We start from the raw sequence: 57,671 nt of genomic DNA on the forward strand, positions 1-57,671 counted from the left end.
CACTTACTCTAAAAGCGCAGCGCCTCTAAACCTTCTTGTGAATAACAGTACTTAAAATATTATTCACAAGGAGAAGTGAAAGAGAAGAAAATGAGAAGGTAAAAACCAGTGCTTACTCGTATTTGAATACTATTTTTATACAATCGCTTACTCTAAAAGCACAGCGCCTCTAAACCTCTTTGTGAATAACAGTACTTAAAAATATTACTCACAAGGAGAAGTGAAAGAGAAGAAAATGAGAAGGTAAAAACCAGTGCTTACTCGTATTTGAATACTATTTTATACAATCACTTACTCTAAAAGCGCAGCGCCTCTAAACCTTCTTGTGAATAACAGTACTTAAAATATTATTCACAAGGAGAAGTGAAAGAGAAGAAAATGAGAAGGTAAAAACCAGTGCTTACTCGTATTTGTATAAAACAGCTTTTACTTTCTAAAACCATAAGGGCAGTTTTTACAACCATTTTTGCAGCACGAACCACGCTTTAAAAAAAACCACTTACTAAATATCATGTAACCACTTTGCATGGTGTAGTCGAGCCCTTCAATTAAATTGTCGTTACCTCTAAATTGCTTTGCAAAGTCTATTTGGGTTTTAATAGGTTGTGTATAAACACCCTCTAAAAAAGTATTTATTTTATTAAGCGTGCACTTGCGGCATAAACAACTTGTTGCTGTGATATCAAGCGGTAAAATAGCCGGCAGCTCATTGCACCAACACGCTGATATATCGTCTACATTACACGTTAGAGTACTGTGGCATTGAGTACAGTTAAGTTGAGTCATTATAATTCTTTTTAGTAACAGTGAGCCAAGAATAACAAATATTATGAATACACAAAAAGCATTAGCTGAATTTATTACATTTGGAGAGCAAAGGGACGAAGCTATATCGGTTATCGTTTCAAGCCCTGCTGATAGCAATAAAGCTCACTATACTCTCTCAACCGAGGTTTTAATTGATGTGCTTAAACGCTGTTTAAGTAACGAAATAGACTTAGATGATTTGGAGCTTTGGGCAAACGTAATTGAATCGCGAGATGACATTGATTGTACTGAGCATGAAGGTTTTATTTATGCGCTCAGTAATAGCGAGCAAATGGGAGAGCTTAATCATCAAAAGCTTGCTCAAATAGTTGCGTTAGTAAAAGTTTGATTTGTTTAAAAAGCGAGGTGAAAAACCTCACCTAAAAAAAACCGCACTTCAATTGAATGCGGTTTTTTAAATTGAGGACAACCGTTTTAAGCGATTATTTATGATATCCCAAGCACGTTTCTACTTCGTTTTTAGAACCTAAAATAACGGCTACTCGCTGGTGGATTGCATCAGGCTGAATATCCATAATACGCTCGGTACCGGTTGATGCGATACCGCCAGCTTGCTCTACTAACATAGCCATTGGGTTTGCTTCATAAAGTAGGCGTAATTTATTTGGCTTTTTAGGATCTTTGGTGTCGGTAGGGTAAGTAAATAAACCGCCACGGCTAAGCACGCGATGTACATCGCCCACCATTGCTGCAATCCAGCGCATATTAAAGTTTTTAGCGCGCGGGCCTGTATCGCCTGCTAGCAAATCATTGATATAGTTTTGCATAGCTGGCTGCCAATGGCGTTGGTTAGACGTATTAATGGCAAATTCGTTTGTATCAGCAGGAATGCTTGCAAAATCTTGTGTAAGTAAAAAGCTGCCTTGTGTTTTATCAAGGGTAAACATGCGCGTGCCTTTACCTGTAGTCAGCGCAAGCATTGTTGATGGCCCGTAAAGTACGTAACCTGCAGCAACTTGCTTATGGCCGGGCTGCATAAATATGCTTTGATCAGCAGCGTCAGAGCCTTTAGGCGCTTCCATAATAGAAAATATAGTACCCACAAGTGAGTTAATATCCGTATTTGACGAGCCATCGAGTGGATCAAATGCCACTATAAATTTAGCGTCTGGGTTACCTGCTACTGTGTAGTCTTCTTCTTCAGAGGCGATTGCTTTAACCGTACCTGATTCCAGTAAAATATCTTTTAACAGCTGATTAGATAATACATCGAGCTTTTTTTGAGTTTCACCTTGAATGTTTTCATCAAGGGTTGAGCCTAATACGCCAGAAAGCGCGCCTTGACCAACGCGAAACGAAATTTCTTTACATGCCGCTAAAACTGTTCGAATTAATGATAAAAGTTCTCTTGAACAACCATCTTCAAGTAATACTGGAGGGAGTCTACGCATTCTATTTTCCTGATAACGTGTTAAAACCAATCATAATGTGAGAGAGATTAGCTTAGAGCGCTGAAATTCGTCTTAAATAACTGTATTGTTTAAATAGCACCCTATAATGGGACCACCTAATCGTACTTAAAACACAAATAACAAAGATAAGATTATGAAAAAAATACCACTACTAAGTTACATATTCTTTACTGTGCTGTGCTCTATCATAACTCAAGCGCACGCAGCAATTAAGTCAATTGATGAATTTACTATGCAAATGAATCATTTTCCGGGCTATTATTCGTTTTTTTACGATACCCAAAAGGGAAAAGTATATTTAAAAGTTGATAAGTTTGAACAACAATTTTTACTGCAACAAAGCTTGCCTTACGGTATTGGCTCTAACGATATAGGCCTTGATAGAGGTCAGCTTGGTAATACTCACCTTGTGCAGTTTGAGCGTTTTGGCGACAAAGTAATGCTGCGGGCTGTAAATACTTACTATCGTGCTAATACAAGTAACAAGGCTGAACAGCAAAGTATTAAAGAAGCGTTTGCATCAAGTATACTTGCTGGTTTTAAAGTGGTTGCAGAGGATAAAGCCACAGCACTTATTGATTATACGCCTTATTTATTAAGTGATGTACATGGCGTAAGCCGCACACTTGCTGCACGTAAGCAAGGCAACTTTAGCCTTGATGAATCACGTAGCGCCGTTTATATGAATCGCTCAAAAGCATTTGTAAAAAACACCGAGCTTGAAGCCGTACTTACATTTAAGGGCACAAAACCAGGTGAATTTGTTCGCCAAGTAAGTGCCGATCCTTATGCGCTTACTGTTCATATGCATCATTCACTTATTCAATTACCAGATGATAACTACACACCTCGTAAGTTTAATCCGCAATCAGGTTTTTGGAGTATAGAACATAAAGATTACGCAGCGCCGCTTGGTGACTCTATGTACGTGCGTTATATACCGCGCCATCGTTTAACTAAAAAAGACTCAAGTTTACCTATTAGTGAACCTGTTAAAACAATTGTTTATTACCTTGATCCTGGCGTACCAGAGCCCGTTAAAAGCGCTTTGCTTGAAGGTGGGAAATGGTGGAACGACGCATTTACTGCTGCAGGATATAAAAATGCATTTATAGTAAAAGTGCTGCCAAGTAGCGCCGACCCTATGGATATTCGTTACAACGTCATTCAATGGGTACACCGTGCAACGCGTGGTTGGTCATACGGTAGTTCTGTAATTGACCCGCGTACAGGTGAAATACTTAAAGGGCATGTAACACTTGGCTCATTGCGTGTTCGCCAAGATATTTTAATAGCTGAAGCACTCGCTGCTCCTTATTTAAAAGGCAATGAAGTTGCTAAAAACTTGCAAGCAATGGCGCTTGATCGGATTCGCCAATTAAGCGCGCATGAAATTGGTCACACGTTAGGTATTGCTCATAACTTTGCGGCATCGGTAGGGGATAGAGCTTCTGTAATGGATTACCCACATCCGCTACTTAGTTTTAATGAACAAGGTAAGCTTGATGTAACGCGCGGCTATGCAACAGGCATGGGCGTGTGGGATACCCAAGTAATTAAATATGGCTATAGCGATTTCACTAACCAAGATGAAAGCGCAGAACTTGCTGCTATTTTAAAGGAGAACAAAACTAAAGGCCTTGAGTTTATATCAGATAGTGATGCTCGTGCTAAAGGTGGCGCACATCCAACAGCTCATCTATGGGATAACGGCACTAATCCTTCTCAGGAGCTTTTACGAGTACTCGACGTACGTAAAAAAGCGCTTTCGCAGTTTGGTATTAATAATATTAAAACGGGCGACTCATTATCGCAATTAGAGGAAAAACTAGTTCCGCTTTATCTGTTTCACCGTTTTCAGGTTGAGGCTGCGGTTAAGCTTATTGCCGGTGTTGATTACGAATACGAAACACGCGGTGACTCACCCGTAAAAGGTGCGCAAGTGGTTGATAAAAAAATGCAACAAGAAGCGGTAAACGCTATTTTTGCAACGCTTAAGCCAAGTAACTTATTACTTCCTGAATCGGTACTATCACTAATTCCGCCAAAAGCGTATGGCGAGTCTAAGTCGCGCGAGAGCATAGTGGGGCGCACAGGGTTAACGCTCGATGCAATGGCATTACCCGAGGTTGCAGTGCAGCACAGCTTGTCGCTTTTATTAAACGCACAGCGTTTAAACCGCCTAGCGCAGCAGCAAGCACGTAGTAATGACTTTTATAGTTTAGATGAGTTACTTGAGGAGCTATATGGCCAAGTGTTTAACGCGTCATCACCTAATACGATGACAGGTAAAATAACTCAGCGCGTGCAATTTTTAACTGCAAAAGCCATGGCTGATTTAGTAGCAAGCGATAGTGTAAGCCCTGAAGTGCAAGCGCAGTTACGTTACTACTTAGTTAAGTTAAGTGAAGACTTTAACCAAAACTCAATGCTGAGCCATACAAGTACTGGCGAGAGTGCGTTTAAGCAATATTTAGCTGAGCAAGTAAATCAGTTTTTAATTAAAGGGAAATGGCCAAACAACTTTAAAGTGCTGCCAATCCCGCCGGGCTCACCAATTTAGAATAAAAAGTAGAAGCGCTTAGTTTTAATCAATCATTCAATCAATCATAAAGCAAAACACCGAGTATATTTATACTCGGTGTTATTTTATTCTAAAAACGAATACGTACTCTAAGATTTTATTTGCACTAAATCGTAATCGGCCATACCAGGTACTATTGCCTGTAAGCGAGACTCGGTTACATCGAGTGCATTTAAACATTCGCAATACTCAGAAGCCTTAAGCTCTAATTGATGCGCCTTTTTTTGTAGCGACTTATCAATTTCTCTTGAGATAATATCCATGCGTTGCCCCATGTCGTTAATGCGATCTTCTATATTACCTTCACGCGATTTAAACGCATCTCCAAGTGATACCAAAATAGCACCTAACGATCCATGAACAGCAGAGTGAATTTGCTGGCTGATCTCTTTAGTGAAAAAATCATCTATTTGCGAAAGTGATTGAGGGGCTATAAAAAAGAAGTCATCTCCGCGCTTAAACTTATCCATTAGCGCGCGCTCTACATACTGCAATTGTGTTTTAAGTACTTCAGGTTCTTTGTCTGACATACCTTCAACTACGTGTTCAATAGCGCTTAAACCTAAGTTAACACCATCGGTAGCAAGGTTTACTAATTCGGGGACTGTGTGGCGAATACCATTACTAAACTGTTCGAGTACTTTGCTTTCGTCATCGCTTAAATCAACCCAATAACCGCGAATAAACAGTTGGTTATTGTTATTAATTTGGACACGAGTTTGGCCTTTATCTAATATGCGAATTGCATCGTCAGTAATAATTAAACCATGACGTAATTCAACATCGCATTGGGCTTGAGCAAAGACACTAGTGCTTGAGAGCGCTATGGAAAACGCCAATATCGAACGAGATAGAAACGCCATAAACACCTCAAAAAGACTAAAATGGAAGGCGAGTAGGTTAACAAAAAAACAACTTTATGCAAGGGAAAATAAACCTATCAACTATCTCACAGAATAGTTGTATAGAGTGCAGCTTGAGTTTTTAGATATGGTTATGTTGGGCAAAATCAACAGTTCAACAAAGGGCTTAATATATAGCTAGAGAGGGTAGAAGTGGCTCATAGTAAAATAAGAACACGTGGTTTTTAAATGAAGTTTAAAAAGGTACAGCTATTTATATCAATTAAGCTTAATAGCCGACTCTAAATTTACTCTGGAGTCGGCTCAAAAGACTAAAAACTAAATATTTAGTGTGAAACCACTATTAAGCGAATTGCATCAAGTTGTAACTGCGTTTTTTCAATATACGTAGTTAGGTCGTTACGTTGCCTATCGTAGAAGGTAATTTCTTCTTGGCGAATATTCGGGTTAATTTGCTTAAGGGCAACCAGTCGCTCTTGCTCTTCACTGAGTGACGTTTGCATTTTAACAAGCGACGCTGCACGAATAACTTCAAGTTTTTCTTGTGCCATATCTTTAGCGGTAGTGATCATTGGGTGAACAGCGCTTTGCAATGCACCGGCAAGCTTACTTGCTGTTTGGCGGCCTACGGCTGATAACTGCTGATTAAAGCCTTCAAATGCCACGTTTTCACCTAGGTTATTACCTGCTTTATCGAGCAATATACGAATTGGTGTAGGCGGTAAAAAGCGACCAACTTGTAATACTTTTGGTGCCATTGCTTCTGCAACAAAAATAAGCTCAACAAAAAAGGTACCAGGCGGTAACTTTTTGTTTTTAAGTAATGCTACTGATGCGCTACCAAAGTCGTCGTCACAAATCATATCCATGGTGCCTTGCACCATAGGGTGATCCCAGCTGATAAAGTGTACATCTTCTTGCGAAAGTGCAGTGTCGCGATCAAAGGTAACCGTCATGCCATCTTCTTTAAGCGATGGGAACGATGCATTTAACATATGTTCCGTTGGCTTTAAGATAATGGTGTTTTCGCCTTTATCTTCTTGGCTTACGCCAAATGTGTCAAACACATTGATCATGTAGCTTGGCAATTCAAACTGGTTATCGAGTTTTTCGATATCAGTCACAAGCGAGTCGGCAGCACCTTGACCCGATGAATGTAGCTCTAGTAAACGATCTCGTCCGCTTTCCATTTTTTTACGCAGTACCGCATTTTGTTGTGCTACTTGCTCAAGTAATGGATCGAGTTCGTCTTCATCGCAGTTATGCGCAGAAATATATTCAAGTAGGTCATCACGGAACTCTTTATAAAGCATTTGCCCAGTTGTTGATGTAGATTCGAATGCATCTAGACCTTCGTTATACCAACGTAGCAGTACTTCTTGAGCGGTGTTTTCAAAATATGGCACATGAATGTTCACATCTTGTGTTTGGCCTATACGGTCTAATCGACCAATACGTTGCTCGAGCAAATCTGGGTTTAGTGGTAAATCAAACAACACTAAGTGATGCGAGAACTGGAAGTTACGACCTTCTGAGCCAATTTCTGAACACAGTAATATTTGTGCATTATCGTACTCGTCTGCAAAAAATGCAGCAGCGCGGTCACGCTCAATAATCGACATGCCTTCGTGAAATACCGACGCTTTAATTGCTTCACGTTCACGCAGTATTTGCTCAAGGCTGATAGCTGTTTCAGCTTTAGCACATATAAGCAGTACTTTTTCGCGCTTAAGTGTTTTAAGGGTGTCGATTAACCAATCTACACGTGGATCGAATAAACCCCAGCTTGCGCTTTCGCCTTCAAATTCTTGAAATATTTTTTCAGGAAACAGAGCACGGTGTGCACTTAGTTCAGGGTTTTGAATGCCGCCCATGTTACCAAGAACCGACATAGCCGTTTTATACTGCTTTGGCAATGCCATTGGGTAGGCGTGTAATTTACGACTAGGGTAGCCATCAATGCCGCTGCGGCTATTTCTGAATAATATACGACCTGTGCCGTGGCGATCGAGTAGCATGTTAAGTATTTCTTTACGCGCTGGTAAATCACCTTGCTGTGCTTTTTCAAGAATATCAGTAATGTCGGTTTCTTTTAATAGCTCAATTAGCGTGGCTTTGGCTGCGTCGTCCAGAGCTTGCTCTTGCAGTAATTGATTTGCAGCTTGCGCTACGTCTTTATAATTTGCTTCTTCTTCTTTAAACACGTCGTAGTCGTAAAAACGATCCGGATCGAGTAATTGTAAACGCGCAAAGTGACTGCTGTGACCAAGTTGATCAGGCGTTGCGGTAAGTAAAATAAGGCCCGGAATATCTTGGCTAAGCTCTGCCATACGTTGGTATTCTGAGCTTGGCTTGCCGTTACTGATACTTAGGTGATGGGCTTCATCTATTACTAAAAGGTCCCAATCAGCAAGCGTTGCTTGTTCAAACCAACGTTTTTTCTTGGTTAAAAACTCAAGGCTGGTAAGTACTAGTTGCTCTGTATCAAATACGTTTGGAGAATCTGCAAACGCTTCGTCGCAGCGCTCTTCATCAAAAATAGAAAAACGTAAGTTAAAGCGGCGTAGCATTTCTACTAACCATTGGTGCTGTAAGTTTTCAGGCACCACAATAAGTACGCGGCTTGCACGGCCACTAATAATTTGTTGATGTAGTATCATGCCCGCTTCAATTGTTTTACCAAGGCCTACTTCATCTGATAAAAGTACGCGTGGGGCAAAACGTTTACCCACTTCCTGGGCAATATAAAGCTGGTGCGGAATAAGATTAGCACGCTGACCAATTAAGCCTTTAATAGGCGATTGCTCACGTTCAAATTTATGTAACCACGTTTGGTAGCGAAGTGTGTAACGATCAAAACGATCTACTTGGCCTGCAAATAAACGATCTTGTGGTTTATTAAACTTAATAAAATGATCTAAAAAGGTCTCTTTTAACTTGGCTGTTTCGCCATTATCAACACGGGTGCCGTGATAACAAAGTAACTCGCCTTGTACTTCAATAGACTCTACTTCTAATTCCCATTCTTCAACGCTTTTGATCACATCGCCAGGATTAAATGCCACACGGGTAACAGGTGCTTCTGCACTAGAATAAACACGGTTTTCACCACTGGCAGGAAATAATATGCTGACCTGACGGCCTTCAATGGCAACAACGGTGCCTAATCCTAAATCTGACTCTGTATCACTGATCCAACGCTGACCTAAGGAAAAATTCATGTATGTCTCGTCTATGATGAAAAAGGCGGCTATGTTACCTGTAAGCTAACACCACTGCAAGGCGCTATTTGGCTCACTTTTAATTAATTTTGTAAGTGTTAATTATTACTATTAAAACAGCTTGTTTATGACTCTTTTTTAGGTAAATCAAAACTAATTACAGTTTGTAATAAAACGGACTTTTATGACAAATAGACTAAACTTACATTATGCCTTAGCAATTAAGTATTGCAGGTTTAAGTTTTGCCCGTTTTACTTAGTTATTTTGGTATAGCATAAAAATCATAAAACGTAAGGAAAGTGCTATGGAAAAAGCTTCGAACCTTGAAAGTAAAATGTATGTGCTAGATACCAACGTACTACTTCACGAACCACTCGCTTATTTGTCTTTTCAAGAGCATGACGTTGTAATTCCGATGACGGTGCTTGAAGAGCTTGACCATATAAAAGACAGAAAACACGACGTAAGCCGTGATGCGCGCGTCGCTATTCGTGGATTAGATGAAGTTCTTAAAAATGCAACGCCCGAACAAATGCTACAAGGCGTGGCGCTGCCGAGTAACAAAAAGGCAAAAGCGAGCTCTGCAGGTACCCTCATTATTGTAAACGACCATTTATTTGCCGACTCTATTTCTGGTTTGCCTGGTAACGAAAACGACCATCGTATAATCAATTGCGCCGTGTACTTACAAAAGCAGCACAGTGATTCAAAAGTAATACTTGTTACAAAAGACATAAACATGCGTTTAAAAGCCAAAGGCGCCGGACTTAAATATGTTGAGGATTACCGCACCGACCAACTTATTGACGATATAAGCTTACTCACTAGTGGTTATAAAAAAATTGAAGGTGATTTTTGGGATCATGTAGGGGAGTGTAATACGCAGCAACACGGACGCGATACGTTTCATCATGTGCCTAAAAACTTAATCCCTGATGTATTTTGTAATGAATATTTACTTGATGGAGGGGATCAGTTTGCGGCGCGTGTTAAATCGTACGATGACGAGCACATAATGCTCAAAGATATTGGTGTTGAGCGTTTAATGCATCAACAAGCATGGGGCGTTAAGCCCAAAAATATTTATCAAGGGATGGCATTAGATGCACTACTGGATACAAGTATTGAGCTTGTTATTTTAACAGGACCAGCAGGGTGTGGTAAAACCTTGTTAGCACTTGCCAGCGCCCTTGAAATGGTCATCGAAAAAGGTATTTACGATAAAGTAATAGTTACCCGTAATACGCCCGAAATAGCAGAGTCTATTGGGTTTTTACCAGGCACGGAGGAGGAAAAAATGGCGCCATGGCTTGCAGCCATTACCGATACGCTGGAGGTATTGCACAAAGGCGACGAAAATCCAATATCGAGTCGAAATTACATAATGGAGAAGGCTAATGTACAGTTTAAATCGGTTAACTTTATGCGCGGGCGTAGCATTCAAAATGCAGTGGTAATTTTAGATGAGAGCCAAAATTTAACGGCATCTCAGCTTAAAACGATTATTACTCGCTGCGGCGAAGGTACTAAATTAATTTGTACAGGTAACTTGGCGCAAATAGATAGTAACTATTTAACGCCAGTAACATCGGGCTTAACCTACATAGTAGAGCGCTTTAAAAACTTTGAAGGCAGCGCAACAATAAACCTCAACGGTGTTGTGCGTAGTCGCTTAGCGTCGTTTGCAGAAGAAAATTTATAACTTGCGCTTAACAAATTGGCTCGATAGTCTATCGATTGATTTTCGAGCCAAATGGCAGGCAGTACATTGAATTTTTTACCTCTGAAGCATTATTATCGTTCATTATTTATTGCGCTGTTAGTGCCATTGATTGTCGCTTTTTTACTGTGCTTGCACTTATATAATATAAAGCTTGAGCGGACGGTTGAAAAACGCCAAGCTGACTTTACAAATATTTCAGCGCAAGTTACCCACGGGATGGACTCGGTGAGTAATCTACTTACCACCATGTTTAACTTATACGAGCAAGTGACTTATCCCAAAATAAATCAAGATTTGCTCGAAGGTATAAATCAATATGATGGTTACTATTATCGTCATTTTATTGATCAAAGTACGGAAATTGTAGGTAAAGGTGAGTTTGCGTTATCTGCTAAGGCATTAATGCAGTGGCAGCAGGCTATTACATTAGGGCCTTCGTTTAATACAACGCTTGCATTAATGCAGTCGTTATCTGCTGTAGCGTATGTTGATGATAATGGTTTTGCTTATGTAAGCAGGCACAACAAAAGCCAAAGTTTAATGCTTACTGAAATTTTAAATGGAAAATTTAAGCCAAAATTTGCGCAAAACAAACTTACTTCAAGCCCTATTGTTAAAGTGAATGACAATTCGTATTTTGCTATTGGTCGACAACGAAGCACTGGCTCAGCCGATTACATTATTTTAATTTATGATGTTCAAGCAATTTCTGGGTGGTTAAAAAAGGTGTCACCGAACAGTGGTGAATACGTTTTTATGAACCAATCGCATCAAATTATCGCCAGCTCTAAACAGGTAATAGAGCAAGCGACTGCGTTAAAAAATTATTGGCCAGACTTGGCCGATCATCAGAGTCAAAAAACAGTATTAACTAGTGATAGTAATTACTTTATGCAGCCTATGGATGAGTTACCTATTCACGCAGGATTTTTCGAGCACAAACCCCAATTAATAAGCTCAATTAAGTATGAGATATTACTAGAGTTTACTTTTTTAACGCTATTTTTAAGTATTATGTTTGGCGTGTTTTTTTGGTTAAGTCAGCGCATTTTTATAAAGCCGATGACTCACTTAATGTCATACCTTGAGAGTAACGGTACACAACAAGAAGAGCAGCTAAATTACAAAGTACCACTGAGCTGGCAACCTTGGTTTTCTAAAGTGAAGCGTGTATTTACTAAAAACAAACAGTTAGTTGATTCATTACAAAGTGCAAATAAAGCTCTGGACGACCAAGTTCAGCTGCAATCAGAAAAACTAAGCCGCAGTTACGAAGCGAAAGAGCGCCACTTAGCTTTACTCAACACTATGCTAAACAGTGTGCCAGACCTTATTTACTTTAAAAATATTGATGGTTCATTCTTAGGATGCAATAAAGCATTTGAGGCATATATCGGTAAAGATCAAACTGCATTAGTTGGTAAATATGTAGATGATTTAGGTGACAATGATCAGCAAATAAATGCGCTTGAAAAACAAGTATTACAAAACAGAAATAGTGTTGAACAGCGAATAGAAACCGATACAAAATCGTATCAACTTACTATTGCACCTTTTTATAACGAGCACCAACACCTGTTAGGAACCATGGGCATTGGTCGCGATATTACCGAGCAGCAACAAACATTATTGGCCTTAAAATCATCTGAATCTAAATTTAGAAGTGCAATTGAATTTGCGGCTAACTGCGTGGTTTTACTCTCGCTTGAACACACCATATTGCAAGTAAATAAAGCAGCAAGAAAGCAGTTTTCTGATCAGCCAGTACTCGTTGGGGAGCAGTTGAAAGCATTATTTGATGACTCCCAATGGAAGCAGATAAAAAGCACTTTAGCGCAATTGCTAGATGACAAAAAACGCGTATACCATTTAACGCTTGCTCAAGGGGGCTTAACAAGCTGGTTGCAACTAAGTGTATCGCTTGTCTGGGATGAAAACCGCGATCCAGCTTATTATGTTATACACATTCAGGATGTGAGTGCATTAACTAAATCAAAACTAGATGCCGAACGAGCAACCCTAGCTAAAAGCCGCTTTATAGCCAATTTAAGTCATGAAATACGTACCCCTTTGAACGCTGTTTTAGGGTTGCTTGATATGTTAATTGAGCAAGGCTTAACGCAAAAGCAATTACAACAAACAGATCAAGCTAAGCATGCAGCACAAAGCTTGTTATTAATGCTTAATAGAATGCTTGATTTTGCACGTATTGAAGGTTCGCAAACCGATTTAAAACAAGCGTCTTTTAGCATGGTTGAGCTGGTGGATATTTGTGAAAGCTTAACGGCTCCATTGTGCGAAGGAAAAGGTATTGAATTTGTTATTGATATTGACCCGCTAATAGCACCTGATTTGATATGCGACAGTATACGTTTGCAGCAAATATTAGGTAACTTATTAACTAATGCCGTTAAGTTTACAAAAACAGGTTCCATTACTTTAAAAATGGAACTTATTGAAAGCGATAGCCTAGAGCAACAGCATATTTGCTTTAAAGTAATCGATACTGGCATGGGTATAGATGAAGCTGATCAAAGTCGCTTATTCGATGCTTTTACTCAAGGTGATGAATCTTCAACCCGCATACACCAAGGGGTTGGGCTAGGTTTAGCTATTGTTAAACATGCAGTATCGTTAATGGGTGGGGAGATTGCTTTAAAGAGTAAAAAAGGCCACGGCAGCGAATTTTATTTCAGTATTAGCTTTTTAGTTGATACCACTAAAAACACAGTGTTACCGACTAATACATTGGCTATTTTATCTGATAAAAGTAAAGAGCTTAAGCAGGTGACAAATGCATATAACGAACTTGCTAATATTAATTTAGATGAGGTACTGAAATACCCAATTAAGCTCTCTAATACTCAAAAAATAATAATTGATGCAGCTGACTTACCTGCACTTTTAAATGTTGAAGCGATTAATGATTCATTATCAGCTAAAGAAACATCGGTAATTATTATTAATCATCAGCACACACTTAATTTACCGACAAGCGAGCACTTAGCTGCGCATCACGTTAAAGCATCGGCATTAGGGCAAAGGCTATTTAGTTTGAACTCTCAGCAAAAGCCTATAGTTAATACAAGTGCCGCAGTACACAGTGCAACTGAAAGTAAAGCTGATATATCGGGTCTACTTGTATTAGCCATTGATGATAATCAGCTTAACTTAGAAATAATTAGCAGTGTTCTGCGCCAAGCAAACGTAAATGTTGTTACGGCTTTAAGCGCATCAATTGGTATGGAATTATTGCAAGTTTTGAAGCCTGACTTAATATTGATGGATGTGCAAATGCCGAAAATAGATGGCTGTCAAGCAACCGCTTTGATTCGTCAACAGTTTGACGCAAAGCAACTGCCTATTTTTGCTTTAACGGCTCATTGCGAGCCTGCTGATGTAGAACGTTCTTTAAAGTGCGGCATGAATAAACATTTAACTAAACCGGTTGTTGCTAAAGTACTTATTGATGCAATTGCTGACTTAAACTTAGTTAAACCAAGCTTTTTTGAAAAATCATTTGCTTTAACGCAGTTTAGTATGGATGAAAAACTACTTAATACGATGATTGATAAGTTTGCTAGCTTGTGTGAAACCCAGCTATCGCAACTAGAAGAAACAACCAATAAGGATGATTTGGTACGTTTAGTGCATAGTATCAAGGGTGTAGCAGGTAATTTAGGTTTTAGACGATTATCACATTGTGCTTTATTGTGTGAAAGAACGCTTAAAACAACTAATAAGCCTATTGAGATTACACTACAAGAGCTTATCATACAGCTAGAACAGGTAATTGTTTTTATAAAAGGGCTAGGGGTTAGGGATGTCGAAAAGAGCTAAAGTACTTATTGTGGATGATGATCCAATCAACAGATTAGTACTTGAAAAAACACTTAAAGCAGAACACGACGTGTTCTTAGTTGAAAGTGGTGAAAAAGCACTGACCTTTGTAAAAACAGCGCAAGTTGATTTAATAATCCTTGATGTAATTATGCCTGGAATTGACGGCTATCAAGTACTTGTGGAGCTTAAAGAAAACCCAATAACTCAGTCTATTCCTATTATATTTATATCAGCCAATCGTAGCCATGATGATGAAGCAAAGGGCTTAGAGCTCGGTGCAATGGACTACATAACCAAGCCATTTAGTCCTTCTATTGTTCGCGTTAGAGTGCGTAACCAACTCCTCATAAAGCAAAAAAATGATTTGCTAGAAATGCTAGCTTCGATAGATGGCTTAACTGAAATACCAAATAGACGCTACCTTGATGAAAACTTATCTCGAGAATGGCGCCGCAGCAAGCGAAGTGGAACACCGCTATCGGTGTTACTTATGGATATAGACCACTTTAAACGTTACAACGATTGCTATGGACACCGTGCTGGCGATGAGTGTTTAAAGAATGTTGCGCAAGCACTTGCAGCTCAATGTGAACGTGGCAGTGACTTTATTGCTCGTTATGGCGGAGAAGAATTTGCTGCTGTGCTACCAGGAATTGATAAGCACGAGGCAATGGAGTTTGCTAATAAATTACGCAATGCTGTAAATGCTTTGAATATAGAACATAAAGCTTCATTAAATGCAGACCACATCACTATAAGTATAGGTATTGCCACTACACAAAGTGGTAAAGTGTATGCTGAGCAAGCATTATTAGAAGAGGCCGATTTAGGCTTATATGCCGCTAAAGATGCAGGGCGAGATAGAATAGTCGCACGCTAAAAACTTAATATACAAAAACGCCAATATTCATATATTGGCGTTTTTGTATCAAACATTTTTTATTGGTTACTGCGTGATCATACCTAAAGCTGTGTCACCAATGCCCACTAACTTATCATTTTTAAATACAAGTGGCGTACATTCATCTTTTGTTGTTTTTGAATCTGAATGCTTGCTATGCGTTACATAAAAAAGTACTTGGTATACATCATCATCTTTTTTTAATAGCTCAGTGAAATTAGGCGTTTTTAATTGCGTTAAAACAGACTGATAGCTGCTATCCATTTTTAGCTCCGATATAACTTCACGATTATTTTTATGCTGTGCTTGCCAGCTTGATGAGTTTTTCCCTGCCCAATGAGTCTCAGCTTCGCCATCTGACACGGCAATAACACAGCCTGTTAAAAATGGAGCGATTAAAGCGGCTGCTAAAAGTGATTTTTTCATTTTTATTTACCTTAATAAGATTTTTAATTGGTTATTAACTGTATTAAAGCAAAGAGTAGACCATATTGATAAGTTGTTATGAATCAGTTTGTTAAGTGAGTTAAGCTGTTTTTATCTAATAAAATATTAAATATATTAGTAAAAACAGCCACTTTTTAGCTTATTTGATTACTACAATAAAATGATTAAACCAAGCGGTTGCGTGATTCACCTTTAGTAAATGCCGCAATATTCAAACTTACTTCATTAATTAAACGCACAATAGATTCAGTACTTGCCCATGCAATATGTGGAGTAAGTAATAAGTTATTGCCTGTGTAATTAGCAAGTGGATTTGAAGTTTCAGCAGGTTCTTTAGTTAGTACATCAACACCCGCTCCAGCAATTAGGTTTTGCTTAAGCGCTGTTGCTAAGTCGGCTTCGTTAATAATACCACCACGTGCTGTATTAATAATTATAGCGCTTGGCTTCATCATTTTAAGCTCATTAAGTGCGATTAAATCACGTGTTTCATCTGTAAGCGGGCAGTGTACGCTGATTATATCGGCTGTTTTAATGACGTCTTCAAAAGGCGTACGACCATCGCGACATTTAACCCCTTTACGCTCTGCAACAATAACATTAGCGCCAAATGCCTCAGCCACTTTAGCAACGCCTTTGCCTAACGTACCGCCGCCTATAATGGCAAATGTTTTACCTTGCAAGTCGTTAAAGCTGTAATCGAGTATGCAAAACATTTCACTTTTTTGCCATGCGCCTTGCTGGCAATCCGCCTGATAGCGGTGGGTGTTACCCAGTAAGTTAGTAATTAAAGAAAATGTATGTTGAACAACTGAAGGGGTTGAGTAGCCAGCTACATTAGTTACGGCAATACCAAATTCTTTAGCGGCTTCTAAATCAACATTATTAGTACCGGTTGCACTTACGCAGATTAATTTCAGCTGTGTTAGCTGACTAATTGTATCGCGATTCAAAACTGCTTTATTAGTGATTAATACATCAGCGCCTTGGCAATGCTCAATAACTTGCTCTGGGCTGGTAAGTTCATAAGTCGTTAATTTACCAAGTTGTTCTATACACGAAAGAGATGTTTTAGCTAACGTTGCGTTATCAAGAATAGTAATGTTCATTATGAGCCCTAAAATAAGTGGATCTGAAAGAGTTAAAATCGTAAAAAAGAGGCTTACGATCCATAAAAAGTCTAAAATATGGGCTTAAGGTACTACGAAAGAAAGGCTTTGTTAATGGTATTACTACCAAAAGATTAGAGGGCTATGTAGTAGTGGTCTGCCCACTAGCAGATTGAGAACATGGTATTTTGCTAGACTGATCAGTTTTTTTGCACTTATAAGCAAGCCTATGGTCATAGAAGGTAATTAAATTCGGCTTTAAAGCAAGTTGCTAAAATAAAAAATCGTTTTTTTGGTTATTTCGCATTTTAGATTGGCTGAGTTATAATCGGATATAGACATAAACGGTGCGCTTTAGCGTGCCGTTTTTTAACATTGTAGATGTAGTAATGAGTGAATTAGAAGATAAATACGCAGATATACGCCCATACAACGACGACGAAGTTGCGGCGTCGCTTACACGTTTGATTAACGATGATGCGTTTATTGATGTAATAGCAAAGTATAATTTACCGCGCTTTTTATCGGCAGTGCCTTTTATTGCACGTCCAATGGTAAGAAGTCAGTTACGCAAAAAATGGGGCAAAGTAAGCACCGTTGAAGATGTGCAAAATGAAGTGGCGCAATACTTAGATAAACTAGTGAAGCGCACCACATCAAAAGTTACCTTTTCTGGGCTAGATCAGTTAGACGCTAATCAGGCCTATTTATTTATTTCAAACCACAGAGACATAGTGCTTGATCCTGCATTAGTTAATTGGGGTTTATATCAGCATAAAATGAAAACAGTGCGTATTGCTATTGGCGATAATTTATTGCAAATACCTTACATTACGGAGCTTATGCGTTTAAATAAAAGTTTCATTGTTAAGCGCTCTGCTAAAGCACCAAAAGAAATGTTAAAAGCATTAACCCAGTTATCGTCATATATCTATGACTCTTTAATCGGTGGAAATTCTATTTGGATTGCACAAAAAGAAGGGCGTGCAAAAGACGGTTTTGATCAAACAGATCCTGCCCTTTTAAAAATGTTGCAATTAAATGGACGTAAACAAAAGAAAGAATTTGGCGATTATATTAAAGAGTTAAAAATAGTGCCTGTTTCTATTTCTTATCAATATGAACCGTGTGCAATTGCTAAGGCTAAAGAGCTTTATCATAAACAGCATCATGGTGAATATATTAAGGCAGCGGGTGAAGATATTGCCAGTATTGTTGAAGGTTTTAGTTCAGCTAAAGGGCATGTGCATTTAGCATTTGGACAACCAATCGAATCTAAATGTGATAGTGCTGAAGAGCTTGCTAAAACAATTGATAGGCAAATTGTAGATTCGTTTTATTTGCACCCAGGTAATTACATTGCTGGTGGCTGTAAAGAGGCGGTAATAGACTCTCCAGATACAGCGACGTTTGAACAGCGTTTAGCCTGTGTACCAGAAGAGTTAAAACCGTTAGTGCTGGCCATGTACGCTAAGCCATTTCACCGTAAAACAGAGATAAATACCAATAGCTGTGAGTATTAATAATCCCAGCTCAACAAAACTAAGCAGCAATTAAATTGCTGCTTTTTTTTTGCTCAAAAATAACGCTATACTAATACCTCCTCTTCAACTGGGCGGTACTTATGCATGCAACAAATTGAAATATTTGATATTCCAAGTCCTTGCAAAAGTATTTGCTTAGTTAACAACAGAGGGTATTGCAAAGGGTGTTATCGTAGTCGGGATGAGCGCTTTTCGTGGAATACCTTATCGAACGACCAAAAAAAGAAGGTGCTTAGTTTGTGCCAGCAGCGCTACAAGCGCTACCTTCAAAAAAAGCAGCAAAATGCAGTGCCAATCACGCAGGCGCAGCAGCAAGGGTTCGACTTTTAAAAGCTTAATCCATATTTGGCTCTTAGTGCGTACACAGTGCCATTGTTAGTTAGGTTAATTAATGACATTTTAAGCTTTTCTACTAAGTTTTCATTACGTTTATTTAAATAATGATAAAGCGGATAAGTACTCAATACTTCTTTTACAAAACAGCCTTGAGGTGACGGGAGCTCATTATTTTGCATTATAAAGTTAATCATCAAAGCTCCCTGTACTTTTTTCTGAGCAAGCAAATTAAGTTGGGTATTCATGCTTTTAACTTTAATAATATTCCCTGCAAACTGTGTGCTTGCTAAATAATGTTCTTGCACAGGGTAGCCATCAACAATTGCGACGCTATCGAGCTGTTCTAAACTGTTAGGTAAACAGTTTTTATATAATACTAAGTCAAACTTAAATAGCTCATAATCGACTCTAATTAAGTTTTCGTAATTTTCTTCAACGCTTGCATCTCTTCCTAACTGCCCATCAAGTACGCCATTATTTGCAGCGAGCAAAGCATTTTGGTGACTAAAATCGATTATATGTATTTTAAAACCGATATCTGCGTATGCTAACTTTAATAGCTCTAAGGCATAATCAGCTTGAGGTGTACTTTGCGGACGATTAAAAGTGAGGTTGTATTGATGACTAAAACAAGAGGCACTAAAAAATAAATTTACCAATAATAACAAGATACTAAAATGTCTATTCATTATCAGTTCCAATTACTACAGAAATAAATAAAATAAGACGCGTATAATAACAAGGAGATTACCTCTTGCCCAGTTTAGAGGGGGAATCAAATAATCTTAAAAGCGAATGAGGAAGTATTGTGAGTTTTAATTTATGCCTATTACCACGTGAAGAAAAATATCAAATTCAGTTAGATTATGAAGCGTCTTTTTGGGCGTATCAAATTAAGCGTAATAAAAAAACGAGAGAGCAAGTTTACAACACAATCCACAGCCGCCCAGTGGCAGAGCAAATGGTTTTGAAACAAAAATTTGAACAGTATTTAGCGCTAATGCTTAGCTAAATATCGATATAAAAATGTATAAAGTTGAAGTGTTAAATGAACTAAAAACCCCACTTGTGAATAAATTTTACAAAAAGCACAGCGTAAGAGGGCGTGCTAATAAACAAGATAAAGTATGGGTTACTTACTATAATAATGAAATAGTTGCAGCATGTAGGTTACAAGATAAAACAGATTTTTTATTTTTATCTACCATGTTTGTTGCGCTGGAACATCGCGGTAAAGGGATTGCAAAACAATTGCTTTCAACACTCTTAAAGTCGCAAAATAGAGAGATAAAGACCTTCGCATATGAAAACGTAGTTGATTTATATTGTGCTATTGGTTTTAACCAGGTGTTAACATATACTCTTGCTTTACAAGTACTTTTTGATACTTACAAACATCGAAATATAGTCGCTCTAGAGTACCCATAATAATAAATAATAATATGGAATAAGCATGAGTAAATGCGTTAATGGGATCATTAGTTGCTTTGTAGTTTTAATAACTATTCTAAGTTGCCAAGTAGGGGCACAAGTAAAACGCTTATCTCCAAGCGAAGGCTTATCGCAAAGCTACGTTAATACAATGCTTATAGACACTAACGGTTACCTTTGGCTTTCGACAGAGGCCGGGCTTAATCGTTATGATGGCTATCAAGTTATTCCAATAAACGGCCCTAATGGTGAGTTAGAAGAGGCGATCATCGATCGTATTTACCAAGACCCTCAAGGGCACATTTGGATAGCCTCTTTACTTGCAGGCCTATTTAGATACGACCCCGTAACAGATTCATATCAGCAATTTCTAGAAAAACCCACCAGTGAAGAAGAAATTATCAATCAGTCTGTTTTTAGTATGGTGGCTGTTGATAAAAAAACACTTTGGATTGGGCGAGGCCGCGACTTTGCAAAGCTTGATATCGCAACCGGAAAAATAACAACTATTTTTGAACTGCCTGCTAAATATAAAAATACCCTTGTGAGAAAGCTGTTTGCCTACAATGGTTATATATTTATAGGTACAAGCCATGGTGCATACGTATTTGATATTGCCACCGAGCAAGTTAGACCTCTACAGCATTTAAAAGGTGAAGCTGAACATATTTACCAAAATAATGTGAAGTCTTTCGCATTAGGTGAAAATAAACAGTTGTTAGTAGGGGCGGTACAAGGCTTATACGAAGTTGATATTAGTAACTTATCAAAAATGTTTGAACGCCCAGATTTACCTTTTAAAAGTAAAGTATTACTAAGTGACTTAAATGTTTGGAGCATAGTAAACGAACACGGAACAATAGATTTAGCTACCGACAAAGGCTTGTTTAAATTTGATTTAAACACAAAAGAGATGATTAAAAATACTCGAATAGCCAAAAGTAAGTACACACTTGCCGATACCAGTATTATTGATATGGCTAAAGATAAATCGGGTGGTACATGGGTTGCGACTAAGACTGATGGAGCGTTTTACTTATCTCACGACAGCTATCATTTTAATAATGTCGATGGCACTTTGCTCGGGGGGGATGGTTTATCACATCACTCTATCTGGGGGATTACCGAATATAAAGACAAGCTTTGGCTTGCAACGCATAACGGTATTACCGAGGTTGATTTAAAAACAAATATTGGTAAAGCTTATTTAAAAGACTACAAAGTCGACTTACTCACCACTGAGTTTACCGTATATGAAATAACGCCCTATAAAGATAATTTATGGCTTTATACAAACCGTGGTTTATTTATTTTTGACCCTGTAACGCATCAAGTTAGCGAACCAAAAGTGCATAACCCTGCTGATCAAGAGCTGATTACTGGTAGAGTGCATGGCGTTACACTCATGCCAAATGGCGATCTATACTTTGTGCACTCAGATCATGGGGTATTTATATACAATATAGATTCTCAAGTAATAACGCGTCTGGGTGGCCAGTTTGACCAGTTTGAACCCTTTTTAGCTCATGGCTTTTTACCCGCGTTGAGCAATAAGCCAGACTCGCCACTATTTTTTAATGCTGGAATTTTATATCAAGTAAACCCAAGTGATTTAGCACTTAAAATGATTTACAAAGTGCCAAAGCAGCACGAAAACGTAGCCATTAGCGTGCTTTCTTATTTAATTGATAACAACAATATATTGTGGATATCACTTTCTAATTTTGGCTTGATAGGCCTTGACGCATCTACTTATCAATTAGTACATACAATCGATTTAGAGAAGAATAAATTAGGCACATTGCTTTACGATATGGTGCTAGATGATGATGGCATGATCTGGATGAGTAGCCATAAAGGCATTTGGCGATTAAACCCAGAAACACTTCATTTTCAACAATTTTCTACGTCAGAGGGGCTACTCTCTGCTGAGTTTAATAGTAACGCCATGGCACAGCTTAAAGATGGCCATATTGCGTATGGTAGCTTAAAAGGTTTTACTTATTTTCACCCAATGGAAAACCAAAATTACCAGTCACTTATTGATCACGTAAATATTACGCGAGTTGATTTAATGTCACGAGATCTATCGCTTGATTTAAAACAGCCTCTTAACGAGGTTGTGTTAAACCATGATGATATTGGGCTTGAAGTGGCATTTTCGGCTATGGCATTTAGTAATCAAGAACGCATTATTTATGAGTATCAACTCGATAACGGACAAAAAAGTTATACTCGAAATAACAACCGCGTATTGTTTCCAAAATTGAATCCAGGTAATTACCAATTAAAAGTTTGGGCTAAAGACCCCCTGACTGGCGAATATACCTCGCCTGCTATTTTAAAAATAAAAGTAAAGTATCCGCTTTGGCGTGCACCTTATTTTATGGTGCTTTACGCCATGCTGTTTATTGGTTTTGTTGCTATGTGGGTTATGCGCCGTAATAAAATTCAGCGTATTTTATTGGCAGCAAATAAAGAAAGTAAAGAAAGCGAAGCGCGTTTAAAATTAGCACTTGAAGGCAGCGAATCGGGTGTCTGGGATTGGGAGTCGAGCAACCCAAGCATTTACCAACCCCGCTTAGCGAGTGAGTTAAGCTACGAAAATGAAACCGTAAGCCTTGATGAATATTTATCTAAAATTCATCCGCAGGACAAACAGCTATTTCGCTTAGAGTGGCTTGAATTTTTATCTACCGATAAAGGCTACTTTAATTGTACCTACCGCCTGCGCCATGCAAAAGGCTATTGGCGCTGGTATAAGGACTTTGGAAAAGTAGTTGAGTGGGATGATAAAACGCCACAAAAAGTAGCGGGTACTTATACAAATATGACCCGTGAGATGGTGTTTGAAGAACACGCTTTACTATTTACGGCAGCATTTGAGCAAACACGTGATTGGGTGTTTATACTCGATAAAAACTTAAATATTCGGGCTTCTAATAAATCACTGCAAACCGCCTTTAACTTCTCCGCTGAGTCGTTATCTAGCCGGACTTTAAATTTAGGTATATCGCGCAGCAATCGTTTTGATTATTTACGCATTATGCAAAAGCTATCTGTTGGGGAGCATTTTTCGTGCGAAGACAGTGTGGTTTTAGCTAATGGTGAATCGCGTCATGTACTTGTGAAAATAAGTGCAGTGGCCGATAACGAGCAGCGCCTTAATAGTTATGTCATTATTTTAACCGATATAAACGCACAAAAATCAGCTGAAAACGAGCTGCACCTATTGGCCAACTACGATGCCTTAACTGGGCTGCCAAATCGTACATTATTTAATGACCGCGTTGAACACGCCCTTGAACAAGCAAAACTGCATGGATGCAAAGTGGCTTTGTTACATATCAATATTAAACGTTTTAAATACTTTAATGACTCATTAGGGCACGAAGCGGCTGATGAGCTAATTAAAGAAGTTGCTGAGCGCTTAAAGTGCTCTTTGCGACCATCGGATAGTGTTGCGCGATTTGGTGGTGATGAGTTTGTCGTGTTAGTAGAAGATATTCATCAGATAGAGCAAGTACTTATAATATGTACTAAGTTGATGGATTGCGTGAATCAAAATATTGCGATTAATGGTCAAGTTGTAAACGTTAATTTAAGTATTGGTGTGTCGATATCGCCAGATGACGCAGAGCAAGGCCCCGCACTTTTAAAAGCTGCGAGCATAGCGTTATATCATGCAAAAGACTCTTTAGAAGGGCGCTACCAGTTTTATAAGCAAGAGATGAACCAGCATGTTCAAAGAGCGCTGCATCTTGAATCTCAGCTTACTAGAGCGTATCGAGAAGAAGAGTTTTGTAATTACTATCAGCCTATTATTAATGCTAAGAGCCAAAAAACAGAAGGCTTTGAAGTGCTGCTGCGTTGGCCCGAAAATAAACTAGTACAAACTCAAGAGTTTTCGCTGGCTGCAGAGGGGATAGGCTTAATTACAAAAATTATGCTGCAGACCTTTGCGCGCGCTTTATTGGAGTTAAAAGAGTGGCGAAAAGCCTCACCTAACCTGTATTTATCTATTAACTTATCAGCACTAGATTTTGAGTTTAAAGAACTCGTACCTGAAATTAAAAAAGCGTTAAATAATTCAGGTGTATCATCTGAGGCAATTGTTTTTGAAATAACCGAATCAATATTAATGCGTGATTCAAAAGAAGCGCTGCACAGCATGGAACAACTTAAAAAGTTGGGTTGTAGATTGTACATGGATGATTTTGGTACAGGTTACGCATCACTTACTTATTTAAAGCGTTTCCCTATTGATGTACTTAAAATAGATAGAAGCTTTGTACAAGACATAGGCATAGACTCTGATGATGAGGCCATTATCCAATCAACACTCGCGCTTGCAGATAGTTTAGGCAAAGAGTGTGTCGCTGAGGGCGTAGAAAGCTCGCACCAACTTGCTTTTTTAAAGGCGAGAGGGTGCAAGCATTTCCAAGGGTATTTATTTAGTAAACCGGTACCTAATACCGAAGTACTCGCGCTTATTAATCGCGATTGGAGTGATATATTCAATTGAGAATAGTCGCACGGATTTAGGGCCTTTTACCGCAGTGTCTGCAAAACAAATGGCTGTTATGCTCATTTAACTGCGTTTTAATGGCCTTATTAGCTTCAAGTTTACTCAAGCCTAGCTTATGGCGTAGCTCTTCTAGGTGTACTTGTTGGGTGTCATTAAGTGTGCCATCTTGAATTGACTCGTGCACAGCGTCTTCAAAAAACTGACGGCGTTTACGTATCTGTTCTGAAAAACTAGATGCCAGTAATCCGGTAGGAATAGCGACCATACCCATGCTCAGTAGTGTGATAACGCCACCGAAAAACTTACCCAATGGCGTTATAGGTACTACATCGCCATAACCAACGGTCGTTAGTGTTGCCATTGCCCACCACATAGCCGCAGGAATAGAGCCAAATTTATCGGGTTGTATATCGTGCTCAATTAAATAAATTCCGCATGAAGCTAAAATAAGCACAACGGCCATTATAAAAAAAGCAGCCATTAATGAACTACCTTCATCGTTAAAGGCTTTTAAAAGTAGTTGCATGGCGCGTGAGTAGCGAGTGAGTTTAAATACTCTTAATAATCTGAGTATGCGTAAAAAACGTAAATCGAGAGGAAATAAAAACATCATTAAGCTTGGCAAAATCGCTATTAAGTCGATTAACGCAAGTGGTGATAAAAAATACTTTAATCTGCGTTTACTGTTTGAGCCTTCCATTGCTTCATATTGTGTTTTATCTACACAGGCCCAAAGCCTGGCTAAGTATTCAATAGCAAAAATAGCGACCGATACAATTTCTAAAACTAAGAATTCGTAGTAATACTGCTCTGCCACACTTGGGATTGACTCAATAACAATGGCTACAACGTTAATCATTATTAAGCTAATGAGTGCAATATCAAGAATATGCCCTGAACGTTGATATTGACCTGTACCTTCAAACAGGCAAGCCATTTTTTGGCGTAAAGTTTGCGGTTCATTCATTATTTAAGTTTAAGTACCATGTTAATACTGCCTTCTTCAAAGTCGCGACTAATTTTAAAACCTAGCTTACGGGCAAGTTCAATCATCCCTGTATTCTCTGGTAAGGTTATGCCTTCAATCGACTCTACACCTTGGCGTTTGCAGTGATTAATTGCAGCGCTCATTAGTATACGACCAAGCCCTAAGCCTTGGCAGTCTGAGCGTACTACAATAGCAAACTCAGCATGTAGGTTATCGGGGTCCATAATGACGCGAGACACACCCAGTGTACGGGTTTTACCTTCAAAGCGTTGGCACACAATAAACGCCATTTCACGGTCGTAATCAATTTGCGTCATTTTAGCGAGTTGATCGTGGTTAAACTGTGGAAGCTCGCCAAAAAAGCGTTTATATCTGTCTTCTTTGTTAAGTGACTCGTCAAATACTTTATGAGCTTGTTCATCTTCCGGTTTTATCGGTCTGAGCGTAGCTTGAGTGTTATTTTTAAGTGTTACCACTTCAACAAGTTCAATAGGGTAGGGACGAATAGATAAGCGCTTACGATTGCTCTGAGCTTGATAGCGGTTAAGTGTCATAGTGGCATCGAGCACTAAAAACTGCCCATTGCTGGCAAGTATAGGATTTAGTTCCATTGAGCTTATATCGGGTTGATCAATAACTAACTGAGAAATACGCGTTAGCAGTGCACATAAACGATACTTATCAACTTTCTCGGGGAGTATGCGCTCCTTTAATACGCCTTTGTCGTGCGCTGCGGCAATTAAATACTTTGCCAAGTTCATATTCAGTGGAGGCAGAGCAACGGCGGCTTGTGCATATTCAAGGCCGGTGCCTGCTTCACCTAATAATATAACTGGGCCAAAATTAGGCTCGGTTTTAATTGCAATTCGCAGCTCATTAGCGCCTGCTCGCGGCGCCATTTTTTGTAATGAAAACCCTTCAATAACAGCATCCGGATAAGTGTTTTTAATACGGATAAGCATCGCAAAAGCAGTTTGTTCAACCTCGTTGGCGTCGTTTAAGTTAAGTACCACCCCACCTACTTCAGACTTTGAGGCAATACTTGGGCTAATAAGTTTCAGCGCGACTGGAAAACCAAGCTCTATGGCTTGCTCTTTGGCTTCTGTTGGGGTGTAAGCGACCTCAGTTTGAATGCATTTAATACCATAGTGGTTCAATACTTGGCTTGCTTGATGAGTAGGTAAGTAGCTTTGTCCATCATCTAAAAACTCATTAATAAGGGTTCTAGCTGCCACCTTATTTATTTTAGCGTCATCAGTGTTCGACTCAGGTGTTTGCGTTAAATGCTTTTGGTTACGACGATACGTTACCAAGTGCATAAATGCGCCAACAGCCCCTTCGGGCGTACGATAAGTGGGTATTGCGTTGTTTGAGCACACTTTTCTGGCAGCGTAAGATGCGTCTTCACCCATAAAGTTAGTTATAACGTAAGGGCGCGCCATTTTAGGTAATGTTTGTAAGGTTTCTACAATAATGTTGGCGTAGTCTTCGCTGGGCGCAAGCGCTGAGGGAGTATGGATAATCAGTAAGTTTTTAACTTCTTTTGCGTGCAGTAAAATTTCTAATGCTTGCTTATAACGCGCAGGTGCTGAGTCGCCAAAAATATCCACAGGGTTTGAGGTGGTTTCTGATTGCGGAATGACTTTATTTAGCGCATTTCGGGTTTCAATGCTTAGTTCTGCTAATTTACCGGAGCTTTGAATTAGCTCATCAACGGCCATAACACCTGGGCCGCCACCATTAGTTAAAATTGTCAGTTGTTCTACTTTTAATAATTTTGGATGCATGGCGAGTGTTTGTGTCGCTGCAAATAGCTCTCGTAAATCATTTACACGCAGCATACCCGCTCGTTGAAATAACGCATCGTAAACAGCGTCAGAGCTTTGCTTTCCGCCGGTGTGAATTTCGGCTGCAAGTGCGCCTGCAGTTGTTTTACCTGTTTTAATCGCAATTACAGGCTTACTAAAGGCCGCGGCTCTTGCTGCTGATATAAAACCACGAATATCTTCAATGTTATCTATGTAGAGTAAAATAGCTTTGGTTTTAGCATCACGACCTAAAAAGTCGAGTAGTTCATTAAAGTTTATATCAAGGCAATCGCCTACTGATACAAAATATGAAAAGCCAATTTCTTTGTTTTTAGCCCAATCTAAAATGGTTGAGCATACTGCTGCTGATTGCGATACAAATGCTATTTTACCTGGGCTTGCCACGGTATGTGAAAAGCTCGCATTTAACCCAATATGAGGGATCAGCAAGCCTAAACAGTTGGGTCCAAGCAAAGTAACTTGCTTGGCTTGAGCGCATGCTTTAAGCGCGCTTTTTTGCTCCCCAGACAGCCCATCGGCAATAACAATAGCGGTTTTACAGCCAAGCTCTCCAAGCTGCTCAATAATATCAATTAAGGTGTTTTTGTTAGTACAAATAACAGCAAGGTCAGGTACTTTTGGTAAGTCAGCAATAGAGGGGTAAGCAAGTACGCCATGTACTGCGCTATGGCTTGGAGTAACAGGCATTATCGGCCCTTTAAAGCCACCTTGAAGTAAGTTGCGCATAACCACAAAACCAGCCCGAGTTGATATGTTAGAGGCGCCAATAACGGCCACTGAGCTTGGGTTAAAAAATTGGGTTATACGCTTAAGGCTCATGGTTTTTCCTAGGCTGATTAAATTTTGCGTTATTTATAGTCTCAATGTACCCTGTTTACTGTGTTATTTCGAGCGTCTCGATGCTTATTATTGATATCAATCAAGGAGATTATTGTGAATAAAAACCCCGGTTTTTACATTGTTATAGCGGCTATTTGTTTAAGTATAGGCTTAATTAGCTTAGGGTTTATTTTAAAAAGTACCGCTTTGAGTGTGAAAGGGATGGAACGTACTGTGCAGGTTAAGGGATTGGCCGAGCGAGAAGTAATAGCCGATACGGTAATTTGGCCTCTGCAATTTAGTGATGCCGACAATAACCTTGAAAAATTAGTAAGCCGAGTTGAGAAAAAAAATGATGCGGTAACTGCTTTTTTAAAACTCCATGGTTTTGACGACGATGAAATAACAATAGGTAGCCAGTCAGTTATTGATAAGCAAGCACGTGAATACAGTAATGAAAATCAACAATTTAGATACATAGTGCGCTCAAATATTATTGTTTATTCTGCTGCGCCAGATAAAGTGCAAAACGCGCTGAGTAAAGTAAGCCAACTTGCTAAACAAGATATCGCAATAGTGCAAGATAGCTACGAAACAAAAGTTGAATACATCTTTACTGGCCTCAATGATGTAAAGCCTGCGATGGTGCAAGAAGCAACTGAAAAAGCGCGTGAAGTCGCTAATAAATTTGCTAAAGACTCTAATTCAAAATTAGGCAAAATAAAAACAGCTCGCCAAGGGCAATTTAGTATCAGTAATCGAGATTCAAACACACCGCAAATAAAAAATATAAGAGTGGTAACCAGTGTTGAATATTACTTAAATGACTAGGGCCTGTTGACCTTTCAGAATTAAAATTTGTTCAATCTAGGTGCGATTTAATCGCGGCGTGAGGTTTGTAACCTAGCGGGCTAAGTAAAAACCGAGCTAAGCTTCCGCGTCCTGCTCACGCCCCTTACCTACATCCATGTAGGCAACAAAGAGTAAATTGCCCCTAGGCAGAACCCTTCAGGCAGCGTATGTTTGGCACTTATTCCACGTTATCGCCTATTTATGGGGAATAACCACACTGCATAGGCTCTGCCTTGCCTAAATACCAAACATACTGCTGCAAATTTAACCTCGAAAGATAAACAGGCCCTAGGAAATAATATGTCAGAGTCTAATATGGTCAGTTTGTACTGGCGCCCCGTTCGTATTTTTTCACTGCTATAGCGAGCGTAGTATTTGCGTTTATAGGCTTTAGTTATAATGCATGGCAGATGGAGGCAAGTGAAGATAACAACAATACACGCATTGCTAGCTTTCAAATCTTACAAGTACTAGCCGAGCTTGAGCTTATTGTATTTGCAGCACATTACGATAATAACAAAATAGATGGCAGCCCCAGAAAAGGCTGGGTTAAAGTTAACTTAATTCATGACTTAAGCTACTTAGCCGTTGATAAAGTACATTTAAAAACAAAAGACTTACAAAAGGTCTGGCAAACAAATTGGCCAAATATGGTTGATCACCAAAGTGCTGCGCAATCTATTACACATGCCATAGACAGTGTGCGTACAGAAGTTGTGAGTGAATTAAAGCGCCTTGATTAAGTGAGCAACTTGCGCCGTTGAGCGTTGCAAGTAAGCGGCGCTCAGTAAAATTGTGGTCTCGTTAACTTTTTGCCCTTTTATTACGTTGGCAAGCTGTTGTTTAGCGTTAGGATTTTGTTTTTGCTCTATTTCCATTAATGCTAACAAAGCTGAAAATTCATGCTTTACCGGTGTGCTAGGTTTATTTGCATAGGCTATGTAGCAGGCAACCGGTGTTAAGCCATGAGAGTTGGGCTGCGCCAGCGCTTTAGCTAACTCATCATTTGATTCAAACAACATCAAAGAGCGCACATAGTTAAATGGCAGCTTTGTAGCATCGGCATGCTTAAACACATTGTGCAGTACGTTATTTCCTTGTGTATCTTGTACTAAAAAGCCTTTATTTACTTTCAGCGCAGGGGTAAAAAAGCTCAATGCGTCAATATTAGTGAGTTGATTAATAAATGGAGAAGGCGCTGTGTTAGAGCTTAATATCCGCGTTGCTATGTTTTGCATAAAGTCATACTTAACACTTAACCGTTGGGCGCTGTCATATAAATGGTTAAGCTGCAAAGTTTGCTGAGCAGGGCTTAACTGCTTAAAGTCGTTATCGAGCTCATTTAACTGCTGCTTTGAAATACGCGCATTAAGTAGTTGTATGCTTAAATCCATTATTATTTCCAAAAATCTTTTTTACTACTATAAAACAAAAAAGGCCGCAAATGCGACCTTTCATATTTAAAGCAATTGTTTAAATTGGTTTTAAGCTTTTTTGCTTGCTACCCATTCATTAACAAAGTTCTCTAGTACATTTAGTGGTACAGGACCATTTTTAAGCACTACGTCGTGGAACTGGCGAATATCAAACTTATCACCAAGTTGCTTTTTAGCGTCTTCACGAAGTTCTAAAATCTTAAGCATACCCACTTTATAAGCCGTTGCTTGTGAAGGCATTACAATGTGACGCTCAACCATTTTAACACCGTCAGATGTTGCATTAGGCGTGTTATTTACGTAGTAATCAATACCTTCTTGGCGAGTCCACTTCATCGCGTGAATACCCGTATCAACCACTAGACGACATGCGCGCCATAGCTCCATTGAAAGACGACCAAAATCTGAGTAAGGGTCTGAGTACATGCCCATTTCTTTAGGAATGAACTCTGAGTATAAACCCCAACCTTCAATATACGCTGTGTAACCACCAAATTTACGGAACTTAGGAACGCCTTCTAGTTCTTGCGAAATAGCGATTTGCATGTGGTGACCCGGAATACCTTCGTGGTAAGCAAGTGCTTCCATTTGATATGTTGGCATAGCTTCCATGTCATAAAGGTTAGCGTAGTAAATACCTGGGCGTGAACCATCTGGAGCTGGCTGTTGGTAAAATGCCTTGCCCGCTGCTTTTTCACGGAATGCTTCAACTGCTTTTACTTTTAAATCAGCTTTTGGTTTAACAATGAATAACTCATCTAAGCGTGTTTTCATTGTATCAATAAGTCCAGTGGCTTCATCAAGGTAGCGTTGCTTACCTTGTGCATCATTAGGGTAGTAAAATTGTTTGTCAGTTTTCATAAACTGCATAAACGCTTTTAAGTCGCCTTTAAAGCCTACTTTATCTTTAATTTCACGCATTTCATCATGAATACGTGTCACTTCAGATAAACCAATTGCATGAATTTCTTTAGCCGTTAAATCTGTTGTTGTAGTGCGCTTAAGTGCGTTGTTATAAAACGCTTTGCCATCTGGTAATTTCCATGCGCCATCGCGATCATCAGCACGTTTCTCAAGCTGCGCTAGGTAATTAATTAGCTTAGAGTAAGATGGTTTAACAGCCGATTTTAATGCATCTGATGCATCGCTGATTAACGAGTCTTTTTCGTCTTGGCTAATTTCAAGCGCTGTTACTTTGCGTTTAAAGTCAGCAAGCAATGTAGAATCATCGCCTTTTTCAAACGGTGCACCGTGAATAATGTTTTTGCTTGAATCAATAACATGCGGGAATACAAATTTAGGGGCTATGATGCCTTTTTCTGCACGTACAGTTAAATCAACGATAAGCTGATCAATAACACCAGTTACACCATTTAGGCGTGAAATGTAGTCTTTAGCTTCTTTTACATTACTAATTGAGTGCTGATTAATTAAAAACGCAGGGATCATAGAATGCGTACCAAACATTTGGTTCACAGGGTAATTATGGTAGCGCCATTTAAAGTCAGCAATTGAGCTTTCAAGATCCTGTTTTTTTAAGTCGTAGCTAACTTTTGTTGCATCATCTAATAGATCACGATTAATTGCTTTTAATGCAACTAGGTCAGCTTTTGTTTGTGCTAAATCTTTAAGCTTTCTTTCTTCGCTGCCATCGTCCCATTTATCGTAATCTTGCTTAATCCCCATGTATGTTTGATATACAGGGCTGCTCATTACATCGCGGTTAAATGTATCTTCAAAAAATGCATTGGCTTTGTCTATTTCACTTTGTTGTGATTGAACTGCTTGTGCAATAGGGGCTGAAGTAGATTGTTGTGTTGTTTGCTGGCAGCCAGCAAGTAGTGCAACGCTTACTGCGGCCGCAATAAAAGTGAGTTTACGCATTGTTTTCCCTTTTGTTGTTAGAAACCCATTAGGGTGATTTATATTTATTAGTTTTATATTGTTGTGCAGTGCCTTAGCGCTACACAAACAATTCTAGCAGGTCATTTAAAAAGCGATGACCTTTTAAGGTTACCTGCCAATGGCTGTCTGTTTGAGTCAATAAACCTTTATTTATTGCTTGGTTTAATGCACTTTGCTGACTTTGCAGCGGCAGTGTTGTTAGTTTATTAAAATCATTAATTGGGCAAGGCTCAACAAGGCGAAAGCGATTCATAAAAAATTCAAACGCTAAATCGTCCTGCTCTACATGCCAGCTTTTATACATATATGGTTTAATTAAATCCATATAGCCGCGTGGATGTTTAACCTTTTCGGTACGCGTTATAAGCCCTGTATTTGCATCAGTAACCTTACCATGTGCGCCGCAGCCAATACCGAGATAATCGCCAAAACGCCAATAATTTAAGTTATGTTGGCATTGATAGCCCGGTTTTGCATAGCCCGATATTTCGTATTGCACGTAACCTGCTTGCGCGAGTAACTCAACCCCTTGTTCTTGAATGTCCCACAGTGTTTCATCTTGTGGCAAGGTAGGGGGCTTTGAAGCAAACTGAGTATTGGGTTCAATAGTTAGTTGATACCAAGATATATGCGGTGGATCGAGCGCTATTATTTGTTTTAAATCACTCAGAGCATCATCAAGTGTTTGCCCAGGTAAGCCATGCATTAAATCAAGGTTAAAGCTATTTAAACCGGCTTCTTTAGCTTGTTGCGCGGCATAGTTTGCCTCGTCGCTGCCATGAATCCGACCAAGTGCTTTTAACTTGTCGTTTTGCATGCTTTGCACACCGATAGAAATACGGTTAATGCCTGCTTTTACGTAATCTTTAAAGCGACCTGTTTCTACTGTACCAGGGTTGGCTTCAAGGGTGATTTCGCAGTGTTCTTCAAGCCCAATTAGGTTGTCGACTTCATTTAATAAACGGGTATAAGCTGCACCAGTTAATAGGCTCGGAGTGCCGCCACCAATAAAAATGCTGTGAATTTTACGTCCTTGCACTAAGTGCAAATCTGCTTTTAAGTCATCAATTAAGTGTTGAACATATTCAGCTTCAGGTATTTCACCTTTTTGTCCGTGGCTATTAAAATCGCAGTACGGGCATTTTTGCACGCACCAAGGCACGTGCACATATAAGCTCAGTGGTGGAAGGTTCACAGGCCGCCTTTTTGCTGTAGTTCTAGTAATAATTTTTGCAGCGCTTGTCCGCGATGACTCACTGCATTTTTTTGCTCTTTTGTAAGCTCAGCACTCGTACAATTTTTCTCTGCTACAAAAAACACAGGATCGTAACCAAATCCACCGTTGCCATTTTGAGTGAGCGTAATTTCGCCCTCCCAACTAGCACTACAAATAAGCGGAGTAGGGTCGTCTGCGTGGCGCATTAACACCAGTACACACCAAAAGCGTGCACTGCGAATAGGATTATCACCTAAATCTACAAGTAACTTATCAATGTTATCTTGATCGCTGGCACCTGGGCCTGCAAAACGGGCTGAGTAAACACCGGGCGCGCCATTTAAGCCATCAACTTCTAAACCTGAGTCATCGGCAATAGCAGGCATGCCAGTAATTTTAGCGGCATGGCGCGCTTTAATAATGGCATTTTCAACAAAGGTAGTGCCGGTTTCGGCAACTTCATCTACGTTAAAATCGCTCTGTGGAACTACATTAATATTCAAAGAGCTTAGCATGTTAGCTAGCTCTTTTACTTTGCCAGGATTACCTGTAGCAAGTACTAAAGTTTTGGTCATGTTATTAATCTACGTAAAATTTTTGCTGAAACTGTAATTTTTGAAATTGATTATTTTGTTGTATCTCAATCTCAAAGCGTAAAATCTCTTCGTTGGTGTAATCAACTTGGGCAAGGTAATAAATTGACTCACCTTCTTTTACTTCTTTAAAAGTAAGCGTTTGTTTGTTGCTAAGTAGGTTTTTCGCTGTGCCTATAAGCTTTGCCGTTTGTGCTGTTTTATCGGCATCATTTTTTAATATAGAAATGTTTACAACCCCTTTGTAGCCACTGCGCTCAAGGTTGTACGCTTTTGCTATTTTTGGCTGAATAAAAGTAGAAGGAAAGGCGATGTAATGCACTTGCCAAGGGCCAAGCTCTTTGTATTGTGCGCCTTGCATTTCTTCGCTTTGCGCGTTAAATGAAAATGCTAAACAAGCAATAAAACAAAACTTAATTAAACGGTTCATTATGTATTCCTCAAAACATATAAAAAAGAGGCCTTTGGGCCTCTAATTAAAAAATCTATATTAGACTAAAAAATCCATAAGCAGCATTTGCAAAAACTGAATACCAATAATAAGCACTAAAACTGATAAATCTAAACCACCCATTGATGGTAATATTTTACGAATTGGTTTTAGCATTGGTTCAGTAAGCTGATGGAAAACCGCTTCTATAGGGTTATAGCCTTGGCTAACCCAACTTAAAATAGCGCGAATAATAAGTACCCAAAATACTAAATTAAGGCCTTCTTTTAGTACCGTTATAAGTGCTTGAATAAGTACAGGCTGTATTGCCCACGCATTATATATAACAAGCATTAAAGTACTAATTTTGGCTACAGCCACTATAAATGCCAGCAACAGAGATGCTAAATCAAGTCCGCCAAACCCCGGAATGATTTTACGCAGTGGTTTTACCGCAAACGACGTGGCTTTAACCACAAACTGGCTCATTGGATTATAAAAGTCGGCTTTTGCCCACTGCAGCCAAAAGCGCAGTAATACCACCATTAAAAACAAATCAAACAGGGTACTGATTAAAAATTGCATGGCATTCATAGTGTAACCTTCAATAAAAAGTGGTTTTAAAGTTCTTTTTCCATTTGCTCTGCACGCGCAATACACGCATCCATTGCATCGCCAACGGTTTTAGTTAAGCCTTCGTCTTTTAAGTGCTCAACAGCTGCGTGAGTAGTGCCGCCTTTAGATGTTACGTTTGAACGTAGTTGCGAAATACTAATATCAGGCTGGCTAAGTGCCATTTCGGCAGCGCCAAGGGCTGTTTGTTGTACCAGGCGACGAGCGTCTTCATCGTTAAAGCCCAGCGCTTTTGCTTTTTCTTCTATGGCTTCCATAAATAAGAAAAAGTAAGCAGGTGATGAGCCGGTTACAGCAATAATATCGTTAATTTGTGACTCTTTTTCCACCCATACAACAATGCCCGTGCATTCAAAAACTTGTTGTACAAATTCGTGTTCGCTTGGTGTTTCGCCCGCACCATATAAACCTGATACTCCGCGACCTAATAAAGATGGCGTGTTTGGCATGCAACGTACCATTTTAACGTCTTGGCCTAGCATTTCACGCAAACGTTTTACAGTTAAGCCCGCAGCAACAGAAATAAACAGTTTATCGCTAAAATCTACGCCCGACTCTTGAAACGATTTACATAAATCGCCCATCATTTGTGGTTTAACAGACAAAACAATTACATCAGCATCGCGCAGGGCTTCGTTATTGTCACTGGTGGTTTGCACCTTGAAATCAAATGCTACCTTTTCAAGCTTTTCTTGGTTGCGGTTAGTCGCAATTATGTTACTTGCGTTAAAGCCGTTTTTTACCATGCCACCAATAATGGCGTAGCTCATATTACCTGTGCCTATAAATGCGATTTTTTTATCTGACATAAATCTGTTATCACCTTTTAAGTTCGTGTTCCAAAAATGTCTGTGCCGATCCTTACCATGGTTGAGCCTGCGCTAATGGCAGCTTCAACATCGTTACTCATACCCATCGACAAAGTATCTACTTGAGGATATTGGGTCTTTAGTTTATCAAAGCAAGTTTGTAATTGCTCAAAAGATTGAATTTGCGTATCCAGTTTGTCGCTTTTAGCGGGAATTGCCATTAAACCTCGAAGTGTTAAGTGCTCACATTGGTTAATAAAATTGGCAAGTTCATCTATTTCATCACGGCGGCAACCTGACTTTGCTTCCTCATTACTTATATTTACTTGAATAAGTATATTAAGAGGTGGTTTATCGTCTGGGCGCTGGGAATCTAATCGCTTTGCTATTTTTATGCGATCAACACTTTGCACCCAATCAAAGTTAGCAGCTACTAATGCACTTTTATTTGATTGAATAGGGCCAATGAAATGCCAAATGATGTCGCTATATGACTGTAGTTGAGCTATTTTATCTATAGCCTCTTGAACATAAGATTCACCAAATTCGCGCTGACCATGCTCATAAGCTGCAATAATATCTTCGCTTGGTTTAGTTTTAGACACTGCTAGTAGAGTAACTTCGTTAGTGTTTCGCTGTGTGTTTTTTGCCGCGTCTGCAATTCTAGCGTAGGCGGATGTGAGTCGTTCTGCTATTGTAACCATATATTTATCAGTTAGTTGTGGAGTCATAAATGGATATTACCGAATTATTAGCGTTTAGTGTGCAACACAAAGCATCCGATTTACATTTATCGTCGGGTGTTTCACCTATGATACGCGTAGACGGTGATGTTCGCCGCATTAATATACCAGCCCTTGCAGACAAAGACGTAAACAGTCTGGTTTACGATATTATGAACGATAATCAACGCAAGGACTACGAACAAAACCTCGAAGTGGATTTTTCGTTTGAAGTGCCTAATTTAGCACGTTTTCGTGTGAATGCGTTTAACTCTAATCGCGGGCCTGCTGCGGTATTTCGTACCATACCAAGTGAAGTGTTAACGCTTGATGATTTAGGTGCGCCAGATATTTTTAAAACAATCTCTGATACCCCACGTGGACTCGTGTTAGTAACAGGGCCAACGGGTTCTGGTAAATCAACAACACTTGCCGCTATGGTCGATTATATAAATCAAAATAAACATCACCATATTCTAACAATAGAAGATCCAATCGAGTTTGTTCACGATAATAAATTAAGTTTAATTAACCAACGTGAAGTTCACCGCGATACACATAGCTTTTCAAACGCGCTACGTAGTGCATTGCGTGAAGACCCTGATGTAATACTTGTGGGTGAGTTACGTGATTTAGAAACAATTCGTCTTGCAATGACTGCTGCCGAAACGGGTCACTTAGTGTTTGGCACGCTACATACAACATCTGCACCAAAAACTATTGACCGTATTATTGATGTATTCCCAGGTGAAGAAAAAGCTATGGTGCGCTCAATGTTATCTGAATCTTTACGTGCGGTAATTTCACAAACACTGCTTAAAAAAATTGGTGGTGGGCGAGTTGCAGCACACGAAATTATGATTGCAGTTCCTGCTATTCGTAACTTAATTCGTGAAGATAAAATTGCACAAATGTATTCGTCTATTCAAACCGGTGCGTCTGTGGGCATGCAAACAATGGATCAGTGTTTAACTAATTTAGTTAATCACGGTATTGTTACAAATGCGGCAGCGAAAGAAAAAGCGCAAGACAAAACACAATTTGGTGGGTAAGAAATTATTATGGCTTTATCTTTAAACGACTTTTTACTCATAATGATTGAGAAAAAGGGTTCTGACCTATTTGTATCGAGTCAGTTACCTGTAAGTGCAAAAATAAACGGTGAACTAACAGCTCTCAGTGACGATAGACTGACTGATGAGCAATCGCTTGAGTTAGTAGAATCTGCAATGAGCGAAAAGCAAAAAGCAGAATTTCATACAACGAAAGAATGTAACTTTGCGATTGCTACCGACGAAGGGCGTTTTCGTATTTCTGCTTTTTGGCAGCGCGATAGAGCAGGTATGGTTATTCGCCGTATTGTGACGCAAATTCCTGATGTGAGTGATTTAGGTCTGCCGTCTACGCTGACAGATGTAATTATGTCTAAACGCGGTCTTGTCTTGTTTGTAGGTGGTACAGGCACGGGTAAATCGACCTCACTAGCTGCACTTATTGGTTATCGAAACCGTAATCAACGAGGTCATATACTGACCATTGAAGATCCGATTGAGTTTGTTCATGAGCATCGTAAAAGTATTATTACTCAGCGCGAAGTAGGGCTTGATACAGAAAGCTTTGAGTCGGCACTTAAAAGCTCATTACGCCAAGCTCCAGATGTTATTTTGATTGGTGAAATTCGCTCGCAAGAAACCATGGAATACGCCCTAAGCTTTGCTGAAACCGGGCACCTGTGTGTTGCAACACTACATGCTAATAATGCGAACCAAGCGATTGACCGTATCATGCATCTAGTACCAAAAGAAAAACACGATAAGCTTAAGTATGACTTAGCACTTAACTTACGTGCCATTGTTGCTCAGCAACTAGTGCCGACTGCCGATGGTGAAAGCCGTGTTGCAGCTATTGAAATATTGCTTAACTCACCAATGGTCGCTGAACTGATTAAAAATGGTGATATTGGCGGAATTAAAGAGGCAATGGCTAAGTCGAAAGAAATGGGCATGCAAACCTTTGACCAAGCGTTATTTGAGTTGTATAGACAGCAGCGAATTAACTACGCTGATGCACTGCACCATGCTGACTCGCCAAATGATTTACGCTTAATGATAAAACTGCGCAATAACGAACAACAAGGCGCAGGCTTTTTACAGGGCGTTACTATTGATGGCCTTGATGATAAAAATAGCGATCAATAATTTAAAAGTAATCAATAAAAAAGCGCCAATTGGCGCTTTTTTTATTTGTATAAAGGGTTGTTTATATAGCCAGCTTATTCACCGTAACTAGATTCAAAAAAGCTTTCTAAAATAATAACCGCAGACATATTATCTACGTTACCTTTACCTAAGTTTTTATAGCCGCCACTTTCAAAAAGTCGCGCTTTAGCGTCCGCTGTCGTTAAGCGCTCATCCTGTGTTTGCACAGGAATGCCATAATGATTATGCAATCTGTTGGCAAACTTTTTTGCTTTAAAGGTAACCTCTTGTGATGTTCCATCCATATTTAGTGGTAAACCAACAACCATTAAGTCAGGCTGCCACTCGGCTACTTGTACGGCGATATGGTCCCAGTTAGGAATGCCATCTTGTGCTTTTACAGCCTTAAGGCTAGACGCACTGCCGGTTAACTCTTGCCCAATAGCAATACCAATACTTTTGGTGCCAAAGTCAAAGCCCATTACAGTGCGTTCGCCTTGCGGCTTAAGCGATTTTTTTGTCATGTGTATCTTGTTTAAGTTTGCTAAGGGTTAGTTACTATTATGCGTGACCAGCTTCAGGGCTGAGTTGGCTAATATCAAATCCCAACATTGAAACTGCTTTTTCCCATCGTTTTTCAACGGGGGTATCAAAAATGATCTTCGGATCGGCTTCTATGATCAACCAGCTGTTATCAAGTAACTCTTGTTCGAGTTGTCCTTGCTCCCACCCTGAATAACCAAGTGTAATAATAAACTGCTCTGGTGCTTGTGCAGTGGTTAAGTTTGCTAGAACGTCTTTTGAGGTAGTGATCATAATATCGCTACTGAGTTTTTGACTTGCTGAATAACCCGATTGGGGAGAGTGCAGTACAAAACCACGGTCAGTTTTAACGGGCCCACCTGCAAACACACTTACTTTTGCTGCGTTTTGCGTTTTGTCGTTATCAATTTCTATTTTATCTAAAAGTTCGCCAACAGTAACATCAATAGGTTGGTTTATTACCAAGCCCATAGCCCCATCTTCATTGTGCTCACAAATATAGGTAACAGCACGTTTAAAAAAAGGGTCTTGCATTGACGGCATCGCGATTAAAAAATGATTTTCTAATGACTGCATAGATTTCACCCTTTTTAGTTAATGAACTTTGAGTATGGCATAGTTATTTAAATTGACATAAAAAGCCCATTAATTGCATGAAAGGCTTAAACTAATGGGCTTTTTATTGTGGTAATTACTTACCTAATTTACGCTCAATTGCATCAAATAAAATACCTGTGATAGAAATATCATAAGCAGCTTCAATTTCGCGTACGCACGTTGGTGCAGTTACGTTAATTTCAGTTAATTTATCGCCAATAATATCTAAACCTACAAATATTAAGCCTTTTTCTTTGAGCGTTGGTGCAACAGCTTGCGCTATTTTTAAATCTGATTCGCTAAGTGGACGGGCTTCACCTCGACCGCCTGCAGCCAAATTACCGCGTGTTTCACCATTTTGTGGTATACGCGCTAAACAATATGGAATAACTTCGCCATCAACTACTAGTACGCGCTTATCGCCTTGTTTGATCTCTGGAATGTAATTTTGCACCATTGCGAAGCGGCTGCCGTGCTCGGTTAACGTTTCACAAATTACACCAATGTTGGCATCGTCTTCTCTGATGCGAAAAATCGATGCGCCACCCATGCCATCAAGCGGCTTTAAAATAATGTCTTTATGCTGTGCTAAAAATTCACGAATTTGTTTTTGGCTACGTGTAACAAGTGTGTCTGGCGTATGCTCGCTAAACCATGCTGTAAACAGCTTTTCGTTAGCATCGCGAAGGCTTTGTGGCTTGTTAATTATTAACGTACCTTCTTGTTCAGCACGTTCTAAAATATACGTCGCGTAAATGTATTCAGTATCAAAAGGAGGGTCTTTACGCATTAAAATTACGTCAAGATCGGCAAGGGCTATAGTGGCTTTTTCTTCAAGCTCATACCATTTTTCTGCATTATTAAACACTTGCGCTTTAGACGCTGTAGCGTACGACTTGCCTTTACGAAGAGATAAATCGTCCATCTCCATATAATAAATTTCGTAGCCACGTTCTTGCGCTTGCATCATCATTGCAAAACCGGTGTCTTTTTTGATGTTAAATCCACTAATAGGATCTGAAATAATACCTAACTTAATTGCCATGCGCTGTGCCTTACTATAAATGTTACTGTTTATATGAGGGTGCTTTTAGTTATTTCAATTAGCTAAATCGCCAAATTGAAGTTGTAATGCACTTAAGACCGTTAAAGCGGCTGTTTCCGTTCGTAAAACGCGCGGGCCTAAGCGAATATCTACAAACTCTAGTTGTTTGGTTAGTGCCATTTCATCGTCGGTAAAGCCACCTTCTGGGCCTACTAAAAAGCGTACGCCATCTTTAGGTACCGTAATGGTTTTAATGCTGTGCTCAGCACGAGGGTGAAGAGTGAGCTTAATTGCATCGGTTTGTTGTGCAAGCCATTGTTTTAAATCTATAGGTGGGTGAATAATTGGCACAAAATTACGCCCTGACTGCTCAGCCGCAGCAATTGCAATTTTTTGCCATTGTTGGTGTTTTTTCTCAAGACGATCGCCCATTAGTTTCACACCACAGCGCTGACTAAAAATAGGGGTGATTTCGGTAATACCTAGTTCAACTGACTTTTGAATTGTAAAATCCATCTTATCACCACGAGATACACATTGACCTAAATGAATTTTAAGTGGAGATTCTACATCGTGAGGGTTAAGTTCTAATGGCATTACGACGACTGTTTTTTTTGTTACCTCAATTATTTCACTAAGGTATTCGCCACCTTCGCCATTAAAAATAGATACATGCTCGCCTACTTTCATGCGCAGCACTCTGCCAATATGCCCTGCAGCATCGTCATCTAAAGTTACAGGGGTGTTTAGGGCAATACTCGATGTTTGATGAATATGAGGAACTCGCATAGGGCGTCACTTACTACATAGCGTAAAATATATATTGCTATGGTAAGTAAGCTGGGGGCTGTGCGCAATTATTTATTTTTATTAAGTTGTTCGGCGAGATCTATTAAATCTTGTGGGGTGTGTGCTATATCGTGATGATTTTGCGAAGGTTCCGTTAACGTCTCGTCGGTAACCCGGCTGAGTGTATAGCCTGTATCATCAAGATTTATTAAAAAGCGTTCTTCATGTAAGGAGTTATAAATAAAGCGCTGCTTATCACTTGCGAGTAAATAATCGGTGCTATTGAAAAGGACTCCGTGTAAATCGTGATGATCTTTTAAATAATTAATTAACTCAGAAACGCTTATTTCGTTTTCAAGATCGCAATAACTGTAGTCTTTAATAAGCTCGTCAAACATCATTTTTACTAATTGGCGGGTATTACTGCCTGCAGCAATAAGTGTACTCGCTTTTGTTATGCCATTACTATTTACATAGTATTCGGCAAATGCGCGGCTAAATTCGTTGTCTATGTCAATTAACAAATAGTTCGTTATTTCAGGCGGCATAGAGCTAGGACCTTGTTGCATCTAAGTAATTACCATTATTACTTAAATGCAGACGTTTTAATTGCTGTATTTTCAGTAAAAAAGGTCTAAAGAGAAAACATACTAATAAGTAAATAACCTATAGCACAAAAAACAGCAAATTCTATGCATGCTACCCCAATATTATCTTGATGGTCTATTTCAAGAGCCGTATCAATATTTGGTAAAGAGATAACTTTTATCACATACGTTAAGCCGTAAAGTAGTATCCACATTACACCGCAATGCATTACAAGTGTAAATATGTTTTCAACCATTTTACCGTTTTGAAATGCTGCGCTAGATAAACCAGCATATACAGCCAACGCTAAGCCAATTGATTTTCCAGCATATCTTATACCAATAGATATATTTTCTAGGTTAAAGTTACTTTGTAGTGACGCACCTTGGTTTGCTTTTGCAAAACGGTGTTCTCGTATTTTGCTATCAAGTGCAAACATCCCCTGAAGTGTAAAAAAGCTAACGCAAGCAATAAGTAAGTTGCTAACCCCTTGCGTGTGGGTCCACGTGTACAAGCCCAGTGCAATAATACAGTTAGCGATTAACATTCCTGAGTCTACCAATGCAGCACATACATTTTGTTTTAGTATGGCAGCTTCTTCATTAAATCTGTGGAGTATCCATTTTCTGTGAATTAAATGGCCCACTTTTATAAAAGTGAATAAGAGAACAATAATAATTAATACTTTTAACGGGTTTGACTGTGCAGTGCTTACGCTTATTTCGTCAAATAAAAAGGCTATAGTGGCTATAACAACCGATATTTCAGATGCAAAACTAATACCCATGGCAAAGTTGTCGTGTTGCGCTAACTCATCTTTAAGCGCTTGTTTTGCTTTGATTTGAGTGACAACTCGTAAACAAAAAATAGTTATGCAAATAACCGCAAAACTAATGGCAATCGCAATAAAACTAGTGTTAGATAAAGACAAATATGACATGGTGATCCTAATTAAGTTAACCTTTCTAGGTTTTAATCATTCTAGTACGGTTATTGATGATATAAAAGAGAGGATTGATGAGTAACGTAAAGCAACTTCCTATTCAATTACAAAAACTTGGCTTGATGCGCTTTGAACAGTTATACCCGCAGCAAAGTAAACAAAGTGAAGTTGTAAGGTTATTAGCATTAAGCGACTTTGCTTGGCGCAGTTTAGAGTCACAACCTGATTTAAATACCTGGCTATTATGCAAAGACGAAATACAAAATAGAGTAATAGACTCTCCTTTTAAAAACCTGAATTTAGCTGACCTTGATGAAGCACAGTGCCATAAAGTACTTCGTCAATATCGTGAAAAGTACTGGCTTAAAGTCGCCTTTTTAGATTTATGCTGTAATAACCCCATTGCCGATAGTATTAATTATATAAGCCAACTGGCTGACATGCTAATTAATAGCGCCAACCAATGGGCGCATGCACAGGTGGCAAAAGTAAATGGTGAACCGCTTGATGGGCAAAACCAAGCAATGCCGCTAATGGTATTGGGGATGGGGAAGCTTGGCGGACAGGAGTTAAATTATTCCTCTGATATTGATCTTATTTTTGCGTATCCGCGCAGCAAAAAAACCCAAGGTGGCCGCAGAAGCCTTGAGGCCCAAGTGTTTTATACCAAAGTTGCACAAAAACTGATTGCAGCACTTAACCAAGCCACCGGTGATGGGCAAGTATTTAGAGTTGATATGCGCCTACGCCCGTTTGGCGAAAGCGGCCCTTTGGTTATGAGCTTTAATGCCATTGAAGATTACTACCAAGAACAAGGGCGCGACTGGGAACGCTACGCTATGTTAAAAGGGCGCTTAATTGGCACTCCTAATAAGTATTGGGATGAATTTATTAAGCTTTTAAAGCCGTTTGTTTACCGCCGGTATATTGATTTTTCGGTGATTGAATCCTTGCGTAAAATGAAGTTAATGATTGCACAAGAGGTTCGCCGTAAACGCTTAACTAATAATATAAAACTAGGCGCTGGTGGTATTCGTGAAGTTGAATTTATAGTGCAAGCCCTGCAAATGGTAAGAGGTGGGCGAGAGGCTAATTTACAAACCCAATCTTTACTCAAAGCATTAAATGAGTTGGCACTTAACCAAGTTATAGATGAGCAAGAAGCAAGCGAGCTGAGGCGCAATTACCTTTATTTACGTAAAGTTGAGCAGTACCTTCAAATATTTGACGATCAGCAAACGCAAACACTCCCCGATGATGAATTGAATCAGCAGCGCTTAAATTTATTATTAGAACAAGCTGATTTTTCTGCCACTTTAAACACTATAGAAAAGGTGATGAAACAAGTTAACGGTGAGTTTGCACTTGTGATTGGCGAGGAAACCGTGCCACTTGATACCTGTGAAGGCGCATTTATTAGTGCTTGGGATCATGGTGATGTGAGCTTTTTAAAAGAGGCCAGAGATGAATGGCAAGCACCCCTTAACGATTTTAAATTAAGGCTGTCTAAGGTAAATATAGGTAACCGAGGGCGTGACACTCTTGATAAGTTAATGCCTGTTTTACTAAATCAATTAAATGACTTTAATGCCAGTGCAGCAGCTTTCACAATGGTTTGCCAAATTTTTAATAAGATAATTTCGCGTACTGCCTATTTAGAATTGCTTTACGAAAACCAAGGTGCATTAAAGCAACTTGTTTTACTGTGTTGTCATAGCAAATGGATAGGGGAGCATATTTCTCGCTACCCCATATTACTTGATGAACTAATAGACCCCGCAGTTCTTTATAAGCCAACCCCGCTCACAGCGTATAAAGATGAAATAAGACAGTATTTTTTACGAATAGAGCATGACGATTTAGAACTGCAAATGGAGTCGCTTAGGCAATTTAAGCAAACGCATCAATTACGAATTGCTGCCGCCGATGCAACCGGTGTTCTTGACGTAATGAAAGTAAGCGATCATTTAACCGTACTGGCAGAGGCGATTGTTGACCAAACTGTTAATATTGCATGGCATAACACTGTTAAGCGCTTTGGTATGCCCCCTGGCACAGATGATGAAAATAAAGGTTTTGCTGTTATTGCATATGGTAAAACAGGTGGCTTAGAAGTCGGGTACGACTCAGATCTAGATTTGGTGTTTGTGCATAATCATGATGGCTCAAGCTTAACTAATGGTGAAAAACCGATAGATTCTCGCCAGTTTTATTTAAAGCTCGCTCAGCGCCTAATGCATTTATTTAATACCCGTACTGCATCGGGCATTTTATACGAGCTTGATACACGATTACGTCCTGAAGGAGCCTCTGGTTTATTGGCTATCAATTTAGAGAGCTTTAATCACTATCAGCAAACTCAAGCATGGACGTGGGAGCATCAAGCACTTGTTCGGGCTCGATTAATTTTAGGTCAAAACGATCTGATAGATCGTTTTTCACAAATTCGTAAAAATATACTTTGCCAGCAACGCGATGATACCGTGCTAAAAGCTGATGTAATAAAAATGCGCGAAAAAATGCGCGACCATCTAGCGAAGGGAAATGCTGAGAAATTTGATTTAAAACAAGATGTTGGTGGCATGGCTGATATTGAGTTTATTACGCAATATTTAGTACTTAAACACGCAAACGAGTTTGAACAGCTTACAGTTTACTCAGATAACGTAAGGATATTAACGGATGCGGCAAATATAGGTTGTATTACTAAAGAGCAAAAGCAGCAGTTGATAAAAGCGTATATTGATTATCGCTCGTGTTATCACGTGTTGAGCTTGGAGCAAAAAGGCAAATTGATCCCGCGAGAAACGTTTTTACAAGATATTACTAACGTAACTAATATTTGGAATAGTATTTTTGAATTGAATTGAATTGAATTGAAAACCCAAGCGCTTGCTTGGGTCTATGTACGTGTAAACCCTTAAACCCTTAAACCTTTAGTTTTAAACAGTTTGTACGTACAAATTCTGATGGTAACTCGGTAATAACCGCTGCTCTTTGTTTATGGCAAAAGTAAGTATAAACCTCATGCTCAAAGTCATCATTTATAGCGCGCCCAATTTGGTACAGTGCTGAAGTAAAGTTACTGTCTACTCTAAAATGATCTTTAACTACGTAATCTTTACTTAAGTACCAGTAGAGCTCAATCCCCTCGTTTTTAGCATATTGATTAAGTACATCTTTAAGAGTTGTGCCATTTTCAAAGCGCCTAGGTTCAACTTCTCCAGTCCAATTTGTAGGCATTGGATCTACTGTTCGCGCACGTTCAGCCAATACTCTATCCAAGGTTTGTTCTGGTGTTTTAAGTTTTAAAACAAATTGATCTCGTTCTTTATTACTTTTTACTTGGTTACGAATGGAGGAGTAAAAGCGTGATAATCCTTCGGCGGCTGCATTTTTAGATTTTTTAATATCAAATACAGAACCATCACCCACTAAGAAGTATACGGCGAGTGCTATTAGCACGGCTGCAAATGATAAATGTCTAATCCAAAACCACATGATTATTACCCACCTTATTTGTTCCTATTATTGTTATACCATTACTTTTTGTAAAAAGAAGGGGTATTTTTATCCGGTCGAGTTTTAAAGCGACGGTGTAGCCACATGTATTGCTCTGGTGCTGCATTAACAGATTGTTCCATGCGTTGATTTACACGTGTTACATCAGCCTTATCATCACCACTGGGGAAGTTTTCAAGCTCAGGTACTACCTCTAAATGATACTTTCCATTTTCGTCACGACGCGAGATTAAGCTCATAGTTTCGCAGTTTTTACTGCCAGCAAACATAAGAGTACCTGTTGTCGTTGCTGTGTCAGGGACGGCGTAAAATGGCACAAACTCACAGCGGTTACGGCCGTAATCTTGGTCAGGTAAGTAATAGCATACTTTTTTGTTTTTTAATGATTTTAGTAAACCTTTTACATCTTTTCGGCCAATTAGGTATTCGTTAGAACGAAGGCGGCCATTAGTTGTAAAGTATTCCATTAGAGCGTTGTTGTGAGGGCGGTAAAAGCCTAAACCTTGGCATTTTAATCCCATTACACGACTCGCCATTTCAAGATGCAGAATATGAGGTACAAGTAATAAAACACCTTTACCAGATGCCTGTACGCGCTCAAAGTGTTCCAAACCTTTGATTGAGCCATATACACTTTTTACTCGCCACTGCGGCCACCACCAAGCCATGCCGGTTTCAACCATTGCAATGCCGGTGTTTTCCATATTTTTGAGTACAAGGTCTTTTTGATCTGCTTCGCTCATATCAGGAAAACACAGCTTAATATTTACTTCTGCAATATGGCGACGGCGCTTCATAAATTTATGGACTAAGCGGCCAAGTTGCTTACCCATTGCCAGCTGTAGCTTTTGTGGTAGCCAAGAAATTAAGTATAAAAATAAAACGCCAACCCACGTTAGCCAGTATCGAGGGCCTAAAAAAGATGCTTTAAAAGGAGATGAGGTGACCACAAAAATCTCTCTGAGAATAAAAACGATAGTTTAACGCTAAGCGCTATAAAATACAAAAAGCCAGCTACATGCTGGCTTCGAATAAATCTATATTATGTTTAGCTGTAAAAGTTAAGCTGATTTTAAACCTTGGTTTATAGCAACCAAATCTTCACTTGTTAGTGTACCCGCAGCTTGTTTTAAGCGAAGGGTAGATAACACATAACGGTAACGCACATCAGCAAGGTTACGTTTTGCATCGTATAAATTTTGCGTACTCACTAGTACGTCAACAATGGTACGAGTACCTACTTCAAAACCGGCTTCAGTTGCTTTAAGGGCACTTTGAGCTGAAACAACCGCTTGCTCTAGCGCTTTGTAAGTCGCAATATCTGAAACAACTTGATTATAAGATGTAATTACTGTGCGAGTGACTGCGCGGTAATTTGTTTCATAATCTTGGCTCGCTGATACGTAAAACGCACGCGCTTGGTTAGTTGCAGCAACCGTTGCGCCACCTGAATATAAAGGTACGCTAAAGTTAAGCCCAACAGAACTAGAGTCTGAACGCGGTTGGTCATCAAAATTAGCGCCATTTATTTGAGTGTCTGTAAGAGAGTCACCATAACTTGCACTTAGAGTTAGTTTTGGATAATGACCTGCTTTTGCTAATTCAATTTGATCTTTTGCAATATCAACCGTTACTTTAGAGACTTGTAAGTTGATATTTTTATCTTCAGCTACTTTAACAAAGTCGCTTGAGCGCTTAGTTGGCTTAGTTGTTGAGAAAGTATCTGTATTTAAAAAGTCTAATTTTTCGTGATATTTACCAGTTATCTCACGAAGTTGCTCGCGTGCAGTTTCTACAGCATTACTGGCAATAATTTCTTGGGCTACTGAGTTATCAAACTGAGCTTGTGCTTCGTGTACGTCTGTTATAGCTGTTAAACCTACTGCATAACGTTGTTTTGTTTGCTCAAGTTGACGTGCAATGGCACGTTTTTCAGCTTCGACAAATTCAAGGTTATCACTGGCACTTAATACGTTAAAATAACCTTCAGCAACGCGTACAATTAAATTTTGTTTAGCTGCATCATATAGGCCGCTTGCTTGTAGAGCTTGCTTATCGGCAATATCTAAAGTGTTCCAAGCACCTAAATCAAATAATGTTTGGCTTAAACTTACACCGCGAGAGAATTGGTCTGTATCACTTTCAACTTTTACTTGGTTAGATAAGTCGCCAACGCTTTGGTACGACGTTGCATCGCTTTTCGTATAACCCATAGTTAAACCAATTTGAGGTAATAGTGCACTCATCGCCAAATCGCTTTGGTAAGACTGCGCATCGGCTTGGGCTTTTGCTTTTAAAACAGTAGGATCGTTAGCTGTCGCTATTTCAAAAACTTGTAGTAAATCTTCAGCTTTCACTGCTGTTGCACCTAATGCGCATGATAAACTAACTAGCGCCGCAAGAATGTTCTTTTTCATGTGGGGTTCGGTCCTTAGACAATTTTTGTACTAAAAGCATGTTAACCTGTTTTACTGCATAACAAAAAAAATAATTAGTAAAACAGTATGTTCAAGTGTAACAGAATATATTAACGCATTTTAAAGCTTTAGATAAGTAGGAGGTAGGCACGTGGTTGATAAAAAGCTCGTTCAATTTACACATAAAGATGTAAATTTAAAGCCAATAAAAAACCTTTATAAAGGTTTTTTTCAGGTTGATTTATACCAGTTTGAACATGCTCTTTTTGCGGGTGGAAAATCAGAGCTAATTAGCCGAGAAATATTAGAACGTGGCGATGCAATTGCAGTACTCCCTTATGACCCAATATCAGATACTGTTCTTTTAATTGAGCAAATACGTATTGGCGCTATTAAAAGTAAGCACTCGCCGTGGCTACTAGAATGTATAGCCGGAATGACTGACGGCAGTACGGATTACGAATCAGTTGTAAAAAAAGAAGCGTATGAAGAAGCTGGGCTTGAATTAACTGAACTTGAATTTATGCTTTCATACCTATCAAGCCCTGGTGGTACAACTGAGCGCTTACATTTATATTTAGCGCGTGCTGATTTAAGCCAAGTGAAATCAGGTGTATATGGTCTTGAAACTGAAGGCGAGGATATAAAAACTCATATTTTATCGGTTGATGATGCGCTAATGCGCCTCAATAACGGTGAAATGGATAATGCGGCAACGGTTATTTGTATGCAGTGGCTTGCGCTAAATCGCGAAAAAATGGCAAGCAAATGGGCATAAACTCTTACTAATATTATGGCGGAACTTTGACAGCACAATTAGCAACAAATCGATATATTCAAAGCCTCCCAAAGTATTTAACACTTTGTGAGCATAACTATGTGCGACTATTAAAGTTGTTACCGAGCGAGCGCAATATAGGAAGCATTCGTGAAGTAAAACTTGGCAACAGTGAATTTGCTACAAAAATTGATGGCAGCGCAAAATACACTATGGATATTTCAATTAAGCAGCTAACAGGAATGGTTAAAGGGATAGCGCCGCTGTATTTAACGGCTCGCTTGTATCATGATGCGAAAGTAGCTGAAATTATTAATCACGATTACCATCAACGCATAAAACCATCGTACGGATACCCCAACCCTAAAATGCATCAAAAAGATGAAAAGTATCAACTTAATGCTTTTTTATACGACTGGTTAGTGGCCTGTGTAGAGCACGGGCAAGCAACATTAAATTGGGATGTAAATAATGGCTTGGTTTGATGATACATATACATTTGATAAATCATCTTTGTGCATTGCGCATATTACCGACAGCCATTTATTTGCAGATAAAAATGGTGAATATTTTAATGCAAATACTGCAGCTCATTTTGAACAAGCTTTGGCACACATCGCTGAGCAGCCAGTAGATTGCGTAATTTTTGGTGGTGATTTAACACAAGACCATAGTTTCGAATCGTACTTATTATTTAGTGAACTTATAAATGCCAGTGACATCACTTGCCCTGTATTTTGGGTACCAGGTAATCATGATGAACTAGTAATGCTTAATCGCATAAGTGGCGGAAAAATAAATTCGGCTAAACATATTATTGCTAACGGGGTTGAGCTGCTTCTTATTAATTCTAAAGGGCCCACGCCCGCAGGATGGGTTACTGGCGCGCATTTAGATGAAATAACTGATACTTTAGTCAACTCGAATAATAGTAAAGTTATCTTTTGTCATCATAATCCGCTGCCAATAAATGGCTATCTTGATAAGCACTTATTAGAAAATGGTCCACAGCTTTTAAATATTTTAGTTAATAGTAATAATGTATCTGCGCTTTTTCATGGTCATGTACACAACGATTATGAACAAAACTTTAGAGGCTTGCCTATATATGCAAGTCCTGCCAGTTCAGTCCAGTTTGTAAAATACACTCCAAAGTGGGAGCAAAAAAATGCAGGGCCTGCTTACAGAATGCTAAATATAAAGAGTAAAAAAGATAAAGTCGAAGTAAAAACGGAAGTGGTATGGCTAAGCGCGTAATTTATATTCATGGCTTTAATAGTTCACAAAAATCATATAAAGCTGTGCGCTTTGGTGAGCTTATGGCAAACTATGACGTTGATTATTGTGTACCGAACTTAAACCACGAGCCCCTACAAGCTATAATTGAGCTTGAACAATTACTAACGCCAGATACCGTTTTATTAGGTAGCTCGTTAGGTGGTTTTTTTGCCACGTATTTATCGCAGCGTTATCAAATTCCTGCAGTGGTCATTAATCCCGCGGTCGCACCTTATAATTTATTACAGTCGTTACTTGGGCCTAATTATAATCCGTATCAAGATTATCATTACGATTTAAATAACAGTCATATTGAGGCGCTGAAATTACTCGCTGTAGATAAATTAGCACATCCTGAGTTACTGTATTTATTACAGCAAACAGGCGATGAAGTGTTGAACTTTCAACACGCAGTAAAATATTATTCGCAATGCAAGCAATTGATAGAGTTTGGTGGCGATCATAGCTACGTTGAATTTGAACGCACCTTTGCAAGTATTGTAGATTTTCTTAAAATCACGTAAAACTAGTTAGCCTGAACTGAGGTTAGTTACTATATTAACGCTTTAGCGCATATAACAATAAAACTAGTAAACGTATTAGAGCCTTAGCGGATATAAAGACAAAAACTATGAGTGATCAAAATTATAACGCCGAAGCCATTGAAGTACTTAATGGATTAGATCCGGTAAAACGACGCCCAGGGATGTACACCGATACCGTACGCCCAAACCATTTAGGTCAAGAGGTTATCGATAACAGTGTCGATGAAGCTATGGCGGGTCATGCTACTCGTATTGACGTAATACTCCACGAAGATAACTCGCTCGAAGTGAGCGATGACGGACGTGGTATGCCTATTGATATTCACCCTGAGGAAGGTATCCCAGGGGTTGAACTAATCTTCACTAAGTTACACGCCGGTGGTAAGTTTTCTAATAAAAACTACCAATTTTCGGGTGGTTTACACGGTGTAGGTATTTCTGTAGTAAATGCGTTATCTACCCGTGTAGAAGTAACCGTAAGGCGCGACGCTCAACAATACAGAATGGCATTTGAAAATGGCGATAAAGTAGAAGATTTGAGCGTAATTGGTACTGTTGGTAAGCGCAATACAGGTACCACCGTTCGTTTTTGGGCTGATGTTAGCTACTTTGATTCACCAAACTACTCAATTACCAAACTTAATCATTTATTAAAAGCCAAAGCGGTCTTATGCCCAGGACTGCGTATTAAGTTTGTTAATAAGCAAACGAAAGAAACCAAAGAATGGTTTTACGAAACTGGCTTAAAAGACTACCTAATTGAAGCCGTTAAAGGGTTTGAAACATTACCGCAAGACCCATTTGTAGGTGAATTTAAAAGCTCAATTGAAGGCGCTGATTGGGCTGTTGTATGGCTACCTGAAGGTGGCGAATCAATAGCGGAAAGCTACGTAAATTTAATTCCTACCGCGCAAGGTGGTACACATGTAAATGGTCTGCGCCAAGGCTTGCTTGAAGCAATGCGAGAGTTTTGTGAGTTTAGAAATTTACTACCTCGTGGCGTAAAGCTAACACCGGATGATATTTGGGAGCGTTGTAGTTACGTATTGTCGGTTAAAATGCAAGATCCACAATTTGCAGGGCAAACCAAAGAAAAACTTTCATCACGTTCATGTGCCGCATTTGTATCGGGTGTTGTAAAAGATTCGTTTAGTTTATGGCTAAATGAACATACCGATACCGCAGAATTATTAGCTGAGTTATGTATTTCAAACGCGCAAAGCCGTTTGCGTGCAGCTAAAAAAGTCGTACGTAAACGAGTTACTGCAGGGCCTGCATTACCAGGTAAATTGACCGATTGTAGTGCTGCCGATAATGACCGAACCGAGCTGTTTTTAGTGGAAGGTGATTCTGCTGGTGGTTCTGCTAAACAAGCGCGAGACCGTGAATTTCAGGCAATTATGCCGCTACGTGGTAAAATTTTAAATACCTGGGAAGTAGAGTCGGGGCAAATACTAGCATCACAAGAAGTACATGATATTTCAGTGGCACTGGGTATTGACCCAGAATCAACAGATATGTCGGGACTGCGTTACAATAAGATTTGTATACTGGCCGATGCTGACTCGGATGGATTACACATTGCAACATTGTTATGTGCACTGTTTGTTCGTCATTTTCCAGAATTAGTAAAAACAGGGCATGTGTATGTTGCAATGCCGCCATTATTTAGAATAGATATTGGCAAAGAAGTTTATTACGCCCTAGATGAAGAAGAGAAAACCGCTATTTTGGCGCGCATAGAAGCCGAGAAAAAACGCGGAAAAGTAAACGTACAACGATTCAAAGGTCTGGGTGAAATGAATCCGTTACAGCTTCGTGAAACCACTATGGATCCTAATACACGACGCTTAGTGCAGCTTACGCTTGATGAAGAAGTAGAAACCATGGAAATGATGGATATGCTACTTGCTAAAAAACGATCGCCTGATCGTCGTCAATGGTTAGAAGATCATGGTAACAAGGCGCTCGTTTAATTGCTTGTGCCTAACACTAGGAGAGACGAATGAAAAAATTACTAGGAAGTTTGCTGTTACTTGGGCTGACTAGCGCTCCTGCAATGGCTAAAAATATACTTGATAAGCTCACCGTAGCACCTGGGTTTGAAATTAGTTTATTTGCAAATGATGTAGAAAATGCACGTCAAATAGCCGTTTCAAAAAAAGGTATTGTGTATGTTGGCTCTCGTAAAGCAGGCAACGTATATGCGCTTATTGATCACAATAGCGACGGCGTAGCAGATAAAAAAATTGTTGTGGCTAAAGGCTTAAACATGCCCTCTGGCATAGCAATAAAAGATGGCGATTTATATGTAGGCGAAGTGCATCGTATTATTCGCTTTAAAAATATTGACACCCAATTAAAAGATCCAAAGTTTGATGTGGTCTATAACAAACTACCGAGTGAGCGTCATCATGGTTGGAAATTTTTACGTTTTGCACCAACGGGAGAATTAATCATTCCGGTGGGTGTACCGTGTAATATTTGTGCTGAGGATGAGCGTTTTGGCCGTATTTTTGCGCTTAATGTAGAAACAAAACAAATAAAAACAATAGCCAAAGGCGTGAGAAATACAGTGGGTTTTGATTTTCATCCAGCTACTCAAGCTCTATGGTTTAGTGATAACGGTCGCGACATGATGGGCGATGATATTCCACCTGATGAGCTAAATCGTGCCACACAAGAAGGGGAGCATTTTGGTTTTCCGTATGTTCATGCCGGTGCAATTATTGACCCTGAGTTTGGTGAAGGTAAAAACATTGCCGATTACACATCACCAGCACTTGCACTTCCTGCGCATGTAGCGCCATTAGGTATTCATTTTTATAACGGTAAGCAATTTCCAGCAAGCTATAAGCAACAATTATTTGTTGCTGAACATGGCTCATGGAACCGTTCTAAAAAGTCAGGTTATAAAGTAGGGCTAGCAACAATTGAAGTAGGTCGCGTAACTAAATATACGCCATTTATTACTGGCTTTATGAAAGACGAAACAACATTTGGACGCCCTGTTGCATTTGCAGAATTAGGTGACGGCAGTCTGTTAGTAAGCGATGATTACGCCAACGTAATCTACCGTGTAAGCTATAAGAAAAACTAGGTAAGCTTTAATGAGTGATACAGATACCTTGCTAATGCAAGGAATTGAGCAACAAACAATGGGGCGCTTTACCGAAGACGCCTATTTAAATTATTCCATGTACGTAATTATGGACCGTGCTTTGCCGCATGTAGGTGATGGCTTAAAACCAGTACAGCGTCGTATTATTTATGCGATGAGCGAACTGGGTTTGTCGGCTAATGCCAAGTACAAAAAATCAGCCCGTACAGTGGGTGACGTACTTGGTAAGTACCATCCACACGGCGACAGTGCATGTTACGAAGCTATGGTATTAATGGCGCAGCCGTTTTCTTATCGCTACCCTTTAGTAGATGGACAAGGAAACTGGGGTGCGGCAGATGACCCTAAATCGTTTGCAGCAATGCGTTATACAGAAGCGCGTTTATCTAAGTTTTCTGAAGTACTGCTAAAAGAGCTTGGCCAAGGCACTGTTGATTGGACACCAAACTTTGATGGCACAATGGATGAACCTGTTGTACTGCCTTCTCGTTTACCGCATATTTTACTCAACGGTATAACGGGTATTGCCGTAGGTATGGCAACTGATATTCCGCCACATAACGTACGTGAAGTGGCTAGCGCATGTTGTTTATTACTTGATAAACCAAAAACAGAGCTTGAAGAATTACTTGAGCTTGTACATGCACCAGATTACCCAACAGATGCTGAAATAATTACCCCAAAAGCCGATATTCATAAAATATATAAAACCGGTCGTGGGTCTATCAAAATGCGTGCGGTTTACACCGAAGAGCATGGCGATATTGTCATTACAGCACTGCCGCATCAATGTTCTGGTGGTAAAGTGCTTGAGCAAATTGCAGCGCAAATGAACGCTAAAAAATTACCAATGATTGCCGATTTACGTGACGAGTCAGATCACGAAAATCCGACACGCATTGTAATTATCCCGCGCTCAAACCGCATTAAAGCTGAGCCATTAATGGCTCATTTATTTGCAACCACCGATCTTGAAAAAAACTACCGCGTAAACTTAAACATGTTAGGCCTAGATGGTCGCCCGCAAGTTAAAGACTTACGCTGTATTTTAAGTGAGTGGCTAACATTTAGACGCGAAACAGTGCGTCGTCGTTTACAGTATCGTTTAGATAAAGTATTAGCGCGCCTACATATTTTAGAGGGTTTATTAGCCGCCTTTTTAAATATTGATGAAGTAATTGAAATCATCCGCAGCGAAGATAAACCAAAGCCTGTATTAATGGAGCGCTTTGATTTAACCGATACGCAAGCAGAAGCAATTTTAGAATTAAAACTTCGTCATTTAGCAAAACTTGAAGAGTTTAAAATTCGTGGTGAGCAAGATGAACTAGCCAAAGAGCGTGATAAATTAGCGCAAATTTTGGGTTCTGAGCGTCGTATGTCGACACTGCTTAAAAAAGAAATTCAAGAAGCCGCTGAAATGTACGGTGACGATCGCCGCTCACCAGTGATTGAGCGCTCAGAAGCAAAAGCACTTAACGAAAAAGATTTAATTCCGTCAGAGTCAGTTACTGTTGTGCTATCAGACAAAGGCTGGGCACGCGTTGGTAAAGGTCATGACTTAGATGTACAAGGCTTAAATTATCGCTCAGGTGACGGCTTTAGAGCCTCTGCTCGTGGTAAGAGTAATCAACCTGCGGTATTTTTAGATTCAGCAGGGCGGGCGTTTGCAACTGATGCGCACAGTCTACCTTCGGCGCGTAGCCAAGGGGAGCCAATGACAGGTCGTTTTAACTTAACACCAGGCGCTAATTTTGAGCACGTGGTAATGAGTGAAGACGAGCAAGTATTGCTTATGGCGTCAGATGCAGGTTACGGCTTTATTACCGACTTTAAAGACTTAGTGAGTAAAAATAAAAACGGTAAAGCGCTGGTAAGTGTCCCTAAAGGTGGAATATTACTTTCTCCTATTAGAGTGAACGATGTTGCTAGCGATTACTGTATGGCTATTTCTAACGAAGGTCGAATGCTTTTATTCCCGCTGCGAGACTTACCAAAGTTAGGCAAAGGTAAAGGTAATAAAATCATCTCTATACCAGGTGCTAAAGTACAAGCCCGTGAAGAGTTTGTAAAAGTGCTTGCTGTTGTGCCACAAGGAAGCAGTGTTACGCTTCATGCTGGTAAGCGTAAACTAACGCTTAAACCATCTGATTTAGAGCATTATCATGGTGAGCGAGGGCGTAGGGGTAATAAACTACCGCGCGGCTTACAGCGTGTTGACGAAGCCGTTGTTGAGCTAACCCCACAAGATGATGAACCAATAGAAGCCATTAACGAAGAGTAACCAATTACTTTTTTGTATAA

The 57,671-nt window shown here is 39.4% G+C and carries 48 protein-coding genes; 22 read left to right on the top strand and 26 right to left on the bottom strand.

The genetic code is table 11. The features are described from left to right. Positions 1-426: 426 nt before the first annotated feature. On the bottom strand, positions 427-786 hold the full coding sequence (locus H5092_RS03675) for a DUF5522 domain-containing protein (RefSeq protein WP_182732922.1): 360 nt from the start codon (positions 784-786) through the stop codon (positions 427-429). Between the two features lie 43 nt (positions 787-829). On the opposite strand from H5092_RS03675, the gene H5092_RS03680 reads away from it, so the two are divergent. Continuing rightward, positions 830-1,156: a hypothetical protein gene (locus tag H5092_RS03680; protein ID WP_024596017.1), complete on the top strand. Its 327-nt coding sequence runs from the start codon at positions 830-832 to the stop codon at positions 1,154-1,156. A 94-nt stretch (positions 1,157-1,250) separates the two neighbouring features. On the opposite strand, the gene H5092_RS03685 is transcribed toward H5092_RS03680, so the two are convergent. Further along, positions 1,251-2,219: a class 1 fructose-bisphosphatase gene (locus tag H5092_RS03685; protein WP_182732923.1), complete on the bottom strand. Its 969-nt coding sequence runs from the start codon at positions 2,217-2,219 to the stop codon at positions 1,251-1,253. Positions 2,220-2,373: 154 nt separating this feature from the next. Here H5092_RS03685 and H5092_RS03690 point away from each other — a divergent pair, with 154 nt between their 5' ends. Continuing rightward, positions 2,374-4,803, top strand: coding sequence for a zinc-dependent metalloprotease (locus H5092_RS03690; RefSeq protein WP_182732924.1), 2,430 nt, complete (start codon positions 2,374-2,376; stop codon positions 4,801-4,803). A gap of 110 nt (positions 4,804-4,913) precedes the next feature. Here H5092_RS03690 and H5092_RS03695 read toward each other — a convergent pair whose 3' ends face one another. Both H5092_RS03695 and rapA read right to left on the bottom strand, forming a co-directional pair. Then, positions 4,914-5,687 (bottom strand): YggN family protein, encoded by a 774-nt coding sequence (locus H5092_RS03695; RefSeq protein ID WP_024605080.1) that lies wholly within the window; start codon positions 5,685-5,687, stop codon positions 4,914-4,916. 326 nt (positions 5,688-6,013) lie between these two features. Continuing rightward, positions 6,014-8,908: an RNA polymerase-associated protein RapA gene (gene rapA, locus H5092_RS03700; protein WP_182732925.1), complete on the bottom strand. Its 2,895-nt coding sequence runs from the start codon at positions 8,906-8,908 to the stop codon at positions 6,014-6,016. Between the two features lie 305 nt (positions 8,909-9,213). On the opposite strand from rapA, the gene H5092_RS03705 reads away from it, so the two are divergent. Genes H5092_RS03705 through H5092_RS03715 form a run of 3 tightly spaced genes read left to right on the top strand, consistent with a single transcriptional unit; the run spans position 9,214 to position 15,355 of the window. Beyond that, on the top strand, positions 9,214-10,611 hold the full coding sequence (locus tag H5092_RS03705) for a PhoH family protein (RefSeq protein ID WP_182716620.1): 1,398 nt from the start codon (positions 9,214-9,216) through the stop codon (positions 10,609-10,611). Positions 10,612-10,662: 51 nt separating this feature from the next. Next, the gene (locus tag H5092_RS03710) at positions 10,663-14,472 is read left to right on the top strand and encodes a PAS domain-containing hybrid sensor histidine kinase/response regulator (RefSeq protein WP_182732926.1); all 3,810 of its coding nucleotides are present in this window, start codon (positions 10,663-10,665) and stop codon (positions 14,470-14,472) included. Continuing rightward, on the top strand, positions 14,456-15,355 hold the full coding sequence (locus tag H5092_RS03715; protein WP_024605076.1) for a diguanylate cyclase: 900 nt from the start codon (positions 14,456-14,458) through the stop codon (positions 15,353-15,355). The genes H5092_RS03710 and H5092_RS03715 overlap by 17 nt, the downstream gene beginning before the upstream one ends. 66 nt (positions 15,356-15,421) lie before the next feature. Here the strand turns inward: H5092_RS03715 and H5092_RS03720 are convergent, their stop codons facing one another. Then, positions 15,422-15,802 (bottom strand): DUF3192 domain-containing protein, encoded by a 381-nt coding sequence (locus H5092_RS03720; protein ID WP_024596200.1) that lies wholly within the window; start codon positions 15,800-15,802, stop codon positions 15,422-15,424. A 185-nt stretch (positions 15,803-15,987) separates the two neighbouring features. Then, positions 15,988-16,932, bottom strand: a complete 945-nt coding sequence (locus tag H5092_RS03725) for a D-2-hydroxyacid dehydrogenase (RefSeq protein ID WP_182712855.1) — start codon at positions 16,930-16,932, stop codon at positions 15,988-15,990. Positions 16,933-17,321: 389 nt separating this feature from the next. Between H5092_RS03725 and H5092_RS03730 the strand changes: the two genes are divergently transcribed. Together H5092_RS03730 and H5092_RS03735 are read left to right on the top strand one after the other, a co-directional pair. Next, positions 17,322-18,455 (top strand): 1-acyl-sn-glycerol-3-phosphate acyltransferase, encoded by a 1,134-nt coding sequence (locus H5092_RS03730; RefSeq protein ID WP_182724716.1) that lies wholly within the window; start codon positions 17,322-17,324, stop codon positions 18,453-18,455. A 105-nt stretch (positions 18,456-18,560) separates the two neighbouring features. Continuing rightward, the gene (locus H5092_RS03735) at positions 18,561-18,806 is read left to right on the top strand and encodes a DUF1289 domain-containing protein (RefSeq protein WP_182196853.1); all 246 of its coding nucleotides are present in this window, start codon (positions 18,561-18,563) and stop codon (positions 18,804-18,806) included. Here the strand turns inward: H5092_RS03735 and H5092_RS03740 are convergent. Then, positions 18,803-19,501: an ABC transporter substrate-binding protein gene (locus tag H5092_RS03740; RefSeq protein ID WP_182196852.1), complete on the bottom strand. Its 699-nt coding sequence runs from the start codon at positions 19,499-19,501 to the stop codon at positions 18,803-18,805. The genes H5092_RS03735 and H5092_RS03740 overlap by 4 nt on opposite strands. A gap of 119 nt (positions 19,502-19,620) precedes the next feature. Here H5092_RS03740 and H5092_RS03745 point away from each other — a divergent pair, with 119 nt between their 5' ends. The 3 genes from H5092_RS03745 to H5092_RS03755 are packed head-to-tail and all read left to right on the top strand — an operon-like array spanning position 19,621 to position 24,768. After that, positions 19,621-19,824, top strand: a complete 204-nt coding sequence (locus tag H5092_RS03745; protein ID WP_024596204.1) for a DUF3283 family protein — start codon at positions 19,621-19,623, stop codon at positions 19,822-19,824. 14 nt (positions 19,825-19,838) lie between these two features. Beyond that, positions 19,839-20,240, top strand: a complete 402-nt coding sequence (locus tag H5092_RS03750) for a GNAT family N-acetyltransferase (protein ID WP_182732927.1) — start codon at positions 19,839-19,841, stop codon at positions 20,238-20,240. Positions 20,241-20,265: 25 nt separating this feature from the next. Continuing rightward, positions 20,266-24,768: an EAL domain-containing protein gene (locus H5092_RS03755; RefSeq protein WP_182732928.1), complete on the top strand. Its 4,503-nt coding sequence runs from the start codon at positions 20,266-20,268 to the stop codon at positions 24,766-24,768. A gap of 16 nt (positions 24,769-24,784) precedes the next feature. Here H5092_RS03755 and H5092_RS03760 read toward each other — a convergent pair whose 3' ends face one another. Then, the gene (locus tag H5092_RS03760; protein WP_182692458.1) at positions 24,785-25,738 is read right to left on the bottom strand and encodes an ion transporter; all 954 of its coding nucleotides are present in this window, start codon (positions 25,736-25,738) and stop codon (positions 24,785-24,787) included. After that, positions 25,738-28,407: a bifunctional acetate--CoA ligase family protein/GNAT family N-acetyltransferase gene (locus H5092_RS03765; RefSeq protein WP_039488310.1), complete on the bottom strand. Its 2,670-nt coding sequence runs from the start codon at positions 28,405-28,407 to the stop codon at positions 25,738-25,740. Before H5092_RS03765 ends, H5092_RS03760 begins: the two co-directional genes overlap by 1 nt. A gap of 114 nt (positions 28,408-28,521) precedes the next feature. Here H5092_RS03765 and H5092_RS03770 point away from each other — a divergent pair, with 114 nt between their 5' ends. Beyond that, complete coding sequence (locus H5092_RS03770; RefSeq protein WP_182671393.1) at positions 28,522-29,238, top strand: SIMPL domain-containing protein; 717 nt, start codon at positions 28,522-28,524, stop codon at positions 29,236-29,238. 431 nt (positions 29,239-29,669) lie between these two features. Then, the gene (locus tag H5092_RS03775) at positions 29,670-30,002 is read left to right on the top strand and encodes a hypothetical protein (protein ID WP_259398362.1); all 333 of its coding nucleotides are present in this window, start codon (positions 29,670-29,672) and stop codon (positions 30,000-30,002) included. Here H5092_RS03775 and H5092_RS03780 read toward each other — a convergent pair. From H5092_RS03780 to H5092_RS03815, 8 genes are all read right to left on the bottom strand, one after another. Continuing rightward, positions 29,985-30,653, bottom strand: coding sequence for a hypothetical protein (locus H5092_RS03780; protein ID WP_002962577.1), 669 nt, complete (start codon positions 30,651-30,653; stop codon positions 29,985-29,987). The genes H5092_RS03775 and H5092_RS03780 overlap by 18 nt on opposite strands. 90 nt (positions 30,654-30,743) lie before the next feature. After that, on the bottom strand, positions 30,744-32,579 hold the full coding sequence (locus H5092_RS03785; RefSeq protein ID WP_182724709.1) for a DUF885 family protein: 1,836 nt from the start codon (positions 32,577-32,579) through the stop codon (positions 30,744-30,746). Between the two features lie 79 nt (positions 32,580-32,658). Next, positions 32,659-33,795, bottom strand: coding sequence for a radical SAM family heme chaperone HemW (gene hemW, locus H5092_RS03790; protein ID WP_002962575.1), 1,137 nt, complete (start codon positions 33,793-33,795; stop codon positions 32,659-32,661). Continuing rightward, the gene (locus H5092_RS03795) at positions 33,792-34,391 is read right to left on the bottom strand and encodes an XTP/dITP diphosphatase (RefSeq protein ID WP_182716614.1); all 600 of its coding nucleotides are present in this window, start codon (positions 34,389-34,391) and stop codon (positions 33,792-33,794) included. Before H5092_RS03795 ends, hemW begins: the two co-directional genes overlap by 4 nt. 4 nt (positions 34,392-34,395) lie before the next feature. Then, a complete protein-coding gene (locus H5092_RS03800) occupies positions 34,396-34,839 on the bottom strand; it encodes a DUF4426 domain-containing protein (RefSeq protein WP_182732929.1) in 444 nt (147 codons plus the stop codon). Between the two features lie 60 nt (positions 34,840-34,899). Further along, entirely contained in the window at positions 34,900-35,433 is a 534-nt protein-coding gene (locus tag H5092_RS03805; protein ID WP_002962568.1) for a YggT family protein, read from the bottom strand. A gap of 26 nt (positions 35,434-35,459) precedes the next feature. Then, complete coding sequence (gene proC / locus H5092_RS03810; protein ID WP_039488316.1) at positions 35,460-36,281, bottom strand: pyrroline-5-carboxylate reductase; 822 nt, start codon at positions 36,279-36,281, stop codon at positions 35,460-35,462. Positions 36,282-36,298: 17 nt separating this feature from the next. Further along, positions 36,299-37,012: a YggS family pyridoxal phosphate-dependent enzyme gene (locus H5092_RS03815; protein ID WP_182196817.1), complete on the bottom strand. Its 714-nt coding sequence runs from the start codon at positions 37,010-37,012 to the stop codon at positions 36,299-36,301. Between the two features lie 2 nt (positions 37,013-37,014). On the opposite strand from H5092_RS03815, the gene H5092_RS03820 reads away from it, so the two are divergent. Together H5092_RS03820 and H5092_RS03825 are read left to right on the top strand one after the other, a co-directional pair. Further along, positions 37,015-38,055, top strand: coding sequence for a type IV pilus twitching motility protein PilT (locus tag H5092_RS03820; RefSeq protein ID WP_039488318.1), 1,041 nt, complete (start codon positions 37,015-37,017; stop codon positions 38,053-38,055). A gap of 9 nt (positions 38,056-38,064) precedes the next feature. After that, positions 38,065-39,201, top strand: coding sequence for a PilT/PilU family type 4a pilus ATPase (locus H5092_RS03825; protein ID WP_024596219.1), 1,137 nt, complete (start codon positions 38,065-38,067; stop codon positions 39,199-39,201). A 74-nt stretch (positions 39,202-39,275) separates the two neighbouring features. Here the strand turns inward: H5092_RS03825 and ruvX are convergent, their stop codons facing one another. From ruvX to H5092_RS03855, 6 genes are all read right to left on the bottom strand, one after another. Beyond that, on the bottom strand, positions 39,276-39,725 hold the full coding sequence (ruvX, locus tag H5092_RS03830) for a Holliday junction resolvase RuvX (RefSeq protein ID WP_002961947.1): 450 nt from the start codon (positions 39,723-39,725) through the stop codon (positions 39,276-39,278). A gap of 37 nt (positions 39,726-39,762) precedes the next feature. Beyond that, positions 39,763-40,320 carry a YqgE/AlgH family protein gene (locus H5092_RS03835; protein ID WP_002961948.1) on the bottom strand — a complete coding sequence of 186 codons (558 nt, stop codon included), beginning with the start codon at positions 40,318-40,320 and terminating at the stop codon, positions 39,763-39,765. A gap of 115 nt (positions 40,321-40,435) precedes the next feature. Further along, positions 40,436-41,386: a glutathione synthase gene (gene gshB / locus H5092_RS03840; RefSeq protein WP_154903711.1), complete on the bottom strand. Its 951-nt coding sequence runs from the start codon at positions 41,384-41,386 to the stop codon at positions 40,436-40,438. Positions 41,387-41,440: 54 nt separating this feature from the next. Further along, positions 41,441-42,175 (bottom strand): 16S rRNA (uracil(1498)-N(3))-methyltransferase, encoded by a 735-nt coding sequence (rsmE, locus tag H5092_RS03845; protein WP_182732930.1) that lies wholly within the window; start codon positions 42,173-42,175, stop codon positions 41,441-41,443. 68 nt (positions 42,176-42,243) lie between these two features. Further along, complete coding sequence (locus H5092_RS03850; protein WP_082007357.1) at positions 42,244-42,744, bottom strand: hypothetical protein; 501 nt, start codon at positions 42,742-42,744, stop codon at positions 42,244-42,246. 65 nt (positions 42,745-42,809) lie between these two features. Then, positions 42,810-43,703 (bottom strand): hypothetical protein, encoded by an 894-nt coding sequence (locus H5092_RS03855; protein WP_182732931.1) that lies wholly within the window; start codon positions 43,701-43,703, stop codon positions 42,810-42,812. A 77-nt stretch (positions 43,704-43,780) separates the two neighbouring features. On the opposite strand from H5092_RS03855, the gene glnE reads away from it, so the two are divergent. Beyond that, the gene (glnE, locus tag H5092_RS03860) at positions 43,781-46,576 is read left to right on the top strand and encodes a bifunctional [glutamate--ammonia ligase]-adenylyl-L-tyrosine phosphorylase/[glutamate--ammonia-ligase] adenylyltransferase (RefSeq protein ID WP_182732932.1); all 2,796 of its coding nucleotides are present in this window, start codon (positions 43,781-43,783) and stop codon (positions 46,574-46,576) included. 58 nt (positions 46,577-46,634) lie between these two features. On the opposite strand, the gene H5092_RS03865 is transcribed toward glnE, so the two are convergent. The 3 genes from H5092_RS03865 to tolC all read right to left on the bottom strand — a co-directional run bounded on the left by H5092_RS03865 (position 46,635) and on the right by tolC (position 49,645). Continuing rightward, positions 46,635-47,207 (bottom strand): toxin co-regulated pilus biosynthesis Q family protein, encoded by a 573-nt coding sequence (locus H5092_RS03865; protein ID WP_002961954.1) that lies wholly within the window; start codon positions 47,205-47,207, stop codon positions 46,635-46,637. Positions 47,208-47,248: 41 nt separating this feature from the next. Continuing rightward, positions 47,249-48,178 (bottom strand): LpxL/LpxP family Kdo(2)-lipid IV(A) lauroyl/palmitoleoyl acyltransferase, encoded by a 930-nt coding sequence (gene lpxL / locus H5092_RS03870; protein ID WP_002961955.1) that lies wholly within the window; start codon positions 48,176-48,178, stop codon positions 47,249-47,251. A 111-nt stretch (positions 48,179-48,289) separates the two neighbouring features. Next, entirely contained in the window at positions 48,290-49,645 is a 1,356-nt protein-coding gene (gene tolC, locus H5092_RS03875; RefSeq protein WP_002961956.1) for an outer membrane channel protein TolC, read from the bottom strand. 151 nt (positions 49,646-49,796) lie between these two features. Here tolC and H5092_RS03880 point away from each other — a divergent pair, with 151 nt between their 5' ends. From H5092_RS03880 to parC, 7 genes are all read left to right on the top strand, one after another. Beyond that, positions 49,797-50,423: an NUDIX domain-containing protein gene (locus H5092_RS03880; protein WP_002961957.1), complete on the top strand. Its 627-nt coding sequence runs from the start codon at positions 49,797-49,799 to the stop codon at positions 50,421-50,423. 26 nt (positions 50,424-50,449) lie between these two features. Continuing rightward, positions 50,450-50,908, top strand: coding sequence for a DUF1249 domain-containing protein (locus H5092_RS03885; RefSeq protein ID WP_182732933.1), 459 nt, complete (start codon positions 50,450-50,452; stop codon positions 50,906-50,908). Continuing rightward, on the top strand, positions 50,895-51,680 hold the full coding sequence (locus tag H5092_RS03890; RefSeq protein WP_002961959.1) for a metallophosphoesterase: 786 nt from the start codon (positions 50,895-50,897) through the stop codon (positions 51,678-51,680). The genes H5092_RS03885 and H5092_RS03890 overlap by 14 nt, the downstream gene beginning before the upstream one ends. Beyond that, positions 51,665-52,225: a YqiA/YcfP family alpha/beta fold hydrolase gene (locus H5092_RS03895; RefSeq protein ID WP_002961960.1), complete on the top strand. Its 561-nt coding sequence runs from the start codon at positions 51,665-51,667 to the stop codon at positions 52,223-52,225. Before H5092_RS03890 ends, H5092_RS03895 begins: the two co-directional genes overlap by 16 nt. A 107-nt stretch (positions 52,226-52,332) precedes the next feature. Continuing rightward, on the top strand, positions 52,333-54,222 hold the full coding sequence (parE, locus tag H5092_RS03900) for a DNA topoisomerase IV subunit B (RefSeq protein ID WP_002961961.1): 1,890 nt from the start codon (positions 52,333-52,335) through the stop codon (positions 54,220-54,222). A 29-nt stretch (positions 54,223-54,251) separates the two neighbouring features. Beyond that, the gene (locus H5092_RS03905) at positions 54,252-55,346 is read left to right on the top strand and encodes a sorbosone dehydrogenase family protein (protein ID WP_024605067.1); all 1,095 of its coding nucleotides are present in this window, start codon (positions 54,252-54,254) and stop codon (positions 55,344-55,346) included. A gap of 10 nt (positions 55,347-55,356) precedes the next feature. Then, positions 55,357-57,651, top strand: a complete 2,295-nt coding sequence (gene parC, locus H5092_RS03910; RefSeq protein ID WP_024605066.1) for a DNA topoisomerase IV subunit A — start codon at positions 55,357-55,359, stop codon at positions 57,649-57,651. Positions 57,652-57,671: the final 20 nt, after the last annotated feature.

This window comes from Pseudoalteromonas sp. SR41-7 (assembly GCF_014163935.1).
Classification (GTDB): Bacteria; Pseudomonadota; Gammaproteobacteria; order Enterobacterales; family Alteromonadaceae; genus Pseudoalteromonas; species Pseudoalteromonas distincta.

Bases quoted from the DNA above. Each gene is read 5' to 3' on its own strand.
- parE (WP_002961961.1), top strand. From the start codon at position 52,333: ATGAGTGATCAAAATTATAACGCCGAAGCCATTGAAGTACTTAATGGA.
- H5092_RS03725 (WP_182712855.1), bottom strand. From the start codon at position 16,932: ATGAACATTACTATTCTTGATAACGCAACGTTAGCTAAAACATCTCTT.
- H5092_RS03865 (WP_002961954.1), bottom strand. From the start codon at position 47,207: ATGTGGTTTTGGATTAGACATTTATCATTTGCAGCCGTGCTAATAGCA.
- H5092_RS03805 (WP_002962568.1), bottom strand. From the start codon at position 35,433: ATGAATGCCATGCAATTTTTAATCAGTACCCTGTTTGATTTGTTTTTA.
- H5092_RS03715 (WP_024605076.1), top strand. From the start codon at position 14,456: ATGTCGAAAAGAGCTAAAGTACTTATTGTGGATGATGATCCAATCAAC.
- proC (WP_039488316.1), bottom strand. From the start codon at position 36,281: ATGTCAGATAAAAAAATCGCATTTATAGGCACAGGTAATATGAGCTAC.
- parC (WP_024605066.1), top strand. From the start codon at position 55,357: ATGAGTGATACAGATACCTTGCTAATGCAAGGAATTGAGCAACAAACA.
- H5092_RS03775 (WP_259398362.1), top strand. From the start codon at position 29,670: ATGGAGGCAAGTGAAGATAACAACAATACACGCATTGCTAGCTTTCAA.
- H5092_RS03735 (WP_182196853.1), top strand. From the start codon at position 18,561: ATGCAACAAATTGAAATATTTGATATTCCAAGTCCTTGCAAAAGTATT.
- H5092_RS03835 (WP_002961948.1), bottom strand. From the start codon at position 40,320: ATGCAGTCATTAGAAAATCATTTTTTAATCGCGATGCCGTCAATGCAA.
- H5092_RS03690 (WP_182732924.1), top strand. From the start codon at position 2,374: ATGAAAAAAATACCACTACTAAGTTACATATTCTTTACTGTGCTGTGC.
- H5092_RS03825 (WP_024596219.1), top strand. From the start codon at position 38,065: ATGGCTTTATCTTTAAACGACTTTTTACTCATAATGATTGAGAAAAAG.
- gshB (WP_154903711.1), bottom strand. From the start codon at position 41,386: ATGGCAATTAAGTTAGGTATTATTTCAGATCCTATTAGTGGATTTAAC.
- H5092_RS03820 (WP_039488318.1), top strand. From the start codon at position 37,015: ATGGATATTACCGAATTATTAGCGTTTAGTGTGCAACACAAAGCATCC.
- H5092_RS03905 (WP_024605067.1), top strand. From the start codon at position 54,252: ATGAAAAAATTACTAGGAAGTTTGCTGTTACTTGGGCTGACTAGCGCT.
- H5092_RS03720 (WP_024596200.1), bottom strand. From the start codon at position 15,802: ATGAAAAAATCACTTTTAGCAGCCGCTTTAATCGCTCCATTTTTAACA.
- H5092_RS03750 (WP_182732927.1), top strand. From the start codon at position 19,839: ATGTATAAAGTTGAAGTGTTAAATGAACTAAAAACCCCACTTGTGAAT.
- H5092_RS03705 (WP_182716620.1), top strand. From the start codon at position 9,214: ATGGAAAAAGCTTCGAACCTTGAAAGTAAAATGTATGTGCTAGATACC.
- rsmE (WP_182732930.1), bottom strand. From the start codon at position 42,175: ATGCGAGTTCCTCATATTCATCAAACATCGAGTATTGCCCTAAACACC.
- H5092_RS03680 (WP_024596017.1), top strand. From the start codon at position 830: ATGAATACACAAAAAGCATTAGCTGAATTTATTACATTTGGAGAGCAA.
- tolC (WP_002961956.1), bottom strand. From the start codon at position 49,645: ATGAAAAAGAACATTCTTGCGGCGCTAGTTAGTTTATCATGCGCATTA.
- H5092_RS03795 (WP_182716614.1), bottom strand. From the start codon at position 34,391: ATGACCAAAACTTTAGTACTTGCTACAGGTAATCCTGGCAAAGTAAAA.
- H5092_RS03730 (WP_182724716.1), top strand. From the start codon at position 17,322: ATGAGTGAATTAGAAGATAAATACGCAGATATACGCCCATACAACGAC.
- H5092_RS03760 (WP_182692458.1), bottom strand. From the start codon at position 25,738: ATGAATGAACCGCAAACTTTACGCCAAAAAATGGCTTGCCTGTTTGAA.
- H5092_RS03710 (WP_182732926.1), top strand. From the start codon at position 10,663: ATGGCAGGCAGTACATTGAATTTTTTACCTCTGAAGCATTATTATCGT.
- H5092_RS03755 (WP_182732928.1), top strand. From the start codon at position 20,266: ATGAGTAAATGCGTTAATGGGATCATTAGTTGCTTTGTAGTTTTAATA.
- H5092_RS03850 (WP_082007357.1), bottom strand. From the start codon at position 42,744: ATGCAACAAGGTCCTAGCTCTATGCCGCCTGAAATAACGAACTATTTG.
- H5092_RS03765 (WP_039488310.1), bottom strand. From the start codon at position 28,407: ATGAGCCTTAAGCGTATAACCCAATTTTTTAACCCAAGCTCAGTGGCC.
- H5092_RS03855 (WP_182732931.1), bottom strand. From the start codon at position 43,703: ATGTCATATTTGTCTTTATCTAACACTAGTTTTATTGCGATTGCCATT.
- H5092_RS03740 (WP_182196852.1), bottom strand. From the start codon at position 19,501: ATGAATAGACATTTTAGTATCTTGTTATTATTGGTAAATTTATTTTTT.
- H5092_RS03675 (WP_182732922.1), bottom strand. From the start codon at position 786: ATGACTCAACTTAACTGTACTCAATGCCACAGTACTCTAACGTGTAAT.
- ruvX (WP_002961947.1), bottom strand. From the start codon at position 39,725: ATGACAAAAAAATCGCTTAAGCCGCAAGGCGAACGCACTGTAATGGGC.
- H5092_RS03815 (WP_182196817.1), bottom strand. From the start codon at position 37,012: ATGACTCCACAACTAACTGATAAATATATGGTTACAATAGCAGAACGA.
- H5092_RS03685 (WP_182732923.1), bottom strand. From the start codon at position 2,219: ATGCGTAGACTCCCTCCAGTATTACTTGAAGATGGTTGTTCAAGAGAA.
- H5092_RS03785 (WP_182724709.1), bottom strand. From the start codon at position 32,579: ATGCGTAAACTCACTTTTATTGCGGCCGCAGTAAGCGTTGCACTACTT.
- H5092_RS03780 (WP_002962577.1), bottom strand. From the start codon at position 30,653: ATGGATTTAAGCATACAACTACTTAATGCGCGTATTTCAAAGCAGCAG.
- rapA (WP_182732925.1), bottom strand. From the start codon at position 8,908: ATGAATTTTTCCTTAGGTCAGCGTTGGATCAGTGATACAGAGTCAGAT.
- H5092_RS03695 (WP_024605080.1), bottom strand. From the start codon at position 5,687: ATGGCGTTTCTATCTCGTTCGATATTGGCGTTTTCCATAGCGCTCTCA.
- H5092_RS03800 (WP_182732929.1), bottom strand. From the start codon at position 34,839: ATGAACCGTTTAATTAAGTTTTGTTTTATTGCTTGTTTAGCATTTTCA.
- glnE (WP_182732932.1), top strand. From the start codon at position 43,781: ATGAGTAACGTAAAGCAACTTCCTATTCAATTACAAAAACTTGGCTTG.
- H5092_RS03890 (WP_002961959.1), top strand. From the start codon at position 50,895: ATGGCTTGGTTTGATGATACATATACATTTGATAAATCATCTTTGTGC.
- H5092_RS03895 (WP_002961960.1), top strand. From the start codon at position 51,665: ATGGCTAAGCGCGTAATTTATATTCATGGCTTTAATAGTTCACAAAAA.